Annotated in this window: 49 protein-coding genes (1 of these 49 running past the window's edge); 21 read left to right on the top strand and 28 right to left on the bottom strand. The window is 57.1% G+C overall.

All coding sequences use genetic code 11. The features are described from left to right. The 3 genes from AUC61_RS09710 to mfd form a co-directional block, all read right to left on the bottom strand. Positions 1–2,576: the 5' portion of a DEAD/DEAH box helicase gene (locus AUC61_RS09710; RefSeq protein WP_243245709.1), read on the bottom strand. The gene continues 166 nt to the left of window position 1, outside the view; 2,576 of the gene's 2,742 nt are visible here — the first part of the coding sequence; the start codon lies at positions 2,574–2,576; its stop codon lies off the left edge, out of view. A 71-nt stretch (positions 2,577–2,647) separates the two neighbouring features. Continuing rightward, a complete protein-coding gene (locus AUC61_RS09705; protein ID WP_243245708.1) occupies positions 2,648–3,172 on the bottom strand; it encodes a CsiV family protein in 525 nt (174 codons plus the stop codon). A gap of 11 nt (positions 3,173–3,183) precedes the next feature. Then, entirely contained in the window at positions 3,184–6,636 is a 3,453-nt protein-coding gene (gene mfd / locus AUC61_RS09700; protein WP_243245707.1) for a transcription-repair coupling factor, read from the bottom strand. A gap of 216 nt (positions 6,637–6,852) precedes the next feature. Here mfd and AUC61_RS09695 point away from each other — a divergent pair, with 216 nt between their 5' ends. Then, entirely contained in the window at positions 6,853–8,316 is a 1,464-nt protein-coding gene (locus AUC61_RS09695) for a glyceraldehyde-3-phosphate dehydrogenase (protein ID WP_243245706.1), read from the top strand. A 172-nt stretch (positions 8,317–8,488) separates the two neighbouring features. Here the strand turns inward: AUC61_RS09695 and tcuC are convergent, their stop codons facing one another. Further along, positions 8,489–9,781 (bottom strand): MFS transporter, encoded by a 1,293-nt coding sequence (gene tcuC, locus AUC61_RS09690; protein ID WP_243245705.1) that lies wholly within the window; start codon positions 9,779–9,781, stop codon positions 8,489–8,491. Positions 9,782–10,329: 548 nt separating this feature from the next. On the opposite strand from tcuC, the gene sthA reads away from it, so the two are divergent. After that, positions 10,330–11,724, top strand: a complete 1,395-nt coding sequence (sthA, locus tag AUC61_RS09685; RefSeq protein WP_122666457.1) for a Si-specific NAD(P)(+) transhydrogenase — start codon at positions 10,330–10,332, stop codon at positions 11,722–11,724. Between the two features lie 42 nt (positions 11,725–11,766). Here sthA and AUC61_RS09680 read toward each other — a convergent pair whose 3' ends face one another. Together AUC61_RS09680 and AUC61_RS09675 are read right to left on the bottom strand one after the other, a co-directional pair. Beyond that, a complete protein-coding gene (locus AUC61_RS09680; RefSeq protein WP_243245704.1) occupies positions 11,767–12,489 on the bottom strand; it encodes a glycerophosphodiester phosphodiesterase in 723 nt (240 codons plus the stop codon). Between the two features lie 180 nt (positions 12,490–12,669). Next, positions 12,670–13,251: a PilZ domain-containing protein gene (locus AUC61_RS09675; RefSeq protein WP_243245703.1), complete on the bottom strand. Its 582-nt coding sequence runs from the start codon at positions 13,249–13,251 to the stop codon at positions 12,670–12,672. A 125-nt stretch (positions 13,252–13,376) separates the two neighbouring features. Between AUC61_RS09675 and AUC61_RS09670 the strand changes: the two genes are divergently transcribed. The 5 genes from AUC61_RS09670 (at position 13,377) to queF (ending at position 18,145) form a co-directional block, all read left to right on the top strand. After that, positions 13,377–14,627 carry a lipoprotein-releasing ABC transporter permease subunit gene (locus AUC61_RS09670; protein ID WP_243245702.1) on the top strand — a complete coding sequence of 417 codons (1,251 nt, stop codon included), beginning with the start codon at positions 13,377–13,379 and terminating at the stop codon, positions 14,625–14,627. Positions 14,628–14,634: 7 nt separating this feature from the next. Continuing rightward, the gene (gene lolD, locus AUC61_RS09665; protein WP_243245701.1) at positions 14,635–15,318 is read left to right on the top strand and encodes a lipoprotein-releasing ABC transporter ATP-binding protein LolD; all 684 of its coding nucleotides are present in this window, start codon (positions 14,635–14,637) and stop codon (positions 15,316–15,318) included. A 72-nt stretch (positions 15,319–15,390) separates the two neighbouring features. Further along, on the top strand, positions 15,391–16,635 hold the full coding sequence (locus tag AUC61_RS09660) for a lipoprotein-releasing ABC transporter permease subunit (RefSeq protein WP_243245700.1): 1,245 nt from the start codon (positions 15,391–15,393) through the stop codon (positions 16,633–16,635). 92 nt (positions 16,636–16,727) lie between these two features. Further along, on the top strand, positions 16,728–17,240 hold the full coding sequence (copI, locus tag AUC61_RS09655) for a copper-resistant cuproprotein CopI (RefSeq protein WP_243245699.1): 513 nt from the start codon (positions 16,728–16,730) through the stop codon (positions 17,238–17,240). A 74-nt stretch (positions 17,241–17,314) separates the two neighbouring features. Further along, positions 17,315–18,145: an NADPH-dependent 7-cyano-7-deazaguanine reductase QueF gene (gene queF, locus AUC61_RS09650; protein WP_243245698.1), complete on the top strand. Its 831-nt coding sequence runs from the start codon at positions 17,315–17,317 to the stop codon at positions 18,143–18,145. A 61-nt stretch (positions 18,146–18,206) separates the two neighbouring features. Here the strand turns inward: queF and AUC61_RS09645 are convergent, their stop codons facing one another. Beyond that, entirely contained in the window at positions 18,207–18,470 is a 264-nt protein-coding gene (locus AUC61_RS09645; RefSeq protein ID WP_122666465.1) for a DUF4404 family protein, read from the bottom strand. Positions 18,471–18,666: 196 nt separating this feature from the next. Continuing rightward, positions 18,667–19,275 carry an HAD superfamily inactivated hydrolase PcrP gene (locus AUC61_RS09640; protein ID WP_243246046.1) on the bottom strand — a complete coding sequence of 203 codons (609 nt, stop codon included), beginning with the start codon at positions 19,273–19,275 and terminating at the stop codon, positions 18,667–18,669. Positions 19,276–19,484: 209 nt separating this feature from the next. Here AUC61_RS09640 and AUC61_RS09635 point away from each other — a divergent pair, with 209 nt between their 5' ends. After that, on the top strand, positions 19,485–20,186 hold the full coding sequence (locus AUC61_RS09635) for an MlaA family lipoprotein (RefSeq protein WP_122666467.1): 702 nt from the start codon (positions 19,485–19,487) through the stop codon (positions 20,184–20,186). Positions 20,187–20,264: 78 nt separating this feature from the next. Here AUC61_RS09635 and AUC61_RS09630 read toward each other — a convergent pair whose 3' ends face one another. Beyond that, a complete protein-coding gene (locus AUC61_RS09630) occupies positions 20,265–20,564 on the bottom strand; it encodes a PilZ domain-containing protein (RefSeq protein WP_243245697.1) in 300 nt (99 codons plus the stop codon). A 264-nt stretch (positions 20,565–20,828) separates the two neighbouring features. Here AUC61_RS09630 and rssB point away from each other — a divergent pair, with 264 nt between their 5' ends. Together rssB and rssC are read left to right on the top strand one after the other, a co-directional pair. Then, positions 20,829–22,013: a two-component system response regulator RssB gene (gene rssB, locus AUC61_RS09625; protein WP_243245696.1), complete on the top strand. Its 1,185-nt coding sequence runs from the start codon at positions 20,829–20,831 to the stop codon at positions 22,011–22,013. Beyond that, on the top strand, positions 22,010–22,492 hold the full coding sequence (gene rssC, locus AUC61_RS09620) for an anti-sigma factor antagonist RssC (protein ID WP_122666469.1): 483 nt from the start codon (positions 22,010–22,012) through the stop codon (positions 22,490–22,492). The genes rssB and rssC overlap by 4 nt, the downstream gene beginning before the upstream one ends. 93 nt (positions 22,493–22,585) lie before the next feature. On the opposite strand, the gene tal is transcribed toward rssC, so the two are convergent. Continuing rightward, positions 22,586–23,512: a transaldolase gene (gene tal / locus AUC61_RS09615; protein ID WP_243245695.1), complete on the bottom strand. Its 927-nt coding sequence runs from the start codon at positions 23,510–23,512 to the stop codon at positions 22,586–22,588. 180 nt (positions 23,513–23,692) lie between these two features. After that, on the bottom strand, positions 23,693–24,703 hold the full coding sequence (dusA, locus tag AUC61_RS09610; RefSeq protein ID WP_243245694.1) for a tRNA dihydrouridine(20/20a) synthase DusA: 1,011 nt from the start codon (positions 24,701–24,703) through the stop codon (positions 23,693–23,695). Positions 24,704–25,150: 447 nt separating this feature from the next. Between dusA and AUC61_RS09605 the strand changes: the two genes are divergently transcribed. The 3 genes from AUC61_RS09605 to dapF all read left to right on the top strand — a co-directional run bounded on the left by AUC61_RS09605 (position 25,151) and on the right by dapF (position 26,944). Continuing rightward, positions 25,151–25,462, top strand: a complete 312-nt coding sequence (locus tag AUC61_RS09605) for a TM2 domain-containing protein (protein WP_243245693.1) — start codon at positions 25,151–25,153, stop codon at positions 25,460–25,462. A gap of 286 nt (positions 25,463–25,748) precedes the next feature. Further along, on the top strand, positions 25,749–26,078 hold the full coding sequence (locus tag AUC61_RS09600; RefSeq protein ID WP_243246045.1) for a DHCW motif cupin fold protein: 330 nt from the start codon (positions 25,749–25,751) through the stop codon (positions 26,076–26,078). Positions 26,079–26,122: 44 nt separating this feature from the next. Continuing rightward, positions 26,123–26,944: a diaminopimelate epimerase gene (dapF, locus tag AUC61_RS09595; RefSeq protein ID WP_243245692.1), complete on the top strand. Its 822-nt coding sequence runs from the start codon at positions 26,123–26,125 to the stop codon at positions 26,942–26,944. Between the two features lie 104 nt (positions 26,945–27,048). On the opposite strand, the gene AUC61_RS09590 is transcribed toward dapF, so the two are convergent. Continuing rightward, a complete protein-coding gene (locus AUC61_RS09590; RefSeq protein ID WP_243245691.1) occupies positions 27,049–27,951 on the bottom strand; it encodes a LysR substrate-binding domain-containing protein in 903 nt (300 codons plus the stop codon). Between the two features lie 158 nt (positions 27,952–28,109). Between AUC61_RS09590 and ydiJ the strand changes: the two genes are divergently transcribed. After that, complete coding sequence (gene ydiJ, locus AUC61_RS09585; protein ID WP_243245690.1) at positions 28,110–31,148, top strand: D-2-hydroxyglutarate dehydrogenase YdiJ; 3,039 nt, start codon at positions 28,110–28,112, stop codon at positions 31,146–31,148. 131 nt (positions 31,149–31,279) lie between these two features. Here ydiJ and AUC61_RS09580 read toward each other — a convergent pair whose 3' ends face one another. Next, positions 31,280–32,416 (bottom strand): alkene reductase, encoded by a 1,137-nt coding sequence (locus tag AUC61_RS09580; protein WP_243245689.1) that lies wholly within the window; start codon positions 32,414–32,416, stop codon positions 31,280–31,282. Positions 32,417–32,553: 137 nt separating this feature from the next. Next, entirely contained in the window at positions 32,554–33,231 is a 678-nt protein-coding gene (locus tag AUC61_RS09575; protein ID WP_243245688.1) for a type 1 glutamine amidotransferase domain-containing protein, read from the bottom strand. A gap of 211 nt (positions 33,232–33,442) precedes the next feature. Here AUC61_RS09575 and AUC61_RS09570 point away from each other — a divergent pair, with 211 nt between their 5' ends. After that, positions 33,443–34,039 (top strand): TetR/AcrR family transcriptional regulator, encoded by a 597-nt coding sequence (locus AUC61_RS09570; protein WP_243245687.1) that lies wholly within the window; start codon positions 33,443–33,445, stop codon positions 34,037–34,039. Positions 34,040–34,195: 156 nt separating this feature from the next. Here the strand turns inward: AUC61_RS09570 and AUC61_RS09565 are convergent, their stop codons facing one another. Together AUC61_RS09565 and AUC61_RS09560 are read right to left on the bottom strand one after the other, a co-directional pair. Further along, complete coding sequence (locus tag AUC61_RS09565) at positions 34,196–34,858, bottom strand: hypothetical protein (RefSeq protein ID WP_243245686.1); 663 nt, start codon at positions 34,856–34,858, stop codon at positions 34,196–34,198. Positions 34,859–35,011: 153 nt separating this feature from the next. Next, entirely contained in the window at positions 35,012–35,860 is an 849-nt protein-coding gene (locus AUC61_RS09560; protein WP_243245685.1) for an SDR family oxidoreductase, read from the bottom strand. A 119-nt stretch (positions 35,861–35,979) separates the two neighbouring features. On the opposite strand from AUC61_RS09560, the gene AUC61_RS09555 reads away from it, so the two are divergent. Then, positions 35,980–36,861, top strand: a complete 882-nt coding sequence (locus AUC61_RS09555) for a LysR family transcriptional regulator (protein WP_243245684.1) — start codon at positions 35,980–35,982, stop codon at positions 36,859–36,861. 125 nt (positions 36,862–36,986) lie between these two features. Here the strand turns inward: AUC61_RS09555 and AUC61_RS09550 are convergent, their stop codons facing one another. The 4 genes from AUC61_RS09550 to AUC61_RS09535 all read right to left on the bottom strand — a co-directional run bounded on the left by AUC61_RS09550 (position 36,987) and on the right by AUC61_RS09535 (position 40,945). Beyond that, the gene (locus tag AUC61_RS09550; RefSeq protein ID WP_243245683.1) at positions 36,987–37,781 is read right to left on the bottom strand and encodes an ABC transporter permease; all 795 of its coding nucleotides are present in this window, start codon (positions 37,779–37,781) and stop codon (positions 36,987–36,989) included. Continuing rightward, positions 37,781–38,425 carry an ABC transporter ATP-binding protein gene (locus AUC61_RS09545; RefSeq protein WP_243246043.1) on the bottom strand — a complete coding sequence of 215 codons (645 nt, stop codon included), beginning with the start codon at positions 38,423–38,425 and terminating at the stop codon, positions 37,781–37,783. The genes AUC61_RS09550 and AUC61_RS09545 overlap by 1 nt, the downstream gene beginning before the upstream one ends. A gap of 142 nt (positions 38,426–38,567) precedes the next feature. After that, positions 38,568–39,242: a response regulator transcription factor gene (locus AUC61_RS09540; RefSeq protein WP_243245682.1), complete on the bottom strand. Its 675-nt coding sequence runs from the start codon at positions 39,240–39,242 to the stop codon at positions 38,568–38,570. Between the two features lie 62 nt (positions 39,243–39,304). Then, a complete protein-coding gene (locus tag AUC61_RS09535; RefSeq protein WP_243245681.1) occupies positions 39,305–40,945 on the bottom strand; it encodes a phosphoethanolamine transferase in 1,641 nt (546 codons plus the stop codon). A gap of 327 nt (positions 40,946–41,272) precedes the next feature. Here AUC61_RS09535 and pmrG point away from each other — a divergent pair, with 327 nt between their 5' ends. From pmrG to AUC61_RS09515, 4 genes are read left to right on the top strand one after another with little or no spacing between them, the layout of a single operon-like run. Continuing rightward, entirely contained in the window at positions 41,273–41,959 is a 687-nt protein-coding gene (gene pmrG, locus AUC61_RS09530; protein WP_243245680.1) for a lipopolysaccharide core heptose(II)-phosphate phosphatase PmrG, read from the top strand. After that, the gene (locus AUC61_RS09525) at positions 41,959–42,882 is read left to right on the top strand and encodes a phosphatase PAP2 family protein (RefSeq protein ID WP_243245679.1); all 924 of its coding nucleotides are present in this window, start codon (positions 41,959–41,961) and stop codon (positions 42,880–42,882) included. The genes pmrG and AUC61_RS09525 overlap by 1 nt, the downstream gene beginning before the upstream one ends. Then, positions 42,842–43,603, top strand: coding sequence for a phosphatase PAP2 family protein (locus AUC61_RS09520; protein ID WP_243245678.1), 762 nt, complete (start codon positions 42,842–42,844; stop codon positions 43,601–43,603). Before AUC61_RS09525 ends, AUC61_RS09520 begins: the two co-directional genes overlap by 41 nt. An 11-nt stretch (positions 43,604–43,614) precedes the next feature. After that, positions 43,615–43,980, top strand: a complete 366-nt coding sequence (locus tag AUC61_RS09515; protein ID WP_243246041.1) for a hypothetical protein — start codon at positions 43,615–43,617, stop codon at positions 43,978–43,980. 55 nt (positions 43,981–44,035) lie between these two features. On the opposite strand, the gene pcp is transcribed toward AUC61_RS09515, so the two are convergent. The 4 genes from pcp to AUC61_RS09495 form a co-directional block, all read right to left on the bottom strand. Next, positions 44,036–44,689: a pyroglutamyl-peptidase I gene (pcp, locus tag AUC61_RS09510; RefSeq protein ID WP_422765174.1), complete on the bottom strand. Its 654-nt coding sequence runs from the start codon at positions 44,687–44,689 to the stop codon at positions 44,036–44,038. A gap of 175 nt (positions 44,690–44,864) precedes the next feature. Beyond that, a complete protein-coding gene (locus tag AUC61_RS09505; RefSeq protein WP_243246040.1) occupies positions 44,865–47,234 on the bottom strand; it encodes a TonB-dependent siderophore receptor in 2,370 nt (789 codons plus the stop codon). Between the two features lie 241 nt (positions 47,235–47,475). Next, positions 47,476–48,426, bottom strand: coding sequence for a FecR domain-containing protein (locus tag AUC61_RS09500; RefSeq protein ID WP_243245676.1), 951 nt, complete (start codon positions 48,424–48,426; stop codon positions 47,476–47,478). After that, entirely contained in the window at positions 48,427–48,939 is a 513-nt protein-coding gene (locus AUC61_RS09495; protein WP_243245675.1) for a sigma-70 family RNA polymerase sigma factor, read from the bottom strand. Positions 48,940–49,217: 278 nt separating this feature from the next. On the opposite strand from AUC61_RS09495, the gene AUC61_RS09490 reads away from it, so the two are divergent. Next, positions 49,218–51,755, top strand: a complete 2,538-nt coding sequence (locus AUC61_RS09490) for a sensor domain-containing protein (protein ID WP_243245674.1) — start codon at positions 49,218–49,220, stop codon at positions 51,753–51,755. Here the strand turns inward: AUC61_RS09490 and AUC61_RS09485 are convergent. The 4 genes from AUC61_RS09485 to AUC61_RS09470 all read right to left on the bottom strand — a co-directional run bounded on the left by AUC61_RS09485 (position 51,704) and on the right by AUC61_RS09470 (position 57,647). Next, on the bottom strand, positions 51,704–52,912 hold the full coding sequence (locus AUC61_RS09485; protein WP_243245673.1) for a sugar transporter: 1,209 nt from the start codon (positions 52,910–52,912) through the stop codon (positions 51,704–51,706). The two genes, AUC61_RS09490 and AUC61_RS09485, sit on opposite strands and share 52 nt — an antisense overlap. Positions 52,913–53,033: 121 nt before the next feature. Then, positions 53,034–54,467, bottom strand: a complete 1,434-nt coding sequence (locus AUC61_RS09480; protein ID WP_279290983.1) for a sugar porter family MFS transporter — start codon at positions 54,465–54,467, stop codon at positions 53,034–53,036. Between the two features lie 353 nt (positions 54,468–54,820). Next, a complete protein-coding gene (locus tag AUC61_RS09475) occupies positions 54,821–55,333 on the bottom strand; it encodes a GNAT family N-acetyltransferase (protein ID WP_243245671.1) in 513 nt (170 codons plus the stop codon). A 115-nt stretch (positions 55,334–55,448) separates the two neighbouring features. Then, a complete protein-coding gene (locus AUC61_RS09470) occupies positions 55,449–57,647 on the bottom strand; it encodes a TonB-dependent receptor (RefSeq protein ID WP_243246038.1) in 2,199 nt (732 codons plus the stop codon). Positions 57,648–57,671 lie beyond the last annotated feature (24 nt).

The raw sequence follows: 57,671 nt of genomic DNA, 5'->3' as shown, positions 1-57,671 counted from the left end.
GCAATCATCTTGTAGACGAATACCGGCTTGTCCTGGCCGATGCGATAAGCGCGGTCGGTGGCCTGATTTTCGGCTGCCGGGTTCCACCAGGGGTCGTAATGAATCACGGTGTCGGCTGCGGTCAGGTTCAGGCCGGTGCCGCCTGCCTTCAGGCTGATCAGAAAGATTGGCAGTTTGCCCGCCTGGAAAGCCTGCACGGGCGTACGTCGATCTCGTGTCGAGCCGGTGAGCAAGGCGTACTCGATACCGCGTTGTTTCAGTTCGGCTTCGATCAGGGTCAGCATCGAGGTGAATTGAGAGAACAGCAGGATCTTGCGTCCTTCCGAGAGCAGTTCTTCGAACATCTCCATCAGGCTTTGCAGTTTGGCCGAATTGCCTTGGCGCGGATTGGCCGGTGCGCTGTTGACCAGGCGCAAATCACAGCAGACCTGGCGCAGCTTGAGCAGGGCTTCAAGAATGATGATCTGGCTGCGGGCTACGCCTTTGCGGGTGATCTCGTCGCGGACCTTCTTGTCCATGGCCAGGCGCACGGTTTCGTATACATCCCGCTGAGCCTCATTGAGCTCGACCCAGTGGATGATTTCAGTTTTGGGCGGTAATTCGGTGGCGACTTGCTCTTTGGTGCGACGCAGCAGGAACGGTTTGATCCTGGCGTTCAGATGCTGCAGGCGCTCCATGTTGCCGTGCTTCTCGATAGGGTTTCGGTAGTTGCTGTTGAATTCCTTGCTGCTGCCCAACCAGCCCGGCATCAGGAAGTGGAACAGCGACCACAGTTCGCCCAGATGATTTTCCAGTGGTGTACCGCTCAGACACAGGCGCTGCCTTGCATTGAGGCTGCGTGCTGCTTGAGCAGCTTTGCTGTTGGGGTTCTTGATGTACTGCGCTTCATCAAGGATCAGCGTGTGCAGGGGCAGCTTCGCCAGAACTTCCTCGTCCCGGGGTAGCAGGGCATAAGTCGTCAGAATCAGGTCGTATTGGTTCAGGTTGTCGAAATCAGCGTGGCGATTGGCGCCGTACAGGGCAAGTACCCGCAACTGCGGCGTGAAATTCTCGGCTTCATCCAGCCAGTTGGGGATCAGGCTGGTCGGCATCACGGCCAGTGCAGGTCGGTCCAGGCGTCCTGCCTGTTTCTCCATGAGCAGGTGAGCCAGGGTCTGCAGGGTTTTGCCCAGCCCCATGTCATCGGCCAATACGCCGCCGACTTCCAGCTCGCGCAACGACTGCATCCAGCTCAGGCCTTCATGCTGATAACCCCGCAAGGTAGCGTTGAGCCCCTCGGGCACGATAACCGGAGCGTCCTTGATGTTGGCAAGCCGGTCGGCAAACTGACGCAAGCGGTCGCCGCCTTGCCAGCTCAGTGGCAAGTCATCGAGTTGCCCGAGGCGTGTGGCATCGGCGGTGTTCAGGCGTAACGAGTTGCTGCCTTCTTCACGCCAATAGAAATCGCCCAGGGTAGCGAGCACGGGTTTCAGTCGGCCATAGGGCAGGGCGATCTGCACTGGGCCGCCGCCATTTTGAGTGAAGTGATTGAGTTGAACGAGCAGTTGTTCGTCGTCACCACGCTTGGCAATTCCGGCAGCGCTCATTAATTCGGGGTGGCTGCGCAGCAGGTTGATCAGTATCGGTAACAGGCTCAGGCGTTCGCCGTTGACGATGATGCCCAGCTCCAGATCGAACCAGTCGCGCTCGGCCTCTTCATCGATGACGGCGTACCAATCGTCCACGGGCGTCACGTCGAAGGCAAAGTCGTCAGTGATAACGATTTCCCAGCCTTGCTCTTCAAGGTGCGGCAGGTCGTTGAGTACGAAGTGCAGCCATGCCTTGTCGTTGGGCAGGTCGAACATGTCGCCGGCGGTGTCCGGCAGTGCTTTGCTTTGCCGGGTTGCTACCCTGAAGCCCATATCCTGCAGAACCTGGCGTTGCTGTCGTTCCAGCTCGCCCTGGCGACGAATGCGCAGGGTCTCGGTTTCCAGGTGTTCAATGATGTCGCTTTTCTGGTTAACCAGATCGCTGCCTAGCGAGCTGACCAGAATGCTGACATTGGCCGTGCCGGTGGCGTAGTGCTTGCCGTAGCCAAAGGCGAGGGCGGCTCGGTGCTGAATGTGGCGCTGCATACGGCCGTTGCGCGGTTCGTAGGCGCTGAACTCGACGCTCGCCAGCATCAGGCGCGGATGCGGCTTGATGTCATCGATCAGTCGTTCAGGCAGGGCGGGCGCTTTTTCGACGCGAGGCGGTTGTACCGAAGGTGTTGTATCCAGCGCAGCCTGCAAGGCGTTGCGGTTCTGCGGCGCATGAAGGTAAAACAAGGCCGCCACACAATGCTTGCAGTTCTCACGCACCGGGCAGGTGCATTTGCAGATCAGGGCGTTCGCGAAGCGTTGCGGATCCCTGAATTTCAGGGTCTGTGTATAGACTTCCGAGCCTGAGCCTCGGCATGTCGTACGTGCCGAGTCCGGGTTGAGTTCTTCAAGCTGAATACGGTCTTCATGGGCATAGTCAAACCCCCGCTCAACGGTTCTGCTGGTAAATAAATCTGTCCACGACCAAGCGAGGACCTTTTCAAGATTGGACGACACAGTTCAGGACAGCCCTACGCCGTAGCGATGCTCGAATGGGAAAAGAAGCACGTGTTGCGCTACTTGAATAATTACAGGGGCGATACTTTCACCAGCATGGCCAGGCTTCCGTGGTCCATATAGATCAGTTCGCCGTTTTTGACCCGGGTGGTCTGTTTCAGGCGTTCGCTGCTGGTCAGCACACCGTGGGCATCAAGCTGATTGACCCAGAAGTCTGCCGCGATATCAGTGAAGCGTGCAATGCCTATGCTCAAGGTGCCTTCAATCGGGAAGTGCGCCCACTGTTCTTCGCCACTGGTCACGGCGACCTTGCTTGGCTCTGTGCTCAGGTTCTGTTGCCAGGCACGGTGCAGCAGCACTTGGTAGGTACCGCTTGCGTTGAGCTTGTCGGCCAAGTCTTTCAAGGCAATCCCGCGCTCACTCTGCGCATCAATTTTCTGCGCGTTGGCAGCCCAGTGCTCAGGCGCGATCTGACGCGTCGCAGCTGGCTCGCCCTGCTGGCGGAACAGGATCATTTCGACCTGAAAATTGCCATCGGCAAAGGCTGCTGGCGCGATCAGCGTCAGCAGCAGGATGAGTGAGTGGAGCACACGCATGGATGGATCCTTCAGGCAGTTTTCGGGGTCAGGCGCTCGAACAGCGCTTCAATGGTGTTAAAGCGTTCTTCCGGACGCTCCATGGGCACCATGAATTTGAACAGCGTGGCACCTTCGAACTTATAACGGTTGGGTTGGCCCTGAATCAATTTAATCAGGGTCAGTGGATCAACCGGCGTGTCCGCAGCAAATTCGATACGTCCGCCCTGAGGGCCTGCGTCGACCTTCTTGATACCCAGTTGCTCGGCCTGCAGTTTAAGCAGGGTAATGCGCACCAGATGCTTGGTCGGTTCGGGTAGCAGGCCAAAGCGATCGATCATTTCCACCTGAAGATCCTTGAGGCTGTCTTCGTCAGCGGCATTGGCGATGCGTTTGTACAGAATCAGGCGTGTATGTACATCCGGCAGATAGGCTTCCGGTATCAACGCAGGTACCCGCAGGTTGATTTCCGGGCCACCGCCCAGCGGTTGGTCGAGGTTTGGCTGTTCGCCCTTGCGGATCGACTTCACCGCACGTTCAAGCATTTCCATGTACAGCGTGAAGCCGACCGCCTGAATCTGTCCGCTTTGACCGTCGCCCAGCAACTCACCGGCGCCGCGGATTTCCAGGTCGTTGGTGGCCAGGACGAACCCGGCACCCAGATCCTGAGTATTGGCGATTGCTTCCAGACGCTTTTCTGCGTCCGGGGTGATCTGTTTGCGTGGTGGGGTCAGCAGGTAGGCGTAAGCCTGGTGGTGGCTGCGACCGACGCGGCCGCGCAATTGGTGCAGTTGCGCCAGACCGAATTTGTCGGCCCGCTCGATGATGATGGTGTTGGCACTCGGTACGTCGATACCAGTCTCGATAATGGTCGAGGCGATCAGCACGTTGAAACGCTTGTGATAGAAGTCGCTCATCACCTGTTCAAGTTCGCGCTCGCGCATTTGCCCGTGCCCGATACCGATACGCGCTTCCGGCACCAGTTCGGCCAGGTCGGCGGCGCATTTTTCGATGGTCTTCACATCGTTGTGCAGGTAGTACACCTGTCCACCGCGCAGCAACTCGCGCAGCAAGGCTTCTTTGACCGTCGGCTTGTTCTGCTCCATGACGAAGGTGCGCACCGACAGGCGTCGAGCGGGTGGGGTGGCGATGATCGACAGATCGCGCATGCCCGACACAGCCATGTTCAGCGTCCGCGGGATTGGCGTCGCGGTCAGGGTCAGAATATCGACTTCGCTGCGCAGTGCCTTGAGCTGTTCTTTCTGACGCACACCAAAGCGGTGTTCTTCGTCAATGATGACCAGCCCCAGATTCTTGATCTTGACGTCATCCTGCAGCAGCTTGTGGGTGCCGATGACGATGTCGATCTTGCCTTCTGCCAGGTCGGAAACCGCTGCGTTGACTTCCTTGGCCGATTTGAAGCGACTCATCACTTCAACGCTCACCGGCCAATCGGCAAAGCGGTCGCGGAAGCTGTTGTAGTGCTGTTGAGCGAGCAGGGTGGTCGGCACCAGAATCGCGACCTGACGACCGCCGTGCACGGCGATGAACGCTGCGCGCATGGCCACTTCAGTCTTGCCGAAGCCCACGTCGCCACAGACCAGTCGGTCCATGGGTTTAGGCGCGAGCATGTCGGCGCGCACGGCGTCGATCGTGGTTTGCTGGTCAGGCGTTTCTTCAAACGGGAAGCCCGCGCTGAATGTGGCGTAGTCGGCTTTGGGGTCGGCAAATGCGTAACCTTCGCGGGCGGCGCGGCGGGCATAAATGTCCAGCAGCTCGGCGGCGACGTCGCGTACTTGTTCGGCGGCTTTGCGTTTGGCTTTCTGCCAGGTTTCCGAACCCAGCCGGTGCAGCGGTGCCAGAGCGTCATCGCTGCCGGTGTAACGGGCGATCAGGTGCAGGTTGGCCACAGGGACGTACAGCTTGGCGTCCTCTGCGTAAGCCAGCATGAGGAACTCGGCGACCTGGTTTTCAACTTCCAGCGTTGCAAGGCCCAGATAGCGCCCCACGCCGTGATCGATGTGCACCACCGGTGCGCCCTCGCGCAGCTCGGTGAGGTTTTTGATCACTGCATCGTTATTGCCGCCGTCGGTGCGTTTCTCCCGGCGTCGACGCTGCATGACGCGCTGGCCAAACAAAGGGCTCTCAGCGATCAGGGCAATAGCCGGTTTTTCGAGCAGTAGGCCATCGTCAAGCGGCGCGATGGTGATCGACAGGCGATCCTTGCCCTCAACGAAATCATTCCAGCTGTCGACCGTTTTGGGTCGCAGCTTCAGGCGTTCGAGGAGCTCCAGCAACACTTCGCGGCGACCGGCCGATTCCGCGGTGAACAGAATGCGGCCGTCGAACTCTTCAATGAACTTTGACAGTGCTGCCAGCGGCTGATTGGCCTTGGCCTCAATGGCCAGTTCCGGCAGCAGGTGTGCCGGGAAACGCTCGCGGCCAACGCCGGTTTCGACGTCCTGCTGGCTCGCGACAACCCTTGGCCAGCTTTTAAGGCGGGCAAAGCAGTCTTCCACGGGCAGGAACAGTTCGGCGGGAGGCAATAGAGGGCGCTCGGGATCGACGCGCCGCTCTTCATAACGGTTGCGCACGTCATTCCAGAAATTTTCCGCGGCTTGTTCGATGCCCGGCAGGGAAAACACCTGCGTGTCTTGAGGCAGATAGTCGAACAGGGTCGAGGTTTCTTCGAAAAACAACGGCAGGTAATACTCGATACCGGCCGGTGTGATGCCGCTGCTCAGGTCCTGAAAGATCGGGCTGCGGCGGAAATCTACATCGAAGCGCTCGCGAAAGCGCGCCTTGAAGCGTGTGACTTCTTCCTTTTGCAGCGGGAATTCCCGTGCAGGCAGCAGGCGCACTGAATCGACCTTGTCGATCGAGCGCTGGTTTTCTGGATCAAAGGTGCGCAGTGTTTCGATTTCGTCATCGAACAGGTCGATCCGGTACGGCAGTTTGCTGCCCATCGGGAACAGGTCGATCAGGTTGCCGCGTACGGTGAATTCGCCGTGCTCATAAACGGTATCGACGTAGCGATAACCGCTGGCTTCCAAGCGCGTGCGCATGGCTTCGATATCGAGTTTCTGGCCGATATCCAGCACCAGACTGCTGCCGAGCAGGAATTTGGTCGGTGCCAGTCTATGTAGGGCCGTGGTGATCGGCACTACCAGAACGCCATGATCCAGCTCTGGCAAGCGATAGAGGCTCGCAATCCGCTGGGAAATGATGTCCTGGTGCGGCGAGAACAAGTCGTAGGGCAGGGTTTCCCAGTCCGGGAAATGCAGCACCGGCAACGATGGCGCGAAGAACTTCAGTTCCTGTTCGAGCCGCTCGGCGCTCTGGCTGTCGGCGGTCAGGAGCAGGGTGAAACGCTTGGCGGCACTGGCTGCTTCGGCAATAGCCAGGCTCAGCGCGGCACCGGGAAGGTTGCCCCAGTGTTGTTTGCCTGCAGCGGCAGGGAGTAGCGGTAGACGCAGAACAGGCACGGAAGATTGAGCTCCAAGCGTTGCGACGAGGGCCGCGATTGTACCGGGGGAAGGGTGCAAATGTCAGGTCTAAGACTACGCTGTGATTCAGAAGTGCACGCCCGGACATTTTCTGAAGTGCAGCGGAACAAAATGTAGTGCTCGCTGATCTGACAACGGCGCATTGCCCTTAAACAAAGGCGGCGGCATAATGTAGCCCCTTTTTTCAGCCCCTACATGTGGAAGGTTCCCGTGACTCAGAAGCCCGACCAGTGTCTTGGTGAATGGATTGATCGTGAAGCCCTCGCCGAGGCGATGATCCCGCTTATCGGTCAGCTCTACCGCAATAACAATGTGGTGAGTTCGATCTATGGCCGCAGCCTGATCAACCGTTCGGTTATCGCGATTCTCAAAGCTCACCGCTTTGCGCGTCACCGTCAGTCCGATGCAAGCGAGTTGTCCGTACACGAGACTTTCCCGCTCGTTAAAGCCATGAGCGAGCTGAAACTGGGCGCTGCCTCGGTGGATCTCGGCAAGCTGGCTGTGAAGTTCAAGACTGAAGGCAATGGCCGTACCGCCGAAGACTTCGTCCGTGAAGAGCTGGCCGAGCTGGTGGGTCAACAAAACGCTTCGCCACGTAAAGGCACCGACGTTGTGCTGTACGGCTTCGGCCGGATCGGTCGCCTGCTGGCGCGTATCCTGATCGAAAAAACCGGCGGTGGCGACGGCCTGCGCCTGCGTGCAATCGTCGTCCGTAAAGGCGCCGAGAACGATCTGGTCAAGCGTGCGAGCCTGTTGCGTCGTGACTCGGTGCACGGTCCTTTCGATGGCACTATCACCGTCGATGAAGCCAACAGCACCATCACCGCCAATGGCAACCTGATTCAGGTGATCTACGCCAAGAACCCGACCGAGGTGGATTACACCCAGTACGGTATCAAGGACGCACTGCTGGTGGATAACACCGGTGTATGGCGTGATGCCGATGGTCTTGGGCAGCACCTTTCGTGCCCGGGCATTGATCGTGTGGTCCTGACCGCACCTGGCAAAGGCAAGCTGAAGAACATCGTGCACGGTATCAACCACGGTGAAATCACAGCTGACGACAAGATTGTTTCTGCGGCTTCCTGCACCACCAACGCCATCGTGCCGGTGCTCAAGGCAGTCAACGACAAGTTCGGCATCGTCAATGGTCACGTTGAAACCGTTCACTCGTACACCAACGACCAGAACCTGATCGACAACTTCCACAAAGGCGATCGTCGTGGCCGTAGTGCTGCGCTGAACATGGTGATCACCGAGACCGGTGCTGCCACTGCTGCTGCCAAGGCGCTGCCTGAACTGGCTGGCAAGCTGACCGGTAACGCGATCCGTGTCCCTACGCCGAACGTTTCCATGGCGATTCTCAACCTGAACCTTGAGAAGGCGACCACTCGCGAAGAAATGAACGAGTACCTGCGTTACATGGCGCTGCACTCGGACCTGCACAAGCAGATCGACTTCGTGAACTCTCAGGAAGTGGTTTCCACTGACTTCGTCGGCTCGCGCCACGCCGGTGTAGTGGATGCTGAAGCAACTATCGCCAATGATAATCGCGTTGTTCTGTATGTCTGGTACGACAACGAGTTCGGTTACAGCCACCAGGTGGTTCGCGTGATGGAAGACATGGCGGGCGTTAACCCACCAGCATTCCCGCGCTAAGCGCAGTTACAGGCTTTAAGCGACAAGCTACAAGCAGAAACAAAAACGCCCCGACCGGGTAACTGGTCGGGGCGTTTTTTTGCCTGGTATCTGTAGGAGCTGCCGAAGGCTGCGAAGGCGGTCTATCTGATACTCCGCCATTCGCAGCCTTCGGCAGCTCCTACAGGGTGACTCAACTGGCAGTCACAGCCTCAGGCGCTTGCAGCTTCTGCCCGCCTTTGCGGAACAGCACCAATGTAGCCACCAGACCCAGCACTGCGGCGCCCGTCAGCCAGATGCCCGGCGCCGCCTTGTTGTCCAGGGCGTGAATCAGGTAAGTACAAGCAGCCGGGGTAAAGCCACCGAAGGTCGCAGTCGCAAGGCTGTAGGCCAGGGAGAAGCCGGTTGTACGCACTTCCACTGGCATGATTTCGGTCAGGGCAACCACCATTGCGCCGTTATACGAGCCGTACAGGAAGGACAGCCACAGTTCGACCATCAGCAGGTTGCCGAAACTTGGGTGGGCCACCAGCCAGGACAGGGCAGGGTAGGCTGTCGCAATTGCTAGCACGGTCGCCCCCAGCAATAGCGGTTTGCGACCGATACGGTCGGACAGCGCGCCCATCACTGGCAGCCAGATGAAGTTTGATATCCCGACAAAAACCGTCACGATCAGGCTGTCGAGATCGGACAGGTGCAGCTCGTTTTTACCAAACGTCGGCGTGTAGGCAGTAATCAGGTAGAAAGACACGGTGGTCATGATTACCAGTGCCATGCCGCCGATCACCAGGCCGAAATTCTGGCCAATCGAGCGCACCACTTCTTTAAGGGTGGGGCGATGAGTACGGGCCTGAAATTCCGGTGTTTCTTCCATGGAACGACGAATCACGAAGATCACCGGTACGATCAGGCAGCCGATCAGAAACGGCACGCGCCAGCCCCATTCACCCATTTCTTCCGGGCTCAACCAGTGATTCAGGCCTACGCCCAGCAGGCCAGCGAAGACCACGGCTGCCTGCTGGCTTGCGGACTGCCAGCTGACGAAGAAGCCCTTACGGCCCGGCGTGGAAATTTCAGCCAGATAAACCGATACACCACCCAGTTCAACGCCAGCCGAGAAGCCTTGCAGCAAACGACCCAGCAGCACGAGCAGCGGTGCGGCGACGCCTAGCGTTGCATAACCCGGAACGCAGGCAATCAGCACGGTACCCATTGCCATCATCGCCAGCGTGACGACCAGGCCTTTTTTGCGGCCGTGACGGTCAATGTAGGCACCGAGAAAGATCGCACCCAGTGGGCGCATGAGAAAGCCGGCACCAAAGGTGGCCAGCGAAAGCATCAGAGATGCGAACGCGCTGTCGGAAGGGAAGAAGGTTTTGGCGATGGCAGTGGCGTAAAAGCCGTAGACCATGAAGTCAAACATTTCAAGGAAGTTGCCGCTGACAACGCGAAAAATCGCTTTGCCTTTGCCGGTATTCGAGGCCATTGAAAATTACTCGCTTGGGCTATCTGGTCGAGGTTCTGCGTTTCATCAACGTTAGCCAGATGGCTCTGGCCCGGTCGTGCTGACGTGGCAGTAACCCCAAAGGATCCGTTGTATTTTTATGTCCTGCTGCATCGGTCAAGGCTCCTGCCTGCACGCAACGCACAATTGTAACCATATGTGTAAAAGGTTCTAAAAACAACTCTTGCTACTTAATGTCCGCGCGATGGCGCGTGATTTCATCTGCGATTTGCAGACTCGCTAACTTCATCAGGGCGATGCCACGGAAGGGTGGTTGACGAAGATTTCAGGAATGTCGTGTTTTTGATGTGAATCGTTACGCCAAGCGCTTTATCATGCGCAGCCTTGACTGGTCGCAGCGTCATTTGGTCGCAGACAAAAGTGGCTTGCGACGCTACCAACGGTTAATGTTCCACCGATTGGCGCAGGTTTAGACTGCGCGCCAGGTTTCGATCCTTCATGTCGCCGGCCGCGATGTGATTTAGCCAGAGATGCCAGAGTGGTACCTCGGCCTGTTCTAAGGAGTACGCATGGCTGTCTACAACTACGACGTAGTGGTATTGGGTTCCGGCCCTGCCGGGGAAGGCGCGGCAATGAACGCCGCCAAGGCGGGGCGTAAAGTAGCGATGGTCGACAGCCGTCGGCAGGTCGGCGGTAACTGCACACACTTGGGTACTATCCCGTCCAAGGCCTTGCGTCATTCGGTCAAGCAAATCATTCACTTCAACACCAACCCGATGTTCCGGGCCATTGGCGAGCCGCGCTGGTTTTCGTTCCCGGACGTGTTGAAGAACGCCGAAATCGTTATCTCGAAACAGGTTTCTTCGCGCACCGGCTACTACGCCCGTAACCGCGTCGACGTATTTTTCGGTACCGGCAGCTTTGCTGACGAGAACAGCATCGATGTGGTGTGCGGCAACGGTGTAGTCGAGAAGCTGGTCGCCAACCAGATCATTATCGCCACAGGATCGCGGCCTTATCGCCCCGCAGATATCGACTTCTCCCACAAGCGTATCTACGACAGTGACACCATCCTCAGCCTGGGTCACACGCCGCGCAAACTAATCATCTATGGCGCTGGTGTGATTGGCTGTGAATACGCGTCGATCTTCAGCGGTCTGGGCGTAATGGTCGAGCTGGTCGATAACCGCGACCAATTGCTGAGCTTCCTCGACTCGGAAATCTCTCAGGCGTTGAGTTACCACTTCAGTAATAACAACGTCATGGTTCGCCATAACGAAGAGTATGAAAAGGTCGAAGGCCTGGATAACGGTGTGATCCTGCACCTCAAATCCGGCAAGAAGATCAAAGCCGACGCATTGCTCTGGTGCAACGGTCGTACCGGTAATACCGATAAGCTGGGTCTGGAGAACGTTGGCATCAAGGCGAATGGTCGCGGGCAAATTGAAGTTGATGACAGCTATCGCACCAACGTGCCCAACATCTATGGTGCGGGTGACGTGATTGGCTGGCCAAGTCTGGCAAGTGCCGCTTACGACCAGGGTCGTTCGGCAGCGGGCGTAGTCGTCGACAACGGCAGCTGGCGCTATGTCAATGACGTGCCGACGGGGATTTACACGATTCCGGAAATCAGCTCGATCGGCAAAAACGAACACGAATTGACTCAGGCCAAAGTGCCGTACGAAGTGGGCAAGGCGTTCTTCAAGGGCATGGCGCGGGCGCAGATTTCCGGCGAACGCGTGGGCATGCTGAAGATCCTGTTCCACCGCGAAACCCTTGAGGTTCTGGGTGTGCACTGTTTCGGCGACCAGGCATCAGAGATTGTGCACATCGGGCAGGCGATCATGAACCAGCCGGGTGAAGCCAACACCCTGAAGTACTTCGTCAACACCACGTTTAACTACCCGACCATGGCTGAAGCCTATCGGGTAGCTGCCTATGATGGTCTGAACCGGCTTTTTTAAGCGACTCCGGCCGGTGGCCTGAGCCGGCCGGGGAGACCGATTTCAGCGATTCTCGAGGGTGGCGCTGGCCAAACCGGGAAAGTCTGTAATCAGGCTGTCTACGCCGAAGTCGGCGAGCCTGCGCATCAGCGCGGGTTCGTTGACGGTCCACACCGACACATGCAAACCCTGACGTTGGGCTTTCTGTTGGCGTTCAGGGGTGCAGAGTGTCCAGTTCAATGCCAGATACTCACAGCCGTAGCTTTGGGCGACCTTCAGCGGGTCGAGCCAGGCGTATTCGGCCACCAGGCCGCGTGAGATATCCGGCGTCAGTTCCTGCGCCGCCCGCAACACTTCCCGAGAGCTTGAGGTAATCGTGATCTTGTCCAGCAGTCCATGACGCTGAGCCATTTCGCGGATTGCCAGTACGGTTGATGCGGCCCGGGTGCGCGAAGCGCTTTTGACCTCCAGTTGCCAGTGCTCGAAATCGCACTTTTCAAACAGCTCCTCCAGGCGAGGGATCGGGCAGGGATTGATCCAGCCCGGGCCGCCTTTACGAGCGTCATAGGTCACCAGATCCGCTGCGCTGTGTTCAATCACCTTGCCGCGCCTGTCGGTGGTGCGCTTCAGGGTTGGGTCATGGATCACCATCAGTTCCCCGTCACGGGACAGATGCAGATCAAGTTCGCAGCGGCGTACGCCGTGCTTGAGGCATTCCTGAAAACTGGTCAGGGTGTTTTCCGGTGCTTCGCCTTTGGCGCCGCGGTGGCCATAAATAAGGGTCACGTTTACTCCTGGTGGCCTTCAAGGCGTCGGTCTTGGTGTGATGGTCATTTCTTTGCTGTTATCAAATGCACCCTCTGGATGGAATACATTCCCTGTAGGAGCTGCCGAAGGCTGCGAAGCATTTAGCCTGACACACCGCTATCGCAGCCTCCGGCAGCTCCTACAGGATCAGCGTGTCCTTTATTCAGGTTTTTCCTGCTCCAGCGCCTGCCGTCGCAGCGCGGCTTGTCGTTGCAAAATGTATCGGGCCAGCAGTTGGCGCTGAGAGTCTGGAAGATCAATGAACTCGGTACCGATCTCGAATTGGCCATCCGGCAGCATGTCGCAATGCGTCACTTTGGCGTGCAGCATCAAAGCCGAAGCTTGCGGCATCAGGACCATTTTGATCGACAGTTGGGCATCAACGGCGAAGCTTGCAGGATTATGGAATTGCACGCCTCCTTCCGAAATAATCACTGGCTGCGGGGCCCCGAGCTTGCCCAGTGTGGTTTGCGCGACCACGCGGCCGAGCAGTTCAATGCGCTTGCCGAACGACTGCAGCAGGCTGCTCACCACCCGATCCCGCTCGTCCAGCTGACGCAAAAGGTGCTGGGATTCGAACTCGCTGATGTGCAGTTCGCTGAGCAGTTCAAAGAGTGCCGAGGTCTCACGCATGGCCTGGTGCCCGGCGTGGTCGGTACTGGACAGGAGGTTAATTTCCAGTGCGACACTGTCCTCGATACGGTAGTATTCGCGGCGTTCTTCTTCATCTAATGTCGACATGGCGAACCCATGGTAGCGGCGATGGTCATAGTGGTTGCTCGCAGTGCTTAGAGTGTTTTCGAGTGTAAAGCTGCACGCTTAGGCCCGCCACAAGGACGTCCCCATTCCTCCGAACAAGTCCCTAAATGTTCAGACCTCTTTTTGTATTCATAGGCACGCGTTACACCCGTGCCAAACGCCGAAATCATTTTGTCTCCTTCATTTCCCTGACGTCCATGATTGGTCTCGCCCTGGGCGTAGTGGTCATGATAGTCGTCTTATCGGTCATGAATGGTTTCGATCATGAAATGCGTACTCGCGTACTCGGCATGGTCCCGCACGCCACCATTGAAGCCGGTGAACCGATCGGCAACTGGCAGGCCCTGGCTGACAAGGTCAGGCAAAATCCGCAGGTTGTCGCTGTCGCACCATTCACCCAGATGCAGGGTTTGCTGACCAATAACGGCAATGTGCAGAAAGTCCTGCTCAATGGCATCGACCCGGCGCAGGAGCGGAAAGTTTCGATCATCGATAACTTCATGAAACAGGGGAAGCTCGATGATCTGGCGGCCGGTGACTTCGGCATCGTGATCGGCGATAAGGCGGCCACCAAGCTCGGTGTCGGAGTGGGTGACAAGGTGACCTTTGTTGCTCCTGAAGTGACGGTGACCCCCGCAGGCATGTTCCCGCGCATGAAGCGTTTTACCGTGACCGGTATTTTTCATGTGGGGGCTGGTGAACTTGATGGTTACCTGGGGCTGACCAACCTTGACGATCTGGGCCGTTTGCATCGCTGGAAAGCCAACGAGGTCCAGGGGCTGCGTCTCAAGTTCGAAGACCTGTTCGAAGCGCCGCGTACCTCTTATCAAATCGCCCAGACCCTCGGCGAGCACAACTACTACTCCCGCGACTGGACCCGCACCCACGGCAACTTGTATCAGGCGATCCGCATGGAAAAAGCCATGATCGGGCTGCTGCTGTTGCTGATTGTCGCAGTAGCTGCGTTCAACATCATTTCCACGCTGGTCATGGTGGTCAACGACAAGAAGGGCGACATTGCGATCCTGCGCACCCTGGGTTCCACGCCTGGGCAGATCATGGCGATTTTCATGGTCCAGGGCACGGTGATCGGCGTTGTCGGAACCTTTATAGGCGCGGTTGTAGGCATCATCGCCGCGCTCAATGTCAGCGCCGCGATTTCCGTTCTGGAAGGCCTGATCGGCCACAAGTTTCTCAACGCTGACGTGTACTTCATCGACTATCTGCCGTCGCAACTGATGGCCGAAGACGTGTTGATGGTATGCGGTGCGGCATTGGTCCTGAGTTTCCTCGCCACCTTGTATCCGGCCTGGCGCGCAGCGCGCACCCAACCGGCGGAGGCGTTACGTTATGAGTGAGTCGGGCATGAGTGATAAAGCAGTATTGAGTTGCCGCAACCTGGGCAAATCCTATGAGGAAGGCCCTGAGTCGGTTGTAGTCCTGTCCGGGCTGCAACTGGAATTATTTCCAGGCGAGCGCGTGGCGATTGTCGGCAGTTCAGGCTCTGGCAAAAGTACCTTGCTCAACCTTCTGGGCGGCCTCGATACGCCTTCCGAGGGCAGTGTCTGGCTGGCGGGCGAAGAGCTTTCCGCATTGGGTGAAAAGGCCCGCGGCCTGTTGCGCAACCGGGCGCTGGGTTTCGTGTACCAGTTCCACCATTTGTTGCCGGAGTTCACTGCGCTGGAAAACGTCTGCATGCCGCTGCTGATTGGCAAGACGGCGATCCCGGAAGCCCGTCAGCGTGCGACAACGTTACTGGAGCGGGTAGGGCTTGGGCACCGTCTGGCGCACAAACCTTCCGAGTTGTCTGGTGGTGAGCGTCAGCGTGTGGCCATTGCCCGTGCACTGGTCAATCAGCCTGGCCTGGTGATGCTCGACGAGCCGACCGGTAACCTGGATCACCACACCGGGCAGGGCATTCAGGATTTGATGCTGGAGCTGAGCACTTCGTCGCGTACTGCGTTTCTGGTGGTGACTCACGACATGAATCTGGCCAGACAGATGGATCGTGTGTGGCGTCTGGAAGATGGGCGTCTGGTAGAAGCGTGACCCCGTTGACTCGGCGCAATCGATCGCGCCGGGTGTCATTTTTGCGGTAATTTTTTCTACGGTGCACTGCGAATGTTTCGACCGTTATCCATTTTTATTGGCACGCGCTACACCCGCGCCAAGCGCCGCAACCATTTCATCTCGTTCATTTCCATGACCTCGATGATCGGCCTGGCGCTCGGTGTGCTGGCGATGATTGTCGTGCTGTCTGTAATGAACGGTTTCCAGCGGGAAATGAGTTCGCGCATCCTGGGCATGGTCCCTCACGCAGTCATCGCAGGCGTCCAGCCGCTGAATGACTGGAAGCCGGTCGCCGACGCCGCGCTGAAAAATCCTGAGGTCACTGCCGCTGTGCCGTTCACTGAAATGGACGGCATGCTGTCCTACAAGGGAGCGATGCAGCCAATCCAGATCAGCGGTGTCGATCCTGCGCTGGAGCATGAGGTATCGATCGTTGCCAAGCATATCGTGCAGGGCAAACTGCAGGACTTGAAAGCCGGTGAGTTCGGTGTGGTGCTGGGCGAGCTGAGTGCTCGCCGCTTCCGCCTTAACGTCGGTGACAAGTTGACCTTGATCGTGCCTGAAGTCAGCAGCGCGCCGGGGGGCATCACGCCGCGTCTGCAACGGTTGACGGTGGTCGGTATCTTCAAGGTAGGTGCCGAGCTTGATGGCTCCATGGCCTTGATCAATGTCGCCGACGCCGCGCAGATTCAACGCTGGCAGCCTGATCAGGTGCAGGGCGTGCGACTGGCCTTGAAAGATCTGTATAAGGCGCCTGAGGTCTCGAAGGTGATCGCTGGCGGGCTGGGTGCGGACTACCGCGCCGATGACTGGACCCACACTCAGGGCAGTCTGTTCAGTGCGATGAAAATGGAAAAAACCATGATCGGCCTGTTGCTGCTGATGATCGTCGCCGTGGCGGCGTTCAATATCATCGCCACGCTGATCATGGTGGTGAATGACAAGGGCGCGGACATTGCGATCCTGCGCACCATCGGCGCGACGCCCCGGCAGATCATGACCATCTTCATGGTTCAGGGAACGGTCATCGGTATCGTCGGCACTATTATTGGCGGCGTGCTCGGGATCATCGCAGCAATCAACGTGAGTAGTCTTGTGGGTTGGGTGGAGCGGGTCAGTGGCCAGCACATCTTCAGCTCCGATGTGTACTTCATCAGCAACCTGCCTTCCGAGTTGCAAGCGGGCGACGTGGTGCTGATCTGTAGCGCTGGCTTCATTCTCAGTTTTCTGGCCACACTTTACCCGGCCTGGCGTGCGGCGCAGATTCAGCCAGCGCACGCATTGCGTTACGAGTAATTGATGGGGTGGGCCTGACAGGTTCCTGTTGTCAGGTCTGCCCGCCAGTGCCGCCCACTTCCGCCTCTGTTTTCGCCACTCTGGAGAACACCATGCCCTCTATCACTCGTCTCTCACTGGTTGCCGCGCTGCTGACACTCAGTCAGCCATTGCTCGCATCGCCGACCCCCGCACTTGCGTTCGGGCACGCTGCGCCAGCCGCTCAGGCCTCGCGCACGATCGAACTGGTTTTAGGTGACATGTATTTCGATCCCAAGGCGGTGCAGGTCAAGGCAGGTGAGACCGTGCGCTTTGTGCTGATCAACAAGGGCCAGTTGCTGCATGAGTTCAATCTGGGTGATGCAGCGATGCATGCCAGTCATCAGCAGGAAATGATCAAGATGCAGCAGAGCGGCATGCTCACGCCCACCGGCATGAATCATCACGCAATGGATCACGGCTCCATGGAAATGAAGCACGATGATCCCAACAGCGTGCTGGTTGAGCCTGGGAAAACCACTGAGCTGACATGGACCTTTGCCAAGGCCGGCAATCTTGAATTCGCCTGCAATCTGCCTGGGCATTATCAGGCGGGTATGGTCGGCAAACTGACAATTACCGAGTAGCCGCTGAAAGCGCGGCGTAAACCCTATAAACTTGTTGGCTTACTCCGATAGCTTCAAGTGATCCAGGTACCGTCATGCATCCTGCAGCCGAACACTCGCCGCTGGGCAAGTCCAGTGAATACATTGCCACTTACACACCGTCACTGTTGTTCCCGATCCCACGTGCCGCGAAATGGGCCGAGCTGGGGTTGACTGCACAGACGTTGCCCTATCAGGGCGTGGACTTCTGGAATTGCTATGAATTGTCCTGGCTGCTGCCATCCGGCAAGCCAGTCGTGGCCATTGCCGAGTTCAGCATCCCGGCTGATTCGCCGAATATCATCGAGTCCAAATCGTTCAAGCTGTACCTGAACTCGTTGAATCAGACGGCCTTTGCTGACCGTGCCGAGCTGATCGCGACTTTGGTGAAGGACTTGTCAGCCGCTGCAGGCAAGCCAGTCGGTGTGCGCATTCGCAGCCTGGCGGACATTGAAAGCGAAGGCGTGGCGACGATGCCGGGGGTGTGCATCGACGAGCTTGATGTGAGTATCAATAGCTACGACCGGCCGCAGCCTGAACTGCTGCGTTGCGATGAATCTCGTGTTGTCGAGCAAAGCCTGCACAGTCACTTGCTCAAGTCCAACTGCCCGGTGACCAGTCAGCCGGACTGGGGCAGCGTAGCGGTGGAGTATCGCGGTGCCGAGCTGGACCCTGCGAGCCTGCTGGCGTACATCGTCAGCTTCCGGCAGCATTCGGATTTTCATGAGCAGTGCGTCGAGCGTATCTTTCTCGACCTGCAGCGCTTGCTCAAACCAGAGAAGCTGACGGTGTACGCACGTTACGTGCGTCGCGGCGGGCTGGATATCAATCCGTATCGCAGCACGGAGTCGATTACCCCGGATAACCGTCGGCTAGCCCGACAGTAGCCAGCAAAAAGCCCGTCACTGACGGGCTTTTTTATGGGGACCGGTTTGCCTTCTCAGGACGTCAAATGCCGATGTTTCCCAAGGTCACGACGATATTGCGCAGTGTGCCTGCGATGCCCGGGTGTTCAAGTTCAAAACGCTCAACGGCAAGATTGACGCCATCGGCCAGGCTAGGATCCTGAGTTACGGACTCCAGCTCGATTTGTGACTGGATCTGCTGCGCCAGGGCTTCCAGATCGGCGCGCTCCGCTTCATTAAGAGGTGGATTCTGCTCCAGTTGCTCGCGCAGGGTATTGAGTTGTTCTTGCAGTTCGCGGGCAGGCATGACGTGCTCCTTCATTGATAAGTCTGTCCCATGGACCCCGGCGTCAGGCCAAAGGTTCGTCATGGGTATGTGACAAGACTAATCCACTCTGGTGCGGCTTGCCTGCAGATTGCGCGTCCAGTCCGGCGCCCTCGCGGCTCGAGCCAGTCCTGCGGGTCTGTGTTTACAGTCCGGGAGTGCGCCCAAAAATTCTATTTCAGGGCTTCTCGCCCTTGGCCCGGCGGAGCGCGATATCGGCCAGGCACGACTCCAGTTCGCCCAGATGATCAATCGCCGAATGCACGCCAAGCGCGTAAAGCTGCAATGTCGCCTGGCCCCGACGGTATTCGCGCTCGGCATCGGTCAGGGCATGCCACTGGGAAGGGGATAGGCCGCACAGTGAGCCACATGACGCGAGGCCGACTGTCCACAGCCCGGCGCTGAGGCCCGCCTGCAGCAAGCGTGGCTCGCCGCTGACGAGTACACAGCCATTCAGTTGGCTGACGTTCAACTCCATAAGCGCCTGCCAGCAAGCATGGGGAGCGGGCCAGCCTGCTCGGGCGGCAGGGGTGGCGCGAATCAGCTGGCTCAATGGTTGAGCCAGCTGATTTGTAAGCTCTTCCGGTAATTCGTCCAGCCATGCACAGGGCACTGCCTGCTGATGCAGCCTCTGTAATGCTCTCAAGGCGCCAAGCGTAGGCAGCGAATGCTCATCGCTCAATTCGGACGCATTGCGCGCTTGCGCACCAAAATCCACCAGGCAGCCGCTCAGGCCAAAAAGAACGGCGGTAAACGCGGGCAGGGGAGCTGTCACGGGCGCGAGCATGGCGATATCTCTGAAATAACGCTGAACGCTACGGGGCATTTGTGACAGTAAGATGAATATCTGGTGATGGTGTTTAAAAGTGTTTTATCGGTCTTACAGGCTCCAATAGCCAAGGTGCTGCCTAATTCCTGTCATATGGCCTTATACTCCCCGCCTTGACGTGTGGGGGCGTAGCGCCCGCTTCATTACTTTTGCCAGGAGTTTCAGCTATGCCCGTGACCGGTGCTGGTGTGTTCAATCGTCTTGCTCAGCTGTGTGTTTGTGCCGGTATGGCGCTGGTGCCAATGGTTGCACAGGCCGCCGAAGAAGATCCGTGGGAAGGTGTTAACCGCGTTGTCTTCCGCTTCAACGACACCATTGATACCTATGCACTGAAGCCTATCGCGCAGGGTTATCAATTCATTGCCCCGCAGTTTGTCGAAGACGGCGTGCATAACTTCTTCAACAACATCGGTGATGTCGGAAATCTGGCCAACAATGTGCTACAGGCCAAACCTGCCGCTGCCGGTGTCGATACCGCTCGCTTGATCTTCAACACCACTTTCGGTCTGCTGGGCTTCATTGATGTGGGCACCAAGATGGGCCTTCAGCGCAGTGACGAAGACTTTGGTCAGACACTGGGTTACTGGGGTGTGCAAAGCGGTCCGTATGTTGTGCTGCCATTGTTTGGTCCAAGCACTGTGCGTGACGCCATTGCCAAGTATCCTGATACCTACACTTCGCCGTACCGCTACATCGATCACGTGCCTACGCGCAACACTGCGCTGGGCATAAACCTGGTTGATACCCGTGCCAGTCTGTTGTCGGCCGAACGCCTGATCAATGGCGACAAGTACATCTTCATTCGTAACGCGTATCTGCAGAACCGCGAGTTCCGCGTCAAGGACGGTCAGGTCACTGACGATTTCTGATTGATGCGATGGAAATAAATAAAGGCGACCTGTGGTCGCCTTTATTTTTTACTATTTGTGAACCAGTTCCGCCGGGGCTCAGTTCATCTTGACGATAGTCAGGCCCAGTTTTTGTCCGCCATCGGCCTCGTCAGTTACCCACACTACCTCTGTTTCTGCTTCAAGGCCCTTGAGGGCTGCATGGTCTGAATCGATTCGCACGCTCAGTTTGTCGCCCACTTTGAAAGTTCTGGGCGCCTGTACCTGCATCCCGGAGCTCGATAGATCAATGCACACAGCCGGGATGACCTGGCCTGCGTAGATCAAACTGATGTCGGCTTCCACGCGCATCCGGATGTAGTCTCGTTTCTCCTCGTAGCTTCGATCATTTAGACTCATGTCTAGTCCTTCGTTTTCGTTGCTGAATTCATGGTTCTTATAACTCTGAGCGATTTGCCGTGTAAAGACGCAAAGTGGGCGCTGGCGCGTGCTTGAAACGCCCGTCGGATGGGAGTACCGTCTGCGCCTTGAAGGGCACCTCTGAAACGCCACTTACAGGATCAAAAGTCCGGTCGTGCGGTCAGAGAGGCTAGAAGCGAATCCAGTACGCAGACCCGTGAACCGGGTTGCCTACGCCAACCTAATCTGGCGCCGTTTGCCCACATGCAGAAAACCAGTGCCACGCTGCTGATAATCGATGACGACGAAGTAGTGCGAGCGAGCCTCGCCGCCTACTTGGAAGACAGTGGCTTCAGCGTCCTGCAAGCTAACAATGGCTTACAGGGCATACAGATATTCGAGCAGGACAAGCCCGATCTGGTGATCTGCGACTTGCGCATGCCGCAGATGGGTGGGCTCGAGCTTATCCGTCAGGTAACGGCGATCGCGCCGGAAACCCCCGTGATCGTGGTATCAGGTGCGGGCGTCATGAATGATGCCGTCGAGGCGCTACGCCTCGGTGCTGCCGATTACCTGATAAAGCCCCTTGAAGACCTGGCGGTGCTGGAACACTCGGTTCGTCGGGCTCTGGATCGTGCGCGTCTGCTTCAGGAAAACCAGCTTTACCGCAAGAAGCTTGAAGCCGCCAACCGCGAACTGGAGGCCAGCCTGCATCTTCTTCAGGAAGATCAGGATGCCGGTCGCCAGGTGCAAATGAACATGCTGCCGATCAGTCCATGGTCGATCGACCAGTTCAACTTCGCCCATGAAATCATCCCGTCGCTTTATCTGTCGGGTGATTTCGTCGATTACTTCCGTGTCGACGAGCGCCGGGTGGCGTTCTATCTGGCAGATGTTTCCGGACATGGTGCTTCATCGGCATTCATTACCGTGCTGCTGAAGTTCATGACCACGCGCTTGCTGTTCGAATCCAAGCGAGGCGGTACACTACCGGAGTTCAAGCCTTCGGATGTCCTCGGCCACATCAACCGCGGTCTGATCAGCTGCAAGCTGGGCAAGCATGTGACGATGGTGGGCGGTGTGATTGACGAGGAGTCGGGGCAATTGACGTACGCAGTCGGCGGTCATCTGCCGTTGCCTGTGATGTATACGCCGGGTGAAGCACGCTACCTGCAAGGTCGCGGTTTGCCGGTGGGTCTGTTTAACGAAGCCACCTATCAGGATCATGTGATCGACTTGCCAGAGTCTTTTAGTCTGACTCTGTTGTCTGATGGCATTCTGGATCTACTTCCCGGTGATACACTCAAAGAGAAAGAGGCCGCATTACCTGAACTGGTAAAAGCGGCGGGCGGCAGCCTGGATGGCTTGCGTCAGACTTTTGGATTGGCCACGCTAGGGGAGATGCCGGATGATATCGCCTTGTTAGTGTTGAGCAGGAACCTTGAATGAGTACCGGTAGAATCCAGTTCGCCGAGCAAGAAGGCACCTTCGTTCTCAAGTTTGTTGGGGAAGTGCGCCTGACCTTATGTTCGGCTTTGGATGCGACTATTGAGCGAATCTTCACCGCTCTGAATTTTTCGGCGGTGGTTATCGACCTGACCGAAACCCGTAGCATCGACAGCACGACGCTTGGCTTGCTGGCCAAGCTGTCGATTTTGTCGCGTCAAAAAGTCGGGCTCTTGCCGACGCTGGTCACCACCCATGAAGACATCACCCGGCTTTTGCAGTCGATGGGTTTCGATCAGGTGTTCAACATTGTCGACCGGCCGATCCCGTGCCCTGAATGCCTGACGGATCTGCCGTCCCAGGATCAGTGCGAAGAAGTGGTCAAGGCCAAGGTGCTGGAAGCGCACAAGATTCTGATGGGGCTCAACGATTCCAATCGCGAAGCATTCCACGATCTGGTCAACGCGCTTGAGCGTCACTGATCAATAAAGACTTTTGATTCGTAACTGAATGACGATCAGCAAAAAGGGCGGCATCCGCGAGGATGTCGCCCTTTTAGTATTTCAGCGCAGTAATTAGACCTTGGCGCTGAGCAATGCTTCGAGTTTTTCCTGGTCGCGAGCGAACTGACGAATACCTTCGGCCAGCTTCTCGGTTGCCATGGCATCTTCGTTGGACGCCCAACGGAACTGGCTCTCGTTGAGTGTTACACGCGGCTCACCGGCGTTGCCCGGGTTCAGCTTGCGCTCCAGTGTGCCAGTGTCTTCCGCCAGCTTTTGCAGCAGGTCCGGGCTGATGGTCAGGCGATCACAGCCCGCCAATTGCTCGATCTGGCTCAGGTTGCGGAAGCTGGCACCCATGACCACGGTCTTGTAGTCATTGGTCTTGTAGTAGTTGTAGATGCGGGTCACGGACTTCACGCCCGGATCTTCGGCTCCGACGTAATCCTTGCCTTCAGCCTTTTTGTACCAGTCGTAGATCCGGCCCACGAACGGCGAAATCAGGAAGACGCCAGCATCGGCACACGCCTGGGCCTGTGCGAAGGAAAACAGCAGAGTCAGGTTGCACTGGATGCCTTTCTTTTCCAGTACTTCCGCAGCGCGGATACCTTCCCAGGTCGACGCCAGCTTGATCAGAATCCGATCCTTGCTGATCCCGGCCTTTTCGTACATATCGATCAGGCGTTGGGCGCGGTCGATACAGGCATTGGTATCAAAAGAGAGGCGGGCATCGACTTCGGTGGAAACGCGGCCCGGCACAACCTTGAGAATTTCCTGGCAGATAGCGACGGCAAAGCGATCAGACGCCAGGCCAATATCGCCATTAGCGCCGCTGAAGGCTGCCTTGAGGCGGTCAGCATTGCTGTCGCTGGAACCGGCCTTGAGCAGCAGGGAGGGGTTGGTGGTCGCGTCGACCGGCTTGAGTTTCTCGATGGCAGCGAAATCGCCGGTGTCGGCAACAACGGTGGTGAATGCTTTGAGTTGATCCAGCTTGGAAGTCATGAGCGTGCTCTGTCCTGTGCGGTTAGGTGACATTACCCGAGCGTTGCTGCCCACTCAAGGGCGCAAAGCGTAACGCCGCGCCAGAACAGGGCGGCCTGCTGCCCGGGTGGGCGAAAACTCGATCCAGACTGGTTGGAGCACGATCTGCGGCACTTGTTCCGTGGGTTCAACTCTGTGGCTTCAGCGACCTTCCAGCAGCCCGGCCGCCTGATCCAGAAGCGCCAATGGATCCTGAGTCTTGTGGATGTCCACCGAAAGTAGTTGCCGGAAGCGGCGTGCCCCTGGGAAACCGGTGCCCAGGCCCAACACGTGACGTGTGACATGGTGCATTGAGCCACCGCTCTGGATGTGCGCTGCAATGTACGGACGCATCGCCGCCAGCGCCTCGGCGCGGGAAATCACCGGAACATCGCTACCGAACAACTGCTGATCGATTTCAGCCAGCAGATAAGGGTTGTGATAAGCCTCACGACCCAGCATCACGCCGTCGAACACCTGCAAGTGTTCCTGGCATTGTTCAAGGGTCTTGATCCCGCCATTGAGGATGATTTCCAGATCAGGAAAGTCGCGCTTCAATTGCGCAGCGACGTCATAGCGCAGTGGCGGGATGTCGCGGTTTTCCTTGGGAGACAGCCCCTCAAGAATCGCAATTCTCGCGTGCACGGTAAAACTGGTGCAGCCCGCTTCGCGCACAGTGCCGACGAAATCGCACAATTGCTCATAACTGTCGCGGCCATTGATCCCGATCCGGTGCTTGACCGTCACCGGTATCGACACCGCATCCCGCATCGCTTTCACGCAATCAGCCACGAGTTGCGGGTGCCCCATGAGCACGGCACCAATCATATTGTTCTGCACCCGGTCACTCGGGCAGCCGACATTCAGATTGACCTCGTCATAGCCCACGGCCTCAGCCATCCGCGCACACGCCGCCAGATCCGCCGGCACGCTACCGCCCAACTGCAACGCCAGCGGATGCTCCGCCTCGTCGTGCTGAAGGAAGCGATGTGGATCAGCGTTGAGCAAAGCGCCAGTGGTGACCATTTCGGTGTAGAGCAGGGCGTTCTTGGAGAGGAGGCGCAGGAAGAAACGGCAATGTCTATCAGTCCAGTCCATCATCGGCGCCACGGAGAAGCGGCGGGAGGGGGCAGGGCTTGTATTACGTGGCTTTGCGGCAATATCTGGTGGCATTTTCTATAGTCAGTTTGGAGCGGGTTTTAGCCTTTTCAGGCTACTTTTTCATGCTCAGTACTAAGTTTTGCATTCGAAAAAATTTTTAGCACTCAAGAAAAGAGCTGGGCACGATCACGCAATGGAAGAATAAAAACAGGTGAAACCAGGTACACGGTACAGATCAGGCTGAGACGCGCCGGAGCCGTAGTTTATCAGGAAGCCCAGAGCTTTGATCGTAAGCAAATTGCCCAGTCCTGATTGATACGTCAGGAGGCCGGGCTGGCAGCGCGAGATGCGATGTGCAGAGCACTGCACCCAGCTGTACCATTTTGCAGGCAGGATTTATCTCTCACAAATTTTTCGGTTTTCTCAACAGTTAGATGATTTCAAAATGATACTATCCCTGCCTTGAATCAGATCGTGTCAGTTCGACACATGGAATCCCGATTGGGAAAGGAAGCCTGAATGTCATCGTTGCAAGCCGAAATGCTGGTTGAGCAGAAAGTCGCGAATGCCAAGAAATCTACTGGTGTCGCTTATCTGCTGTGGTTCTTTTTGGGCGGGTTCGGCGGTCACCGTTTTTATCTCGGCAAAACGGGCACTGCAGTTATTCAACTGATCATTACCTTGATTGGTTGCTTCACCATCTTCCCTCTTATCATTACCGGCATCTGGCTGTTGGTTGATGCTTTTCTGATTCCTGGAATTATTCAGGCAGGCGCCGAAAAAGCTCGTCATGAGGCACGTCTTGAAGTGGCAATACTTCAGCAAAAATAGATTTGCAATAGTCGCTGGCGGCTTGAATTGCGTAGCACGCAAGTCTGTCAGTGGGCTCGTTGAATCAGGGAAGGGCGCCGGCGAGGCGCCTTCTTTGTTTGTGTTTTCCGCAAGCTCGCTACTTCTTCAGTAGGGCGAGTAAATGTATCGCTCTCAATATGCATGACCCAATTTCGTAAGGCCGAAAGGATGCGCTCTGTATCCTGCGACCTTGAGTAATCTGTATCTGTCGGCCGCTCCGTCAGGCTGATACGGTTTACATCCCTTGAGTTTTGAGCTCGCCATGATTGAACTTACCGCTTTCCCGTTCGGTACAACCGACTGGTCGATAATCGAACCTGTAGAACATCCCGGTGAAACCGGTACTGCTTACTGGCGCACCTGCCAGTTTGGTTCGGTCCGTGTGCGCATGGTCGAATACAGCCCCGGCTACCTGGCGGATCACTGGTGCTGGAGAGGCCATATCCTGCTGTGTCTGGAGGGCGAATTGCACACCGAGCTGGAGGATGGTCGCCAATTCGTACTCACCGCCGGTATGAGCTATCAAGTGAGTAATGACGCTGAAGGGCATCGGTCATTTACCACTACCGGCGCGAAGTTGTTTGTGGTGGACTGAAGCGCTTTGAATATCACCCCCATGTCTAGTCGCAGGATCTATTGATGCCGTTTGGTTTTCATAAAATGCATGCCAATGGCGATGACTTCGTCGTTGTGGATACGCGAAACGCTACCAACCCGTTCACCAGTGCCGTTGCCCGGCGATTGGGTGACCGGAATCGGGGCCTTGGCTTCAATCAACTCGCGGTGCTGCTGGATTGCGACGATGCTGCGGCACGCTTGATATTCTGGAACGCGGACGGCTCTGCGCTGGATGCGTGTGGAAGCGCGACGCGGGGTGTTGCGGATCTGTTGATGCGTGAAGCGGACGTCACGTCGGTAACGTTAAGGACGAATCGCGGCTTGTTGGCGTGCGAGCGAACGTCTAACGGTGATATCGCGGTCGACATGGGCAAGCCGCTCTTCGGCTGGGCCGATATTCCGCTGGCCCTGGAGCTGGACTCGGTTGTTTTGCCACTGGCTGGCCGTCCAACAGCTTGCAGCATGGGCAATCCACACTGCACGTATTTCGTAGAAGATCTGGCCGATGTCGATATCGCGAAAATCGGTCCGGCGCTTGAGACCAATGACTTGTTTCCGCTCAAGACGAATGTGCATTTCGTTCAGATTATGAGTCGGCAGCATATTCGATTACGCATCTGGGAGCGTGGGGCTGGCATTGCGCTCGGTTCAGGCTCCTGCTCCTGCGGCGCGGTTGTGAACGGTATTCGTCGTGGCCTGCTGGACCCGTGTGTCGAAGTCGAGTGCGATGGCGGAAGCGTAACGGTTCGCTGGGACGGCAGAGGGCCGGTGTTTCTTATCGGCTCGGTAGAGAGTGTTGCGTCGGGAGTGATCGCGGACAGCCTTTTGGAGTCCCTTGCCTGAGTCGGTAGGACCGCGCGGTGAACGAGCGATATGTAGGAGCTGCCGAAGGCTGCGATAGCGGTTAATGCTTCGCAGCCTTCGGCAGCTCCTACAAGAAATGCACTTTACTTGTCAGGAAACGGCAGCGACAGCAGCCAATGGCTGAAGGCATTCAACGATGGCAAATGCTGGTAACGTGTCGCGTAGACGAGGTAGTAGCTGCGCCCGCTGTCCATCGAGTCAAACAGTGCAACGAGTTCGCCGCTCTTGAGCTCGTCCTGTACGAGAATTTCAGGGACCAGTCCGATCCCGATGCCTGCCGAAACTGCCTGAATAAGATGCGCCGTGAGTTCGAAGCTCGGGCCGGATCTCATGTTTCGGTGGTCGACATCATGGCTGTCGAACCAGTCCGACCAGGCGCTGGGCCTTGATACCACGTTCAACAGCGCGTGCTCGGCCACGTTAGCCGGTGACATGGCCCGGTACTCAGGCAGGGCAGTGGGGCTGGCAACGACGACGAGCTTTTCGCTGAGCAACTTATGCGAGATGTAGCCTGGCCATTCGCCTGAGCCGACGCAGATGATGGCGTCCATGTCGTGAGTCGTGGGCTGGGCTTCCGCCTGAATAATCCGTGAGTGGATGTGCACCAGTATCCCGGGGTGTTTTGCATAGAACTCATGCATGCGCGGCAGCAGCCACTTCGAACCCAGGGTTGGCAGGACTGCCAGATTCAATGGCCCGCCATCATTCTTGTAGGAAATGGTCTGCAAGGTTGCGCTGCGAATGCGCCCCAGCGCTGCCGCCAGCTCATGCTGATACAGCGCACCTGCGGCGGTCAGTTCGATCTTGCGCCCGTCACGCCGGAACAGTTCGACTTCAAGTTGAGCCTCCAGCGTCTGCACCTGCCGACTGACAGCGCTCTGGGTCAGCGTCAGTTCCTCGGCTGCCTTGGTGAAGCTGCCGTGCCGGGCGGCGGCCTCAAAAGCGATCAACAGCGACATCGATGGGGTCAGTCTTCTAGGGTTCATTCATAACACTCATGCAAACCCAGCAGGAATTACGCTTGTGACCAAGCCTGAGAGGCGCAAAAATTAACAAAAAATAGAGTCTGATGCTCTGCGTGCGATAAGCCGAGCATGCCCAACGTGAATGCATAGATTAGCTTTTTAGCCTGTAGGAATTCCACATGATTGCCCGGTTGCCGCTGCCTGATGTCCAGAACACCACGTACGAAGCATTCCTCGACGCGCTCCAGACTGCGGGTTTTCGTGGCGAAATAGTGCGTGATTATGGCGCCCGTACGGTATTGGCAACTGATAACTCGATTTACCAGCGTCTGCCCCAGGCGGCGGTGTTCCCTATGGATGAACAGGATGTAGCGGTTGTTTCCCGGCTGGTCGCTGATCCTCGGCACAGCAAGGTCGTCCTCACGCCCCGTGGTGGTGGCACGGGCACCAATGGTCAGTCGTTGACTGACGGGGTTGTCGTTGATCTGTCTCGCCATCTGAACAACATCCTTGAGATCAATGTCGAGGAGCGTTGGGTCAGGGTGCAAAGTGGTGTGGTCAAGGATCAACTCAACGCCGCGCTCAAGCCTCATGGGTTGTTCTTCGCGCCCGAGCTTTCGACGTCAAACCGCGCGACTATTGGCGGTATGATCAACACCGATGCAAGCGGGCAGGGCAGCTGTACTTACGGTAAAACCCGAGACCATGTGCTTGAGCTTTCCACGGTGCTGCTAGGTGGTGATCGCCTGGACAGCATGCCGATTGATGCCGATAAACTTGCAGCACTTGTCAGTCGCAGTGATCGTTCAGGTGAGGTGTATCGGTGTGCGCTGGGCATTATTGATACTCAGGCTGGACTGATCGAAAGCACATTTCCCAAGCTCAATCGCTGCCTGACCGGATACGACCTGGCGCACCTGCGCGAGCCGGACGGTCGTTTTAACCTGAACAGCGTTCTGTGCGGTTCCGAAGGCTCACTCGGCTTCATCGTTGAAGCTAAATTGAATGTCTTGCCGATTCCCAAGTATTCGATTCTGGTGAACGTGCGTTACGCGGCGTTCATGGATGCGTTGCGCGACGCAAAAGCGTTGATGGAAATGAAGCCTCTTTCCATCGAAACCGTCGATTCGAAAGTCCTGATGCTGGCGATGAAAGACATAGTCTGGCACGGCGTCGCAGAGTACTTCCCGGAAAACCCCGACACGCCGACACTGGGCATCAATATCATTGAGTTCAGCGGCGATGATGAAGAAGTCGTTCAGCAAAAAGTCCATGAATTCGTCTTGCACCTGCAGCGCGACACGTCTGTTGTGCGACTGGGTCACACCCTTGCGGTAGGCGCCGACGCGCTCAAACGTATCTATGCCATGCGCAAACGCGCAGTGGGCTTGCTCGGCAACGTCAAAGGCGAAGCCAGGCCGCAGCCGTTTGTGGAGGACACCGCTGTTCCCCCTGAAAACCTCGCTGACTTCATCCATGAGTTCCGGGCGCTGCTGGACAGCTACAGCCTGCAGTACGGCATGTTTGGTCATGTCGATGCTGGCGTGTTGCATGTTCGGCCGATTCTGGACATGAAAGATCCGCATCAGGCGGCCTTGATCCGGCCGATTTCCGACGCTGTTGCGGCCCTGACGCAAAAGCACGGCGGTTTGTTGTGGGGCGAACATGGCAAGGGCTTACGCTCCCAGTACGTGCCTGACTACTTCGGTGAGCTTTATCCTGCTTTGCAGGCACTCAAGGCGGCGTTTGACCCGCACAACCAGCTCAACCCGGGCAAGATCGCAACACCGGGGACTGTGCCGAGCGCTCAACTGACCCGTGTCGACGAGGTCCGTTTGCGTGGCGAACTGGATCGCACCATTGATGAGCGCGTGTGGCGCAGCTATGACGCGGCGCTTCACTGCAACGGCAATGGCGCGTGTTACAACTTCGACCCTGATGACGCCATGTGTCCTTCGTGGAAGGCCACGCGCAACCGTATTCACTCTCCCAAGGGGCGGGCCTCGCTGATCCGTGAGTGGCTACGACTGCAAGGGGCGCAGGGTGTTGATGTTCTGAATGCCGCCTCCGGGGCGACGCAGAATATCGCCCGGCGAGCGGTGAATACCGTCAGGCAGAAGTTGGGACAGGATGATTTTTCCCACGAGGTCTACGACGCGATGGCAGGTTGTCTGGCGTGTAAGTCCTGCGCCGGGCAATGTCCTGTGAAAGTAAACGTGCCGGAATTCCGCTCGCGTTTTCTTGAGCTCTACCACAGCCGTTATCTGCGTCCGCTCAAGGATTACCTGATCGGTTCGCTGGAATACACCGTTCCTTATATTGCCAGGATGCCGCGCCTCTATAACTTCGTCATGAGTGCACGTCCGGTTCGCTGGGGGCTGGAGCGCATGGCGGGGATGGTCGACAGTCCTTTGTTGAGCCTGGTGGACTTTGCCGCCGTTTGCCGACGCTGGAATGTCGAGATCGCGACACCACAGCGCCTCGCAATCCTGTCAGATGCGCAGCGGGCAACAAGTGTGATCCTCGTTCAGGATGCATTCACCCGGTTCTTCGAAACCCCGTTGCTGGCTGATTGGGTGGAGCTGATCTCAAGGCTTGGCTACAAGGTTTATCTGGCCCCGTACGCGCCCAATGGCAAGCCGCTGCAGGTGCAGGGTTTCCTCAAAGCGTTTGAAAAGGCTGCCAGCTTCAACGGCCAGTCACTGTTCAGTCTGCAGCAGTATCAGATTCCATTGGTGGGACTGGATCCGGCGATGACCCTGGTTTATCGGCAGGAGTACGCCAAGGCTCTGGATGCCGACAAGACACCTTCGGTGATGCTGGCGCAGGAGTGGCTGATCAATGCACTGCCGGACGGCGAAGCGCTGAAAGAAGCCGAGCCTTATCACTTCCTGCCGCATTGCACGGAAAAGACCAACGAGCCCGGCAGTATCGGTTTGTGGCAGAAGATCTTCGAACGGGCAGGGCTGAAATTACAGGTTCAGGCCAGTGGCTGTTGTGGAATGTCAGGCACTTACGGGCACGAAACGCGAAACGCTGCGACGTCGGACATCATCTACGGGCAGTCGTGGAAGCTGCTCATCCAGAAATTCAACACGTCCGGGCGGGTTGTCGCCGATGGCTATTCCTGCCGCAGCCAGGTCAAGCGTCAGGAGGGGACAACGGTGCTCCATCCGCTGCAGGTTTTGCTGGCGCGCTTGAGGGAAGTCGCAGGCTGAGTTGGCCACGTTCTGTTGGAGCGGTGCTTGCCCGCGAATCAGTCGATGAGGTACATCAGATGTACCGCGTCACCGTTCTTCGCGAGCAAGCTCGGCTCCTACAGATGGTCGTCGTCCTCGTCCTTGAATGGCTACTGCGCGTGCAGCGGGTAATCCACATAGCCTTCGGCAGTGCCGCCATACACCGTCGCCGGATTGATCGGATTCAACGGCCAGTCGTTGGCGATACGGGCTGGCAGGTCCGGGTTGGCAATGAACGGGCGGCCGAACGCAACGAGGTCAGCCAGGCCTGAGTCCAGCAGTGCCGCGCCGCTTTGCGAGGTATAGCGACCGGCATACATGATCGCCCCGCTGAACGTGCTTCTCACGTCACGACGAAACGCTTCAGGCATCGCAGGCGCGTTATCCCAATCCGCTTCGGCGATGGACAGATAGGCAATACCGGCATTCTCGAGAACTTTGATGGCTTCGATATACGTGGTGTGCGGATCTTCCTCCACCAGGCCCAGGTACGTACGGGCTTCATCAGTGCTGGTGAACAGTGGTGCGAAACGTACACCGACTTTCTCTTTGCCGATGCACTCGGCGACACCGGCGACGATCTCACGCAAGAAGCGCAGGCGGTTATCCAGCGAGCCACCGTATTGATCTTCGCGGTGATTGCTGTGAGCTGATATGAATTGGTTAACCAGATAACCATTGGCGCAATGCAGCTCGATGCCATCGAAGCCGGCGTCTATCGCGTTACGTGCCGCTTGAATGTAGAGCTGAACAAGCTCCTGAACTTCATCGGTAGTCAGCGCTCTCGGTACGGAAGGTTTAACCAGTTCGCCTGCACCGGGTGCGGTTTCGATAAACACGCTTACCTGGTCTGCCGCAATGGCAGAAGCCGATACGGGCGCGGCGCCATTCGGTTGCAGCGCGGTATGGGACACCCGGCCGACATGCCACAGCTGAGCGAAGATAACGCCTCCTTCTGCATGCACCGCTTCAGTAACTTTGCGCCAGCCTGCGATTTGTTCTGGTGTGTAGATACCCGGTGTCCAGGCGTAGCCCTGACCGCGCGGTTCGATTTGCGTGCCTTCTGTGACCAGAAAACCGGCCCCTGCGCGCTGGCTGTAATACTGCGCCATGAGTTCGTTAGCGATGTTGCCTGGCTGCGTGCTGCGTTGCCGGGTGAGGGGCGGCAGTACGATGCGGTTTTTGAGCGTGTGATTACCCAATCTGGTTGGGGTAAAGAAATGGCTGTTGGTTGTTAAGTCGTTCATTGGTCTGCCTTGGTCGACGTTGAATGTCTAATATTTATTAGACCAGTCGACTATTTTTCATCTAAAAATAATGGACGCTTTGCCGGTCGGCTTGGCGTCCACGGTAATCGTGTCGCAGGGCGTTTGAAGCGTGAGAGTCAGCCCAGTTTTTTCAGTAACGCTGCAGCGACTGCTGCGGAGCTGGCAGGGTTCTGGCCAGTCACCAGTTGCCCGTCTTCAACTACATAAACCTGCCAATCGCCAATCTTCGAATAGTCGCCGCCCAGACGCTGGAACTCGTCTTCGATCAGGAACGGCACCACATTGGTCAGGCCAACGGCTTCTTCTTCAGAGTTAGTAAAACCGGTGACTTTACGACCGCTGACCAATGGCTTGCCGTCTGCACCTTTGACATTAATCAGCACACCCGGTGCGTGGCAGACGAAGCCGTGAGGCTTGTTGCTACGGTCAAAGGCTTCAATCAGTGCAATAGAGTCCTTGTCTACGGCCAGATCCCACAATGGGCCGTGGCCACCTGGGTAGAAGACGGCATCGAAGTCTTCAGCGCGGACACCCGACAGCAGGCCGGTGTTGGCGAGGACGCGTTGCGCCTCAGGGTCTTTGCGGAAACGATCCGTCTCAGCGGTTTGCGCATCCGGCTCGTCACTTTTTGGATCGAGCGGTGGCTGACCGCCGGCCGGGGAGACGACGGTGATCTCGGCACCGGCATCCTTGAAGGCGAAATAGGGAGCGGCAAACTCTTCAAGCCAGAAGCCGGTTTTTTTGCCGGTGTTACCCAGTTGATCGTGAGAGGTCAGAACCATAAGAATTTTCATAAAGCACTCCTTGAAGAGGAAAGGTTGGTCAATGAAGCAGAGTGGACATCTACGGCGCCAGTGCTTCTGGTGACCGATGGAGCAGAGCTTAGATTGAAAATAGACCAGTCGTCTAGAGTTTTTTTCAGATTGCTGCCCTGAAGGTTTGTCTCGTACACGGGAGGTTGGTTCAAAACTAGACGACTGGTCTAATGTTTGCTATTTTTCGCGCATGAAACCAACTTATGACGATACCCGCCAGCATTTGCTCGACACCGGCCACCGCATGATGGCGGGCAAGGGCTTTACCAGTGTGGGGCTCAGCGAGCTCCTGCAAGTGGCTGGCGTGCCCAAAGGCTCGTTCTACCACTACTTCAAATCCAAGGAGCAGTACGGGCAAGCCTTGCTCGAAGATTACTTCGCGGGCTATCTGGCGGACATGGATCGACGTCTTGCGCTGCCAGGGTTAACGCCTTGCGAGCGACTGATGGATTATTGGTTGGGATGGCAGCAGCGATGCGTCGAGCCGTTCAGTGGCAATGAGTGCCTGGTGGTCAAGCTGAGCGCCGAAGTGGCTGACTTGTCCGAGTCGATGCGCATCACATTACGTGACGGTGCAGAGCAAATCGTGTCGCGCATCACCGCCTGCATCAAGCAGGGCCAGGCCGACGGTTGCTTGCCTGGCAACGACGCGCGACAGCTGGCCGAAACGCTGTATCAGATGTGGCTGGGTGCGAGCCTGCTGAACAAGCTGCAACGCGATGGGCAGCCATTGCAGACGTCTATGAGCACGACCAGACAGCTGTTGGGTGTCTCAGACAGCGTTTGATTGGTTGGGACAAGATTCGATTTATGCGACTACGGTTTTGTAGGAGCTGACGAGCTCCGCGAGGCTGCGATAGCGGTGTGACTGACATACCGCTTCGCGACCGTCGTAACCTCCGATGGCTCCTACAGGGATCAGAGTTGCGATTTCGATGAGCAATCAGATCCCGCTTGTTTGCAGCTTTGACGCATCCAGTGTGCCGTGGGCATGTGCAGCAACAGACCTCTGTTGCAGGCAGTAATCCAGACTGCCCACCAACCACATGGCGTAGGTCATCAGTTCCACCCCTTCTTCTACCGCTGTCTTGGCCAGGCGCGCATAACCGTCGTCCAGAATCAGATGCCATAGCGCTCCCATGCCAAATACCCGGGAAAATACCAGCACGCACAATCCGGTCGACAAGGTCCCGAACGCCGGTGTTCGGGTGAAGGCTGCCAAAGCGCGGAGTGTGTCCTGACGGTTTGCCGGGTTGAACGCAATCGTCACTGACGTAATGGCGATCAGCAGAAATGGCCAGCACCAGGCGCTGTGACTGATAGGGTCAAAAAGGCCGTCGAGCTCCCTCATCAACAGGCAGGCAAAGAAACCTGCGACCAGTGTCTTGAAGCCTTTCTGCCCCTCATTGGCCGGTGAAAACCAGAAGAGCAGGGCGCAGGCGAAGAGCATCAGTTCCTGAGTGATTTCGGTAAATGAAATTTCCAGCAACTGCGTATCAAATACGGCGATATCCAGCCAGAGCATCCCGAAAACAACGCCCGTCAGTACCAGCTTGAGCAGCAGCATGAGTGACGCGGTTTTTAAATCTTTGAACGTGAGGGGCAAAACAAAAGCTCCTGGCTTGCGGATGCAACACGATGTGTCGCGGCTCGCAAGGGGACGCTATTTCATTAATAATTTCAAATGCTTCCGTTGATTGTCGGAATTGATGAAATTCATACTCATGATTATCTGCCGGGCGCGTAACGCTTTATCGAGTTATCGGGATGCTTGTTTCGCGTCGACATCACAACGATAAGCCTGGTCTTTCTGAGTGCTCAGCAACGTTTGGCGCTCGGTTAATTTCGCAGTGATATTGTTCCAGGCAATACTGCCCAGCGGCACTCGAAGCGGCATCACGTCAGCCTGTGCAATCGCGATCATCTCGTTGGCAATTTTGATCGCATCACCCATGGACGGACTGAATTCGCCACTTTCGAGGCGTTTACGCAGGTCGCCCACCGGGCTGTTTTCATAAGCCGCTGACGGTTGCGCACTGTCGATGCCTGCCAGGAAGTTCGTACCCGTCGGGCCGGGCTCCAACAGGCACATCTGGATGCCAAAGGGCGCGACTTCCTGAGCCACTGCTTCGATAAAACCTTCCTGACCCCATTTGCTGGCGTGGTACAGGCTAAAGCCCGGATAACTGATCCTGCCACCTTCAGAGCTGACCTGCAAAACCCGGCCTTTCCGTTGTTTACGCAGATGAGGTAACAGCGCTTGGATAAAAAAAATCGAGCCGAGCAGATTGGTCTCGATCTGGCGCCTGATCTGGTCCGACGAAAGCTCTTCTGCTGCACCAAACGTTCCGTAACCGGCATTGCTGATAACGATGTCGATATGCCCCAGTGCCTGAAATGCTTCAGCAACAGCCGGGACGATGCGTTCGCTATCAGTGAGGTCCAGTTGAATGGGGATGAGTGCCGCCGGATAGGTTTTTGTCAGGTCGTCGAGTGCCCCGGCGCTGCGGTAGGTTGCAGCAACCCGGTCACCGCGTTTAAGCAGCGTTTCGGTCATCAGTCTGCCGAAGCCGGAGTTTGCTCCGGTGATAAACCATGAAGTGCTCATGTTGATGTCCTCATTTATGTGTGTATTTCAAACCAAGAATGGGACTGTCATGCTGTTCTGAATAGACCATCAATCACGAACAGGCTGATCGAAAATTGCCACTAATCAACGAGCTCAATTTGAAAAGCCTGCGTATGGCGTTGGCCGTCGCTGATATCGGCAGCTTCCGCCGCGCAGCTCATTCGCTTGAGATGGCGCCGTCGAGCCTCAGTCATGCGATTACCGAGCTTGAGCACACACTCAAACTGCGCCTGTTTCATCGCACCACGCGCAGCGTTGCGCTGACGGTGGAGGGTGCGGCTTTCCTGTGTCGTATTCGGCCAATACTCGGCGACCTGAGCGTCGCCCTCGACGAAATCAATCAACAGCATGAGGGCCGCATCAGCGGGGAGCTGCGCATCAATACCCCGTTTGCCGCGGCACGTTATTTGTTGAAAGAGGTGGTGCCGGACTTCATGAGGCTCCATCCGGGCATCGAGCTTGAGCTACGTCACGAAGAGCGGCCGGTGGACATCGTCGCTGATGGCTGTGACGCAGGTATTCGACTGGGCGCGAGTGTTCCGGCCGATATGATTGGAGTGGCGTTTGGTGGCAAGGCACGTTTTGTTCCCGTGGCGTCTCCAGATTATCTTCAGCAATACGGCCGTCCTGCGCATCCTGCAGACCTGATGGCGCATAAATGTATCCGGGTCAGAATGCCCAGAGGTGAGCGCTACGCCTGGGAGTTTGGGCGTCAGGGCGAGGAAATAGAGCTCGATGTGCCGGGTTCGCTGACCGTCAACCGAATGGCCCTGATGATAGAGGCTGCCGAAAGTGGTCTGGGGGTCGCGTTCGTTCTGGAACACGCTGTGGCGCAAAGTCTTGCTGACGGGAAGCTGCAGGTGTTGTTGAGCGACTGGTGCCCGGACGAGCCGGGGTTGATGCTCTATTACCCGGGGCGGCGCAATGTGCCTGCGCCGTTGCGGGCGTTTATCGGGTTCATTAAAGCGTTGGGTGGTTGAGGGCTGGTTGTTGCGACGAAAGGCTGCGATTGGATTACGTCTGGTAGACCGCTTCGCGACCGTCGTAACCTCCGATGGCTCCTACAGGATCCGGATGTGCGATGAGTTTAACGATCGCGGCGTGTTCAGACCCTGGTGGTCAGCTTGTGCATCATGAAACGATGATCAGCCGAGAACAGACGGCGGTAAGTCAGCAATACCGCACACACCGTTCCCAGCGCTGAAGACGCGGCAATCAGAAACATGATCACAATCTGGTAGCGTACGGCTTCGGCGGGGGATTGTCCGGCCAGCACCTGACCGGTCATCATGCCCGGCAAGCTGACAATGCCCACCACACTCATCTGATTCAGGGTCGGGGTCATGCCCGCTCTGACGGCTTGTCGCGCCGCCATTTGGGCGGCCTCCCAGCGCGAGCCGCCCAGTGCGAGGATCATCTCCACAGTGCTTCGCCCTGACGAGAGTTCCTGCATCATGCGTTCAATGCCCAGTGATACACCAGTCAGCGTGTTGCCCAGGATCATGCCCAGAATCGGAATCGCATATTGCGGTTCGTACCAGGGGCGAATCTGGATGACTAGCAGCAAGCCGATAGCGGTCACCAGCCAGGAGCTGCCCCACACCGAAACAGTGCTGTCCACGCGGCGCCCGGCGTAGGTGCGTTTGCCACGGCCGGCCGCAGAAACACCGGCGATGAGCGTCATCAGGCACATCAGCGGCAACACCACATACCAGTAGGCAAATTCGAACACCCAGCCGAGGATGTAGCCGATGGCAAGTAACTGAACCACGGTCCGTATCGAGGCCCAGATCAACTGGCGGCCCAGCCCCAGTTTCAAGCCCAGAGACAACGCGCCGTTGATCAATATCAGGCACGCTGCAATGGCGATATCCGCCGCCGACAAGCTTTGATAATTCATCAGTGATCCATGGCCGTCAGCACACCTGCGTGCATTTCAAGTCGGATGTTGCTCATCCGTTGCGCCTGATCGTGATCATGGGAGACCCATATATAGGCACGCTTGGCTGCGGTGTCATTTGCAAACCACGCATCGACCAATGCCTCCACTTCTCTGGATGATTGAGGGTCCAGCGCGGCAGTGGGTTCGTCCAGCAGCATGACTTCCGGGTCTAGCTGAATAGCGCGAATCAGCGAAACGACCTGGGCCTCACCACCGGAAAGGTCCTCTGCGGTCTTCAATAGAAAGCTTTCTGGTTTGCCAGCCTGGCGCAGAAGCGCTCTGGCTTTCTCAATATCAAAGGTCTGCTGTTTGAAGATATTCAGGCTGTAGGGAAAACGCAGGTTGTCCTCAACCGTGCCATCGACCAGTGCTGGACGTTGCGCAATGTAGCAAACCCGACTGCGGTAAGCAGGGATCTGCGCAGCCACAACAGGATGATTTCGCCAGACCACCTCACCGGAACCGGGCGCATCCAGTAAAGCCAATGTGCGCAAAAAAACACTTTTTCCAGACCCGGACGAGCCGGTTATCACCACTCTGTCGCCGGCGCTCAAGGTGAAATTCACCGGGTGCAGCAGTTGCACAGCGTTGCTCTGATCCATGCGACTGAGCGCGCGGGCTTCGACCAGTTTGGAGTCTTGAATGCTCGGCGGGGTGGGTGACGACAAGTACAGACTCCAAAAGCGCAAGGTTAACGGTGAAGTTTGCTCGCGCCATCAGGGTAAATACAAGAAGCTCCGTTACTTAACGCGGTCCTTGCAGCTTGTAGCCCATGCCATGAACGGTGTGCAGTAACGGCGTATCGAAGGGTTTGTCGATGGTTTTGCGCAGTGTGTACAGGCTGGTGCGCAGGCTGTCGGAATCTGGTGCATTGCTACCCCAGATAGCCTGCTCGAACTCTTTGCGTTTCACCACCATTGGGCTTTTGCGCATCAGTAATTCAAGCAGCAGCCTGTTGGTCGGGTTGAGTTTGAGCAATGTGCCGCCTCGCCTGACCTCCAGCGAATCCAGGTCGTAAGTCAGATCATGGATCTTCAGCACGTTCTTTTTCAGGCCGGTGGAGCGCCATGTCACCGCTTCAACCCGGGCATATAACTCCGAGAGGGCGAAAGGTTTGACGATGTAATCGTCGGCGCCTACGTGGAACCCGGTCAAACGGTCTTCCAGTTGGTCACGGGCAGTCAGCATGAGTACCGGAACGTTCTGTCGTGCATCCTCCCGCAGCTTTCGGCAGAGCAGATTACCGTCCATGCCGGGCAGCATCAGGTCGAGAATGATCGCGTCGAAATTCCCCGTCGTCGCCAGATGCAGCCCTGTGAGGCCATCCAGCGCACCGACGACTTCGCAGCCCTTGAGCGTGAAATACTCTAAGACGTTGGCGAGGATGTCTTTATGGTCTTCGATAACAAGTATGCGCATCGGGCTCACATTATTGTGTGGTCTGCTGGGACTGTCGCTTTTTATCCCCGGCATGACGTCTTTTATTTGTTGGCCAATACGCCGTCTGCAGTGCTGTTGCTGCAACCGGCAAACATATCCAGCGATGGGTCGTAGACGTGAGTATGCACCTTCAGTAAACCCAGCATTGAATGGAACAGGTTGTCCTGGCTCAAGGGCGCATTACGTGTTTGTTGCAAACACGCCGTATCAAGGGCAAATGACTGCTGATAGGTATCCGAAAACCAGACCATCATGGGCACGTGTTTTTGCTGGTCCGGGGCAAGCATGTAAGGCGTGCCGTGCAGGAACAGGTTGTATTCGCCCAGCGACTCACCATGGTCGGAAAGGTAAATCATTGCGGTGTCTACGTTGGCCTGGTTACGGCGCAGGATATCAATCAGGCTCGCCAGTACATGATCGGTGTAGAGCAGGGTATTGTCATAGCCGTTCACGATGCTGTCCCGGCTGCACTTGTCCAGCGCGTTGCTTTCGCAGACGGGGGTAAATTTCTCAAATTCCTTCGGATAGCGTTTGAAGTACTCCGGGCCGTGGCTGCCCATTTGATGCAGTACCAGCACGGTGTCTTTGTCCAGGTGCTCGATGAAGTTCTGCAGCCCCTGCAGCAGAATTTCATCCCTGCACTCACTGTTGGCGCACAGGCCAGGGTCTTTCAGGTTGCTGACATCCTGCAGCGTAACGCGGTCACAGGTACCTTTGCAGCCAGACTGGTTGTCACGCCAGATCACGTCTACTCCGGCACGCTTGAGTACATCCAGCAGACCTTCCTCTGTTTTGGCTGTGGACGCGTCGTAATTCTTGCGGCCCATATTGGAAAACATGCACGGCACCGACACCGCTGTCTCAGTCCCGCAGGAATGAACGTCAGTAAAGGCAATCAACCCTTGCTCGGCTCGCAGCTGCGGCGTTGTATCCCGGTTGTATCCGAGGATGCCGAAGTTCTCGGCGCGGGCACTTTCACCGACGACCAATACGGTTAACGATTTGCGCGGTCGCTCGGTCCAGGCACTGTCCCGGGTGGCATCTTCGCCCACTTTCACGAAGGGTTTTTGTGCGGTAACGACTTGTTCACGCAGGTAGCCAATTGAGGCACCAATGTAATTACTGGGCACGACCATCAAGCGTAACTCGTGGTGGTTGCGAAACAGTGATGACAAGCCTTGATAGTTGAGTAATGCGATGCCGCCAATAGCAGCAGCACAGCCGATACTGACCAGTGTCTTGCTGATGAGCTCGCGGGGCAACGGGCGATAGTTAATGGGTGTCTTCCACAACAGGAACGACGGCAACAGGCCAAGCAGCAAAATGTAAATAAATAGTTTAGGTGAAAGTAAATCCCACACTTCAGTCGCGTTGGTCTCAGCGAAGTTTCGTAACATGCCAGCGTCGATCAGTACCCCATAGCGGCTCATGAAATAAGCAACGCCCGCACTGATCATGAATAAGGCGATCAGCACCGGTTTAAATATTTTACGAAAGGCCAGTAACGTGAGCGTGATGTTGAAAACACCAAACAACATAATACCGAACGCCAGACGCAGCATTGCGTTGTGGTCGGTGATACTCAAAAGGTGCTGCCACAGCGTGCTGTTGAATCCGAGCAACAAGAAGGCGCTGGCGAGCAGCGTCGCCACCTCGGGGCGTATGGGTTTAATTTTAAACATGTGATTCCGCTTCACTCAATTAGGGAGGGCGCTCGGGTGGCTGAGCATGACGTCTCCAATGGCGCAGACTCTAGGCAGCGAATGATCAAATTTTTGTGAAAAACATGCCAATAAAAAGTAGGGTGCTGGTAGAAGTTAATGCTAATTGTTAGCAACTGAACGGTGGCTGAATAACCGTATTTCAGTGCATCGTTTACGACTTATTTTTCACATTGTTTTCACCGCTCTCCCACGTGGCTCACTTTAGGCTGCTGCCCATAGTACGGCGAACTTCAGAACACAGCGCCTGACGTTTGTCAGGGTGGTATTTTTTGCAGGAGCGATGGCGTGAGCACTACCTTGATTAATGAGCAGGTTCTTTCCGGTAAAGCCTCTTTCGCTTCAATGTTCAGCGGCCGTTCAGTAATGGCCATGGCGGTGGCTATTTTGGCCGTGGTATTAATTATCTGGTTTTACAGAACGACACCGGTCGTCGACTTAAGTATCAATAACAACTTTAATAACTCTAACTTGTATGAGCGCTGGACCCGAGGCGATGTTGTGGTCATGGTCCGACACGCAGAACGCTGTGATCGCTCTGGCAACCCATGCCTGGACGGCACTGATGGCATCACGGTCAAAGGCAGTCATTCGGCGCAGGCGGTGGGTGTCGGTTTGCAGCAGATGGGCCTTGAAAACGCCCAGGCCATTGCCAGTCCGCTGACTCGCACTCGTCAGACCGCTGACCTTATTCTGGGCCGAGTCGTGCCAACCCAGAGCTGGGTCAGCGATTGTAATAGTGGTTTCAGAGACTCGGTTCTTGCCCACAAAAAGTCTGCACAGAATCTGGTGCTGATTACCCACAGCGGCTGCATCGATCAGTTCGAACGCAAGATGGGTGTACGCGCCGGGGATCGTTCCAGTGAATACGCCCAGGCGGTGTTCGTGAACGTAGACGGTAAACATGCGCCGAGCATCATCGGTTCAATGGACGCAGCGCAGTGGAAAAACATGACGATTGGGCAGGTGAATTGATGAAGGCCTCAAGTGCCCGTTCCGGTTTCTATTCCCGCTATCTGGGCTTGCCCTTGTTGTTGGCGTTGCTCACCTTTCTGGCGTTTGATCTGACGGATCTCGACCGGCTGTTCAGCAACCTGTTCTACGACCCTGTCGTGGGCGCGTTCCCTATCGGTGAAAGTCATCTCTTTGAAAAGATCACTCACAAGTGGGCGCGAATCATTCCGGACTCGACGGGGGAGCTGGCGATCATCGGTGCATTGCTGTCGTTCGTCTGGCCTTGTGTTGAGCGCTATCGTCACACGCAGCCCGGCCGATTTATCACCCGCTCGCGAGTCGCAAGCCCGCTGAAGCTCCTGCAGCGTCACCGTCTGGATTTCTTTTTCGTCATCGTCGCTTTTGCGCTGAGTACCGGGCTGATTCATTACCTTAAAAGCCACACCAGTATTTATTGTCCGGTGGAAACAACGCTGTATGGCGGGAAAGAGTTACATAAGGAATGGTTCGAGAACTTCACGTTTTGGCGCGAGGCGGGCGCCGGGCGCTGCTGGCCAGGTGGTCACGCCTCCAGCGCGTTCAGCCTGTTCGCGTTGTATTTCGTCGCGCGACGTTATCGCTGGCAGCACTCCAGGCTTTTATTGGCGGGTGTGGTTTTACTGGGCCTCGTCTATGGCACAACGCGGGTTTTGCAGGGCTGGCACTACCTGTCGCATACGTTTTGGGCGGGCATTTTTGTCTGGCTGAGCACGCTCCTCGCGGCGCTGTTTTTCTATGGCCGCTCGGCCTTGCAACAGCCGATCCGCTCCAAAGCAGAGCCTCAACTTGAACCGGCGTTAATCAAACCGGGTGCATCAACACGTAACACGCACTGCCTCTGTCATCCAATAACGGAACCTGTCCATGGCTATTGCACTACCACTTCGCGCATCGCGACCTTTTGATTTTCGACTCGCGTTAGGTATCCCTGTCGTGTTGATGGGGTTGATGTTGCTGCTTGACCCGACCGCGCTGGATTTTTCCATCGCTCAGATGTTTTACGTGCCGGGAGAGGGCTTTATCGGGCGTAAAAGTTACTGGCTGGAGGATATCCTGCACGACCGTGTCAAACAGGCGGTGATTCTCCTGTTCGTTCTATTAACGATTGCCTATCTGGGCAGCTGGTTTTCGTCGAAGCTCACGCAATGGCGTCGCCCACTGGGCTACACGGTGTTGGCCATTGCGTTGACCACGTCAATTGTGACGCCGCTGAAGGTGGTGACTGCCGTGCAATGCCCGTGGAGCCTGAGCGATTTCGGTGGCACGGAGACTTACACGCCATTGCTCAGTCAGCGCCCGGACACCCTCAAACCGGGCCGCTGCTGGCCGGGAGGTCATGCGTCTACCGGGTTTTCGTTGCTGGCGTTGTTCTTTGCCTTGCGTGACCGCCATCAGCGCGGCGCGCGCATCGCCCTTGGGTTCGCGCTCGGGTTAGGGGTGATTTTGTCTGTGGGCCGGATGTTGCAGGGCGCCCATTTCCTTTCCCATAACATCTGGACCCTGCTTTTTGACTGGGTGATCTGTGTGCTCTGCTACCGCTGGATTCTCTATCGTCCACAGGCACAGGCACAGGCACAGGCATCGCTCGACTCTGGCACTGCAGAAGTGGCAGGCGGGAAGGGCTGAATATCATGTGCATGCAAATCCTGGGTAAACGTGGCATTGCTGCATTGGCGGTGTTGCTATCTGTCACTGTGCTGACAGGCTGTGAAAGTACCCGGGAACGGCTACTCGCTCAGGGCTATCCAGCGCCGTATGCCAGCGGCTTTGAAGATGGCTGCGGCAGCGGCAGGCAAGCGGCCGGAGCACTGGGTGAGTTTCGCAAGAACGTGCCTGCTTACCTGGATGATCGTAAGTACGCCACCGGTTGGGATGATGGTTTTCGCCAGTGCCAGGCCAGCACCACCAGCGATTTTCAGCGTCATGTGGGCATCGACAGCCAGGCCGACCGGGACTGGCAGCACAGCAAGGATCAGGCGTGGAGCAAGGCAATCAGGCATTGACGATGCAAGCTTGGGCAGTGCCTTCGTAGCGCTGCCGTTCACCCCTGATCAAAAATCAGTGCAAAGCGCCCGCGCTGACAGCCACGTCTTCCTTCACGTCCAGCGCTGTGACCACCATTTGCCGCAAGGCAGCAGTGACCTGTTCAGCGCTCATGCTTGGCGTTCCGGGAAAACGCGCAGCTTGTTGCGGCAGATAAGGGATGTGCACGAAACCGGCACGGACCATTGACGAATAGTCGCGCAAGAGATGCATCAGGCCATAAAACACGTGATTGCAGACAAACGTTCCCGCGGTCTGCGAGACACTGGCCGGTACGCCGTTCTCGCGCAACGCCAGCAACATCGCTTTGAGCGGCAGGGTGGAGAAGTACGCGGCCGGACCGTGTTCGATCACTGCGCTATCGATCGGTTGCTGACCGGCATTGTCCGGGATTCTCGCGTCATCAAGGTTGATTGCTACGCGTTCGAGCGAGATATCCAGGCGACCACCCGCTTGGCCTACAGCAATGACCAATGACGGGCGTAGCGCCTGCAGCGTCTGCTCCAGCGCCTTCAGTGACAGGTTGAAAACGCAGGGTAATTGCCGACTGACGATGTGATAGCCGGGCACGACTTCGACGCCATCCAGTGCTTTAACCGCTTCCCAGGCCGGGTTGATCGCCTCACCGTCGAAGGGTTCAAAGCCGGTCAACAGAACAGTTTTGCTCACGTGCATTCCTTTATCGGGCAGGTCGGGAAAAGTGTGACTCTATCACCAGAATGTACGGCGCAACACGTGGCCGTTGGACGGGACAGTGTTGTGCCGCAGGGCTGCCTGGCGTCCGGCTCCAGACAGCACGTTACGGGGCAATCGCCTCCCGTTGCAGGAGGCGAGCCTTCAGGTATTACCAGGAATATTTCACGCTGGTCAGAAGGGTGCGACGAAGGCCGGGGTAACACTCATAAGAGTCGTCACAGGTGGCTACGTATTTTTCGTCGAGCAGATTTTGCGCGTTCAGGGAGACGGTGATGTTTTTGTTGATCGGGTAGCTCGCGCCTGCGTCAAACAAGGTGTAGTTGTCGATGTGGTACGTGTTGGCGTTGTCGCCATACAGCACGCCTGTATAACGGGCACCGCCGCCCAGCATCAGACCATTGAGCAGGTTGTCGCGGAAGGTATAACTCAGCCAGGTCGACATCATATGTTTCGGCACGTTGGCCGGACGATTGCCTTCGTCGCCCCGATTGCTCTTGGTAATCTCGGCGTTGGTGTAGGTGTACGCCGCGATCAGGTCCCAGTTCTGATCCAGTTTTGCTTTGATTTCGGCTTCGATGCCCCGCGACTGCTGTTCACCATTGGCCACTGAGAAACCGGTGGTGGCGCCGTTGACCAGTTCGGCGGTCAACACGTTGGTCTTGGTCAGGTCGTAGGCCGCCAGCGTCATCAGGATGGCGTCGCTTGGCTGATATTTCACCCCGACTTCCCACTGGTGCGCCTCGCTGGAATCGAAGCCTCTGCTGCTGCTGTCCAGCCCGGTATTGGGTGCGAACGATTCGGCGTAGCTGACGTACGGCGCGAGGCCGAATTCCGTGACATAGGTCAGACCGAGGCGACCAGTGAACGCGTTGTCCTTCTGGTTGGATGAGCCGTTGATATTGGCATGGTTGTCCAGATCGTTACGCACGTAGTCATAGCGACCGCCTGCAGTGAGAATCCAGTGATCGTCGAACTTGATCTGGTCCTGAATGTAGGCGCCGAGCTGTTCGATGTTCTGGTCGTAATTGATGGAGCCGATGCTGTTGGCTTCCGTTGGACGGGTGACGGGCTGGCCATAAACCGGGTTGTAGATATTCAGGTTCGGCCCCTGAATACGCCACCGCGTAATGTCGGCTTCCTGCCAGGTGTAATCGACACCCATCAGCAGTTTGTGGCTGATTGAGCCTGTGTCGAAATCAGCCTGCAACTGATTGTCCAGGGCAAAGGTGTTCATGTGCTGATCGAAGCGATCTGCACCGCGAACCGTCTCACCAGTGGTGGTGTCGACGCTGAACGGCAGCAGGTTCTGGAAGATCACGTCCACCTGACCGTAGCGTGCGTTCTGGCGAAATTCCCAGGTGTCGTCGAGGCGATGGCGGAATTCGTAGCCGAAGCTGTATTGATCCTGATTCAGGTGGTTGAAGCTGTGATCGCCCATCAGGGTGTTGGTGGTGTGACCGTTCGGCGTGCTGTAGGCAAACAGCGAACCGCCATTGCGGTCCTGCATGAAGTCGCTGAGCAGCGTCAGGCTGGTGTCTTCATTCGGCGCCCAGGTGAAGGACGGCGCGATATACAGGTGGTCATCTTTCAGCTCGTGACCATCGGCGTAATCCACCTGGGTATCGGCATCACGTACCGACCCGACGACGCGATAGAGCAAATGTTGCTCGTCATCCAGCGCACCGCCCAGATCAAACTGGCCCTGACGGCGGTCATTGCTGCCAGCAGCCAACTGCACTTCGTTGACGTGATTGGCTTCAGGCTTTTTGCTGACGCGGTTGATGATGCCGCCCGCGTCGCCCTGACCGAACAGGGTCGAGGAGGGGCCTTTGACGACATCGATACGGTCATAACCGTAAGGGTCGCTGCGGAAAAACGCGTAGCTGTTGTTCTGCTGACGCAAGCCATTGAGGTAGTCGCTGGTGGACTGGCCGTTGAAGCCGCGAATGAACAGCCAGTCAAAACCTTTGGGGTCCAGGCCGTAACCTTCGACTTTTACGCCGGGTACATAGCGCAGCGCCTCGGTCACCGTTTGGGCACCCTGGTCCTGCATCTGCTTGCGGGTCACCACCGAAATGGACTGCGGTACTTCGATGATCGGCGTATCGGTTTTGGTACCGGCGGCGGTGCGGGTAGCCACGTAGCTGTCCATAGGGCCGGCCGCTGATTCGCCAGCCTTGCCGGAAATGTTGGTCGAGTCGAGTTGTACCGTTGAGGCATCGCCGATCACGGGCACCAGCGAATAGCTACCATTGGCGTGAGGCAATGCCTGCAACTTGCTCCCGACCAGCAACTGCCGCAGGCCGGCATCGGTGCTGTAGCGACCCTGCAAGCCTTGCGTGGTTTTACCCCGCGCCGCGCCGGGTTCGAAGGAAACGGTTACGCCCGCGGTTGCGGCAAACTGTTCCAGTGCCGAACTGACCGAGCCAGCGGGAATATTGAATTCGGTTTCGGTGCTGGTCTGAGCCCATGCGGGAGGTGCGACCATCACGGCAGTCGACGTTGCCCCCAGCATCATGCTGAACACTGCAAAGTGAACCGCCCGCGCCAATGCCCTGGGGGGTGTCTGGATTGAGGAGGTATTGATGCGAAGTTTTCCAGTGGTTGGCGTGCGCGGAGACATGCGGGTTCCTTTTTCGTCCTGTTGCGTGATTGCGGCGTCTGTTGCGCCTCTATCTACAAAGTCGAACGAGAACAGGAATCAACAACCCCCTTGGCAGAATTTTTTTCAATGTCGTCCGGCAGTGTCTCCGGAGCCTTCAAACGGGTTCAACGCTCGCCCAGTAGCGACTGAAACGACGAATGCGTACCGGCAGCGTCGTGGTCAGATTTTCCAGGACGGTATCGGTATTGCCGAGGTGAAACGCACCCGAGATGCGCAGCGCCGCAATTGCCGGGTCACACCCCAGGTGGCCGCTTCGGTAACGCTGCAGTTCGGCGATGAAATCCTCCAGCCGCCAATCGTTGACCACCAGCATGCCACGGGTCCAGGCATCGGCCTGCTGGTCGGCCGATTGCAATGGCCCCAGCCTGGCTTCGCTGAAGCTGATTTGCTGGCCAGCGTCCACGCGCACGGCTTCAGTCGAACTGGCGCGGCGCACTTCCACTGCATGCTCCAGCACACAAACCCGGGTCTGGTCGCCTTCCTGGCGGATGATGAAACGGGTACCAAGGGCGCGAATGCTGCCTTCGCGGGTGTGGACGATGAACGGCCGGGCCAGCGTATCTCGTGCGGTTTCGATGAGGATTTCACCGCTAAGCAGGCGCAGTTCACGCAGTTGCGCACTGTAGTGAATGTCTAAGGCAGTGGCGGTGTTCAATTGCAGTTGGCTGCCATCGTCCAGGCGCACACGTCGACGTTCACCCGCCCCGGTGCGTTGGTCAGCCAATAAGTTTGGTAACGGCGTGGTTTGCCATGCCACTCCACCGGCGGCACTTGCGGCCAATAGAAGGGATAGCACTTTGAGCACATCACGGCGTTTAGCTCGTGCACTGTTCAATGTCGGCCGAGCGACACCGGGGGTAACCAGTTCGAATTTTGCCTGCAGTCGCCCCAGTCGTTCCCAGGCCTGCTGATGGCTTGGGTCGCACTCAAGCCAGTGGCGATGAGCTTCACGGGTGGCGTCGTCCAGTTCTTCGCAATTGAGGTCCACGTACCAACGGGCCGCGGCTTCCAGAGTGGCACGATCGGGGGCATGGGCAACGGCCACTCAGCAGTCCTCGACCGACAGCAGGCAATGAGTCAGTGCGCGAGCTGCGTGTTTTTTGACTGTGTTTACCGAAACCTTCAACTGCCGACTGATCTCCACGTAACTCAAACCGTCCAGCTGCGCCATGAGGAAGATCTCGCGAGTGCGGCTACCCAGACCATCGAGCAGACGATCGATTTCCACCAGCGCTTCGATGATCAGCAGTCGGGTTTCGGGGGAAATATCGAGTAGCTCAGGGCGCGCGGCCAGGGTTTCCAGGTACGCCTGCTCAAGCGCGCGACGGCGGAAACTGTCAATCATCAGGCTACGCGCAACGGTACTCAGATAAGCGCGAGGTTCACGCAACTCCGGCCCCTTGCGCTGCGTCAGGACTCGAATGAAGGTGTCCTGAGCGAGGTCCGCCGCATGCTCTACACAACCAATACGCTTGCGGAGCCATGCGCAAAGCCAGCGATGGTGATCCATATACAGCGTATGCACCGCTTGTTGCAGTGACGGGTCGGCAGAGGACATGGCAGGAGGCCTGAAACTGATTAATTGGTAATGACTCTCATTTTCATAGTTGTAACCAGGTTTGGCAAGCCTGGCCTGCATTGACGTGTCCAACAGCCTCTTCACAGCGCCGCACCTGCGAAGGCAAAACACGGTGGCGCAGGGGCTGTGGCCGGACATTGGTCGGAAAAAACCTTTAAAAAAGTGGCATCATGCCGATATCAAAACATGTGACCAGCTCTGATGTGCCCCTCTGGAATGGGCTTCCTGGCCTGGGATTCGCCTGAGGTTTGTTCGTTATGCCGTTGATTGAAAGCTCCGACCTGATGTATCGCCAACTGATACAGAGCGTGGTTGATTACGCGATTTACATGCTGACCCCAGAGGGGATCGTGGCCAACTGGAATCCCGGTGCGGAGCGGGCCAAGGGTTACAAGGCGCATGAAATTGTCGGTCGTCATTTTTCTGCGTTCTACAGCCAGGAGGACCGCGACGCGGGCCTGCCTGAAAAAGGCTTGATGACCGCCAGAACGACAGGGCAGTTCGAGACTCAGGGCTGGCGGCTACGCAAGGATGGAACTTCCCTTTGGGCGCATGTGGTCATTGATGCCATACGTGACGAGTCCGGGGATCTGATTGGCTTTGCCAAAATCACTCGCGATTGCACCGAGCAACAGGCTGCGTTGCTTGCGCAACAGGAACAAGAGCGCCGTTTTCGTCTGCTTGTGCAGGGCGTGACTGACTACGCCATTTACATGCTCGACCCGCAAGGGCATGTGGTGAACTGGAACACCGGGGCGCAGCGCGCAAAAGGTTATCTGGCCGAAGAAATCATTGGTCAGCATTTCTCGGTTTTCTACACCCCTCAGGATCGCGTGCAAGGGCTGCCCCAGCAAGGACTGGACACAGCGCTGCGCGACGGGCGCTTTGAGGCCGAAGGCATTCGTCAGCGCAAAGACGGTTCGCTGTTCTGGACAAACGTGGTGATTGACGCCATCTACGACGATCAAGACGGCCAACTGATCGGTTTTGCCAAGATCACCCGGGACATCAGTGAGCGTCGCCGTCAGGCACTGGAGTTGATTCAGGCCAAAGAGCTGGCAGAACAATATAGCCATGAGATGGCGTCTCTTTCCGGTTTCCTTGATTCGGTAATCTCGAATATTCCTGCCAGTGTGATCGCGCAGGATCTCGCGACCAAGAAGATCCTGTTGGCCAATCAACAGGCCGAACGCCTTTTCGGCGGTCGACGTGCCAGCATGGTGGGGCTCGGGCTGAATGAGGGGCTGCAACCTGCTGTCGCCGACTACATGGAGCATCAGCTGGAGCGGGGTTTGCGTCACCCGGGTGTTCAACTGGCTGAGACACAGGTTACGACGGCCACCGGGGAGCGAACGCTGAGAAGTCGTACGCTGCTGTGCAAAAACGTCGACGGCCAGCCGGGCTATGTATTGTTTGTTGCCGAGGACGTCACCGAGGAGCTTGCCGCTCAGGCGCAGATCCATCACATGGCGCATCACGATGGTCTCACCGGGCTGCCTAACCGGACTTTGTTCAACGAGCGTCTGAGCCAGGCGCTGGACCGCGACCATCAAGTAGGCCGGACGACCGCCGTCCTGTGTCTGGATCTGGACAACTTCAAAAACATCAATGATGCGTTGGGCCATGCGTTCGGCGACAAGCTGCTGCTTGCCCTGGGTAAGCGTTTGCGCCGTGAGTTGCGCGACGAGGACACGCTGGCGCGCCTGGGCGGTGATGAGTTTGCGATTGTGTTGTCGGCAATCGACAACCTGGATGCCGCACGCATTACCGCGCAAAGACTGATCAACACCATCACCACGCCTTTTTCAATCGAAGGCCACGGTCTTTCTGTGGGTGTCAGTATTGGTATTTCCGTGGCGCCGGATGACCACAACAGCGCGCAACAACTGTTGGGATATGCCGACATGGCGCTCTATGAGGCCAAGCGTAACGGGCGCAATCGCCTGGAGTGTTTCCGCCACGAACTCGATGAAGCTGCGCGCAGTCGTCGCCTCATCGAAACCGACCTGCGCACGGCGCTGCAGTTGGGCCAGCTGCAATTGCACTACCAGCCCATCATCGATACTCAGGATGGGCATATCTCCGGCTACGAAGCATTGATGCGTTGGGAACATCCGGTTAAAGGCATGATCATGCCGCTGGACTTTATTTCCATTGCCGAAGAAACGGGATTGATTCATGAGGTCGGCCACCTTGCGCTTGACCTCGCGTGCCGGGAAGCCGTGAGTTGGGGGACAGAGCAGACCGTGGCGGTCAATCTGTCGCCGACGCAGTTTAAAAAGGCCGGGCTGGTCGATACCGTTGCTCAGGTACTAGCAGAGTCTGGTCTTGCGCCTGAGCGTCTGGAACTGGAGATCACCGAGTCAGTACTGCTGGACGATACCGAGGCGAATATCCGCACGTTGCGGGAGCTGAAAGCGTTGGGGGTCGCTATTTCTCTGGATGACTTCGGTACGGGGTATTCGTCGCTGGGTTATTTGCGCTCGTTCCCTTTTGATCGCATCAAGATCGACAAGTCATTCATTCGCGACATGGGCAAAAGCCAGGAAGCCTTGTCGATCATCAGGGCGATTACCGGTATGAGCAACAGCCTGTCGATCAAGACCACTGCCGAAGGCGTGGAAACCCGTGAACAACAGCTGCAACTGGAAGCAGAAGGTTGCTCACATTTTCAGGGCTTCCTGTTTGGCCACCCGGTGTCTGCCACCGAGCGGCTCAAGGAGCTGCGTCGCGACGATGCGGCTCAGTGCATGATTTCCACTGAGCCCGCTGGCAATGGCTCGGAATCGCCATAACGTTTGCTGGTCACCCGACTGATCACCAGCGCACACAGGGCGAGGAAGCCGCCGACGAATCCGACCCAGGCCGAACCCAGGTGATGCACCACGATACTGCCAAGCAGCGCACCGGCACCGATGCCGACGTTGTAGATGGCCGAGTGCATCGCGGACGCTACGTCGGTGGCGTCCGGTGCCAGCTGGATCACTTGCGACTGCATCAGAATCCCGAAGCACAACATCGCAAGCCCCCACAGCGCAAAGACCACGACCAATGTGTAAATGCTCCATGAAGCCCAGAGCATCAAGGTCAGGCAGATGCACAGCGAACCAATGGCCATGACGGTCAGGTGGTTGGCGAATCGGGTGTACAGCGTGTTGAAGAAAATCGACCCCATCAAACCGGCCAGCCCGAACAACAAGAGCATCCAGGTGGTGGTCTGTTCGCTAAAGCCCGCGACCGATTGCACGAAGGTTTCAATGTAGGTGTAGGCCGTGAAGTTGGCCGTAACCACCAGCGCAGTGACGCAATACAGCGAAACCAGTGCAGGTCGCTTGAACAGAATGGGCAGGCTCTTCAGGCTGCCGCTGTTTTGGCTCGGCAGCAGCGGCAGCTTCTTGGTCAGCAGAATCCAGATCAGGGCAGCGACGGCGGCGATGGTCACAAACGTTGCGCGCCAACCCATGCTTTCGCCCAGCACCCGGCCGATGGGAATCCCCAGAACCATCGCCAACGAAGCGCCCATCGCCAGCAGACTGAGTGCCCGTGCACGGTTGCCACCTGGTGCCAGGCGAACTGCAAGCGATGCAGTCACTGACCAGAACACCGCATGCGCCAGGGCGATACCGATCCGGCTAATGACCACCATGGTGAAATTGGGGGCCAGGCTCAGCACGATGTGGCTTACGATCAGGGTGCCAATGGCAACCTTTAGCAATAGCCGTCGCTCGACGTTACGCGTCAGCAGCATCATCGGCAGCGACATGAGCGACACCGTCCAGGCGTAAACCGTGAGCATCGGGCCCACTTGGGCGGCCGTCATGTCGAAGCTGCTGCCAATGGCGTAAAGCAGGCCCACCGGGGCGAACTCGGTGGTTATGAAGATGAAAGCCGCTACTGCCAGTGCGCCTACACTGATCCAGCTGGCCTGTTGCGCGTCGGCAGGCGTACTCATGAATCCTCGCAAATAGTCTTGGCGAATGCCCCTGAAACCGGGCAGCCGCCGTGTGTGTCTGAGCCAGTCGGCGTCATAAAGCCTGCAAGCTCCTGCGATTAGAGCAGCAGGCCAGTAGCGTTTACAGCTCTTTTTTCATGTGTTTTTCAATCTCTTCCAGCGACTTGCCCTTGGTTTCCGGCAGGCAGAAGAACACGAACAGCAAAGAGCCGACATTGATTACTGCAAAGACGAAGAATGTCGGGTTGCCCAATGTGTCCAGCGCTATCGGGAACAGGAACGCCACTGTTGCGTTGAACAGCCACTGCATGGACACCGCTGTGCCGGTCAACAAACCGCGGATTTGCGCCGGAAACAGTTCAGACATGAGCAGCCAGTAAACCGGTGCAATACACATCTGCATGAACAGCAGGAACAGCAGAATGCAGGCGAGGGCGGCGTAGCTCTGGGTCAGGTCCTGCGGCATGAACTGCAGCACGCAACCCAGCGCTATCTGGGCGAGAACTACCGTGACCAGCCCCGTCATCAGCAAATGGCGGCGGCCATATCGGCCAATCGCCCAAATGCCGAGCAGGGTCGCGATTACGGACACCACCCCGTTACCGATGGTGGCTGTCAATGCTGCGTTGGTGCCCATACCCGTGGTTTTGAGAATGATCGGGGTGTAGTACATGAAGGCATTCACGCCGGTGAACTGAGCGGTGAAGCCCAGGCCAATACCGATCAGCAGCAACTTGATCACCCAACCCTGGCGCAGCAGCTCGGAGATAGGCGGGCGCTTGCGGGCATGTTCCTTCTGGGCCTTCATTTCCTCGACTTCGCGCTTCGCTTCCTCTGGCGTGTCACGCAGCTTTTCCAACACGTCTTGAGCATCGTCAAAACGACCTTTGGCAGCCAGCCAATGTGGCGAAGGCGGAACAAAGAAGGTACCAATCAATAGCAACAGGCCGGGAATCATCGCGATAGCCAGCATGTAGCGCCAGATGTGCGAAGAACTCAGCAAGGCAGCCATCAGGGCACTTAGCACATAGGCCAGCAACTGACCGCTGACGATCATCAGCTCATTACGGCTGACCAGACGACCACGTTTTTTTGGACCAGCGATTTCCGCTATGAACACCGGTACCGTGGCCGATCCGCCACCTACTGCGATGCCCAACAGGAAACGCGCCGCGACCATGAACGGAATCGAAGGGGCGATTGCAGTACCCAATGCACCGGCAATGAATAGCAGCGATAGCACTCGCAGGGTGACGCGTCGTCCATAACGGTCTGACAGGTAACCACTGCCCAACGATCCGAAGGCGGCGCCGACAATCAGCGAAGACGTGATCAGCCCCTCAGTGAAGGCGTTCAATCCGAGCCCACCCTGATCCAGAGGCAGTGTCATGAACGGCAACGCACCGGCAATAATGCCCGTGTCATACCCGAAGGCGAGGGCGCCCATGGTGGCGACAAGCACGGAGATGAATATCATCCTGCGGGGTGACATACGTTGCCCGTCGTTATCGTTGCGCGCGGAGGCGGTCGTAGTGTTTGAGGACATGAACTGCAAATCCTTGATTGAACGGTTAGGCGGCCGGGAAGGTGAGCGGAGATATTCCGACGGTGCCGTCGGTGCACGAGGCAAAGCCTTGCCAGGCCGCTGGCTTGAAGGCTTAGGGGATGTCAGACCGGGCTAGTTCCGTAAAAACTGGAAACATATTCAATGAAAGGTTAATCGATTCAGCGGGTGGGATTTGCGCGAGTGGCGCTACGCCCCTAGTGACCTGCCGGGCGGCGTTCCGCTTCAGCCGGGAGATGGCTGATCGATTCGCGGCAAATCTTTCAGCATAAATGACGCCCTCCGGCTAAAGCGGAACGCCGCCCGGCCGGTCCTCCGACATCAACAATGTGCCTGGGACCGCATCATCCGCGAATACGCGCCATCGTCAGCGCATCGGTGAACTGCCCGTCACGAATCGCGTAATCACGGAGTAATCCCTCGGTCTCGAACCCCAGCTTTTCATAGAGGATTACCGCTGCCTGATTGTCCGCATAGACAGTCAACTCGACCCGGCGCAGTTTCATCCAGTTGTCGGCGATATCCAGCAGTGCGGTTAAAAGTTGTTTACCGATACCCTGACCCTGCCAATCCTGGGCGACGGCCATGCCAATGGCACCGCAATGGCTGCGGCGGATGCGGGAAAACTGCTCAAGAGAGCCTTGACCGACGACGGCCCCTTCATGGAGCGCTATAAGGCTGACCAGTCGTTCATTGCTACTGTCCAGTCGTTTGCGCCAGATATCAGCGGACTGAAAAGGCATTTGCAGGACTTGCCTGGCGACTGCGGGGACGTTGTACAGCGCTGCAACGCCCTCGGCGTGCGCTTCAGTAAAGCGTTCGAGGACGATGGCAGAAGACGGGGCGCGCATTGGCATTCATTCCTTAAGTGCGGTTGCGGCCCGTCAGTATACGGCAGCCTTGTGTCACAGGGCTTGCACTGAGAACTGGCACGCGAATCATGCCAGCGCGGTCAGGGTATTGGCCCGTTACTCAGAAGCTGTAATCCGCGGTCACGAAAAACGACCGTGGCTGGCCCATCAGCCATTGTTGGCCGCTGTTGTACTGTGCTGCTGCATAACGCCGGTCCAGCAGGTTATTCAACTGCAGGCCCAGACGCACATCCGGCACCACATTCCAGCCCAGGTTTGCGTCCACTACGCTGTAGCCAGGTACTTTGGTGGTATTGGCCGTATCGGCATAGCGGGCGTCGACATAGCGCAGGCCCATGCCTGCATCCAGGTCTTGAGTCAGCGCCTTGCCCAACCACAGATTGGCGCTGCGACGAGGCACGTCGGTAGGACGGTTGCCTGCCCGGGAGACCAGTTGACCGCCAGCGGTTTCATTGAATTCGTCATATTTGGCACGCACTACCGAGGCATTGGCTGATACATGCCAGCCCTGGCTTAACGCCAGTTCCAGCGAGGCCTCCAGGCCGTCCGAGGATTGCTGGCCGACCTGCTGCGCCAAACGCGTCACAGGGTCAGTGGTGAGCATTTTCTTTTTGACGATGTGGTAAGCCGCCAGCGTCCACTCCCCGCGACCTTCCCAGAACTGCTGCTTGAGGCCGAACTCAGTCTGTCTGGCTTCAGTCAGGTCCATTTGCTGCTGGGTCGGATTAAGGCTTATCAGATTGTTGACGCCGTCTTCGCTGGTCGAATACTGGCCATACAACGACAGCTGATCTGTCACCGCGAAAACCAGTCCGGCGCGCCAATTGCCGCCGGTGAGGCTCCGATCGCTGCGCGTATTGGCGCGCAAGTCGTTACGGTCGATATGATTTTGATCGCGCCGTATACCGGTCACTAGAGACCAGCGCTCGGACAACTGCAACCGGTTCTCTGCAAACAGTGCGAAGGTACGTGTCGTACTGTCGCTCAGAGGCTGGGTGGGCGACTGACTCTCAAAGTAGCCGTTGGCCGGGTTCCATGGATCGACGTAGTCTCCACCAACATCGGTATACGGCGAGTTGTTATCGACGCCAAAGCGGATTTTGTTGTACTCGGCACCGACTACCGTTCTGCTGTTAAGCCCGAAGAGCGAATGATCGAAGGTGAAGCTCTGGCGATCGCCAATCTGCTCCTGATTGTGTTTGATCTCCAGATAGTCTCCGCGCAAAAGCTGGCCTTGCGCGTTACTCCAGCTATAGGTCTCGGCGTTGCGCCAGTGACGACGGCTCTTGATGTAGTAAAGCTGGTTGCTGGCGCTTACGTTGTCGGTTATCTGCCAGTCGGTATTGAGTCGGGTCCACTCATCGTTGTAGCGCTGCACGGCGTTTTGCAGGTTGTAATTTTTGTTCCGCAGACTGTCGCGATAATGGCCGTCGATCAGCGGCGTGCCGAAGTAGCTCATCGGTTCGCTGTCGCCACGCTCATGGGCAAAGGTGAAGCTCAGGTTGTCAGCTGCCTGCCAGCGCAGGGCGGCGCTGAGGGCCAGGCTTCTGGAGTTGCCGTTATCCACCCAGCCGTTGCTTTGCTCCTGGTTCAGGGTCAGGCGATAGCTCAGTGTGTCGCTCAGCGAGCCGCCGCTGTCCAGCCCCAACTGCTGGCGGTCATCGGACCCATAGCCCAGGCGCAGCGTGTTGCGAACATCTCCTTCAAGTGGCTTCTTGGGGATCACATTGATCACGGCGCCTGTCGCGCCTTCGCCATACAGCACCGAGGCAGGGCCGCGAATAACGTCGATGCGCTCTACCATCCACGGGTCGACCGGGAAGGTCTGGGTGCCAGCCCCGGTATACAGCCGCGAGCCATCGAACAACGTCATCACTGAAGAATGTCCGGCGAAACCGCGTGCTGAAAGCGCCGTGTTGCCATCACCCGGCGTAGCGATGCTGGTGATGCCTGGCGAGCGGCTGACGGCGTCCTGCACAGAAAGGTTATTACGGTTGTGGATGGCGGACTCACCCAGACTGCTCAGGCTGGCCGGGTTTTCAAGCGCGCTGAGATTCAACCGGGAACCGGCGGGCAGGGCAGTGGCCAGGCTGGTTTCGCCGTTGTCTGCGGTATCGCTGATTGCCGTTGACGGCAGGGCGATCACAGTGTCGTCAGCGGCAAAGGCCGCAGGCGAAATGGCGAAGCAAGGGAGCAGCGTGATGCGCAGCGATTGACTCGCCAGGGTTTGAAACAGGAAGTTGCGGGACATACGATTCCAGCCAATGAGGAATGAATGGATCCCGGGGGAATAACGCATGAGGAATCGCGGGCGCAAAAGCCC

The sequence above is a fragment of the Pseudomonas maioricensis genome (assembly GCF_022790535.1).
Taxonomy (GTDB): Bacteria; Pseudomonadota; Gammaproteobacteria; order Pseudomonadales; family Pseudomonadaceae; genus Aquipseudomonas; species Aquipseudomonas maioricensis.
Note: the sequence above shows the minus strand (reverse complement) of the source record. Positions and strands in the feature narration are given on the sequence as shown.

What these genes read in the sequence shown, in the direction of transcription:
- AUC61_RS09705 (WP_243245708.1), bottom strand. Translation starts at nt 3,172, where the DNA reads ATGCGTGTGCTCCACTCACTCATCCTGCTGCTGACGCTGATCGCGCCA.
- AUC61_RS09695 (WP_243245706.1), top strand. Translation starts at nt 6,853, where the DNA reads ATGTGGAAGGTTCCCGTGACTCAGAAGCCCGACCAGTGTCTTGGTGAA.
- tcuC (WP_243245705.1), bottom strand. Translation starts at nt 9,781, where the DNA reads ATGGCCTCGAATACCGGCAAAGGCAAAGCGATTTTTCGCGTTGTCAGC.
- sthA (WP_122666457.1), top strand. Translation starts at nt 10,330, where the DNA reads ATGGCTGTCTACAACTACGACGTAGTGGTATTGGGTTCCGGCCCTGCC.
- AUC61_RS09675 (WP_243245703.1), bottom strand. Translation starts at nt 13,251, where the DNA reads ATGTCGACATTAGATGAAGAAGAACGCCGCGAATACTACCGTATCGAG.
- AUC61_RS09670 (WP_243245702.1), top strand. Translation starts at nt 13,377, where the DNA reads ATGTTCAGACCTCTTTTTGTATTCATAGGCACGCGTTACACCCGTGCC.
- lolD (WP_243245701.1), top strand. Translation starts at nt 14,635, where the DNA reads ATGAGTGATAAAGCAGTATTGAGTTGCCGCAACCTGGGCAAATCCTAT.
- AUC61_RS09660 (WP_243245700.1), top strand. Translation starts at nt 15,391, where the DNA reads ATGTTTCGACCGTTATCCATTTTTATTGGCACGCGCTACACCCGCGCC.
- copI (WP_243245699.1), top strand. Translation starts at nt 16,728, where the DNA reads ATGCCCTCTATCACTCGTCTCTCACTGGTTGCCGCGCTGCTGACACTC.
- queF (WP_243245698.1), top strand. Translation starts at nt 17,315, where the DNA reads ATGCATCCTGCAGCCGAACACTCGCCGCTGGGCAAGTCCAGTGAATAC.
- AUC61_RS09645 (WP_122666465.1), bottom strand. Translation starts at nt 18,470, where the DNA reads ATGCCTGCCCGCGAACTGCAAGAACAACTCAATACCCTGCGCGAGCAA.
- AUC61_RS09640 (WP_243246046.1), bottom strand. Translation starts at nt 19,275, where the DNA reads ATGCTCGCGCCCGTGACAGCTCCCCTGCCCGCGTTTACCGCCGTTCTT.
- AUC61_RS09635 (WP_122666467.1), top strand. Translation starts at nt 19,485, where the DNA reads ATGCCCGTGACCGGTGCTGGTGTGTTCAATCGTCTTGCTCAGCTGTGT.
- AUC61_RS09630 (WP_243245697.1), bottom strand. Translation starts at nt 20,564, where the DNA reads ATGAGTCTAAATGATCGAAGCTACGAGGAGAAACGAGACTACATCCGG.
- rssB (WP_243245696.1), top strand. Translation starts at nt 20,829, where the DNA reads ATGCAGAAAACCAGTGCCACGCTGCTGATAATCGATGACGACGAAGTA.
- rssC (WP_122666469.1), top strand. Translation starts at nt 22,010, where the DNA reads ATGAGTACCGGTAGAATCCAGTTCGCCGAGCAAGAAGGCACCTTCGTT.
- tal (WP_243245695.1), bottom strand. Translation starts at nt 23,512, where the DNA reads ATGACTTCCAAGCTGGATCAACTCAAAGCATTCACCACCGTTGTTGCC.
- dusA (WP_243245694.1), bottom strand. Translation starts at nt 24,703, where the DNA reads ATGCCACCAGATATTGCCGCAAAGCCACGTAATACAAGCCCTGCCCCC.
- AUC61_RS09605 (WP_243245693.1), top strand. Translation starts at nt 25,151, where the DNA reads ATGTCATCGTTGCAAGCCGAAATGCTGGTTGAGCAGAAAGTCGCGAAT.
- dapF (WP_243245692.1), top strand. Translation starts at nt 26,123, where the DNA reads ATGCCGTTTGGTTTTCATAAAATGCATGCCAATGGCGATGACTTCGTC.
- AUC61_RS09590 (WP_243245691.1), bottom strand. Translation starts at nt 27,951, where the DNA reads ATGAACCCTAGAAGACTGACCCCATCGATGTCGCTGTTGATCGCTTTT.
- ydiJ (WP_243245690.1), top strand. Translation starts at nt 28,110, where the DNA reads ATGATTGCCCGGTTGCCGCTGCCTGATGTCCAGAACACCACGTACGAA.
- AUC61_RS09580 (WP_243245689.1), bottom strand. Translation starts at nt 32,416, where the DNA reads ATGAACGACTTAACAACCAACAGCCATTTCTTTACCCCAACCAGATTG.
- AUC61_RS09575 (WP_243245688.1), bottom strand. Translation starts at nt 33,231, where the DNA reads ATGAAAATTCTTATGGTTCTGACCTCTCACGATCAACTGGGTAACACC.
- AUC61_RS09570 (WP_243245687.1), top strand. Translation starts at nt 33,443, where the DNA reads ATGAAACCAACTTATGACGATACCCGCCAGCATTTGCTCGACACCGGC.
- AUC61_RS09560 (WP_243245685.1), bottom strand. Translation starts at nt 35,860, where the DNA reads ATGAGCACTTCATGGTTTATCACCGGAGCAAACTCCGGCTTCGGCAGA.
- AUC61_RS09550 (WP_243245683.1), bottom strand. Translation starts at nt 37,781, where the DNA reads ATGAATTATCAAAGCTTGTCGGCGGCGGATATCGCCATTGCAGCGTGC.
- AUC61_RS09545 (WP_243246043.1), bottom strand. Translation starts at nt 38,425, where the DNA reads ATGGATCAGAGCAACGCTGTGCAACTGCTGCACCCGGTGAATTTCACC.
- AUC61_RS09540 (WP_243245682.1), bottom strand. Translation starts at nt 39,242, where the DNA reads ATGCGCATACTTGTTATCGAAGACCATAAAGACATCCTCGCCAACGTC.
- AUC61_RS09535 (WP_243245681.1), bottom strand. Translation starts at nt 40,945, where the DNA reads ATGTTTAAAATTAAACCCATACGCCCCGAGGTGGCGACGCTGCTCGCC.
- AUC61_RS09525 (WP_243245679.1), top strand. Translation starts at nt 41,959, where the DNA reads ATGAAGGCCTCAAGTGCCCGTTCCGGTTTCTATTCCCGCTATCTGGGC.
- AUC61_RS09520 (WP_243245678.1), top strand. Translation starts at nt 42,842, where the DNA reads ATGGCTATTGCACTACCACTTCGCGCATCGCGACCTTTTGATTTTCGA.
- AUC61_RS09515 (WP_243246041.1), top strand. Translation starts at nt 43,615, where the DNA reads ATGCAAATCCTGGGTAAACGTGGCATTGCTGCATTGGCGGTGTTGCTA.
- AUC61_RS09505 (WP_243246040.1), bottom strand. Translation starts at nt 47,234, where the DNA reads ATGATGCTGGGGGCAACGTCGACTGCCGTGATGGTCGCACCTCCCGCA.
- AUC61_RS09495 (WP_243245675.1), bottom strand. Translation starts at nt 48,939, where the DNA reads ATGTCCTCTGCCGACCCGTCACTGCAACAAGCGGTGCATACGCTGTAT.
- AUC61_RS09490 (WP_243245674.1), top strand. Translation starts at nt 49,218, where the DNA reads ATGCCGTTGATTGAAAGCTCCGACCTGATGTATCGCCAACTGATACAG.
- AUC61_RS09485 (WP_243245673.1), bottom strand. Translation starts at nt 52,912, where the DNA reads ATGAGTACGCCTGCCGACGCGCAACAGGCCAGCTGGATCAGTGTAGGC.
- AUC61_RS09475 (WP_243245671.1), bottom strand. Translation starts at nt 55,333, where the DNA reads ATGCCAATGCGCGCCCCGTCTTCTGCCATCGTCCTCGAACGCTTTACT.
- AUC61_RS09470 (WP_243246038.1), bottom strand. Translation starts at nt 57,647, where the DNA reads ATGCGTTATTCCCCCGGGATCCATTCATTCCTCATTGGCTGGAATCGT.